General features: G+C 36.9%; 47 protein-coding genes and 3 tRNA genes (1 of these 50 only partly in view). 26 read left to right on the top strand and 24 right to left on the bottom strand.

The annotated features are described in order from the left end of the window. The 5 genes from O4O04_RS07135 to O4O04_RS07115 form a co-directional block, all read left to right on the top strand. Window positions 1-201: the end of an Lsa36 family surface (lipo)protein gene (locus O4O04_RS07135; RefSeq protein ID WP_272535100.1), read on the top strand. Its footprint begins 969 nt before the window's first position; 201 of the gene's 1,170 nt are visible here — the last part of the coding sequence; its start codon lies off the left edge, out of view; it ends in the stop codon at window positions 199-201. Between the two features lie 75 nt (window positions 202-276). Continuing rightward, entirely contained in the window at window positions 277-906 is a 630-nt protein-coding gene (locus tag O4O04_RS07130) for a hypothetical protein (protein WP_272535099.1), read from the top strand. Between the two features lie 149 nt (window positions 907-1,055). Then, window positions 1,056-1,673: a DUF4254 domain-containing protein gene (locus O4O04_RS07125; protein WP_272535097.1), complete on the top strand. Its 618-nt coding sequence runs from the start codon at window positions 1,056-1,058 to the stop codon at window positions 1,671-1,673. Then, complete coding sequence (locus O4O04_RS07120; RefSeq protein WP_272535095.1) at window positions 1,670-2,725, top strand: glycosyltransferase family 9 protein; 1,056 nt, start codon at window positions 1,670-1,672, stop codon at window positions 2,723-2,725. Before O4O04_RS07125 ends, O4O04_RS07120 begins: the two co-directional genes overlap by 4 nt. Before the next feature lie 41 nt (window positions 2,726-2,766). Further along, window positions 2,767-4,380, top strand: a complete 1,614-nt coding sequence (locus O4O04_RS07115) for a fumarate hydratase (protein ID WP_272535094.1) — start codon at window positions 2,767-2,769, stop codon at window positions 4,378-4,380. Window positions 4,381-4,429: 49 nt separating this feature from the next. Here the strand turns inward: O4O04_RS07115 and O4O04_RS07110 are convergent, their stop codons facing one another. Continuing rightward, window positions 4,430-5,026 (bottom strand): TetR/AcrR family transcriptional regulator, encoded by a 597-nt coding sequence (locus O4O04_RS07110; protein ID WP_272535093.1) that lies wholly within the window; start codon window positions 5,024-5,026, stop codon window positions 4,430-4,432. 79 nt (window positions 5,027-5,105) lie between these two features. Between O4O04_RS07110 and O4O04_RS07105 the strand changes: the two genes are divergently transcribed. Further along, entirely contained in the window at window positions 5,106-5,987 is an 882-nt protein-coding gene (locus tag O4O04_RS07105; protein ID WP_272535091.1) for an alpha/beta fold hydrolase, read from the top strand. Between the two features lie 65 nt (window positions 5,988-6,052). Here O4O04_RS07105 and O4O04_RS07100 read toward each other — a convergent pair whose 3' ends face one another. Beyond that, on the bottom strand, window positions 6,053-7,402 hold the full coding sequence (locus O4O04_RS07100) for a glycosyltransferase (protein WP_272535090.1): 1,350 nt from the start codon (window positions 7,400-7,402) through the stop codon (window positions 6,053-6,055). Between the two features lie 59 nt (window positions 7,403-7,461). Here O4O04_RS07100 and O4O04_RS07095 point away from each other — a divergent pair, with 59 nt between their 5' ends. The 3 genes from O4O04_RS07095 to O4O04_RS07085 are packed head-to-tail and all read left to right on the top strand — an operon-like array spanning window position 7,462 to window position 11,285. Then, a complete protein-coding gene (locus O4O04_RS07095; protein WP_272535089.1) occupies window positions 7,462-8,769 on the top strand; it encodes an O-antigen ligase family protein in 1,308 nt (435 codons plus the stop codon). Continuing rightward, complete coding sequence (locus tag O4O04_RS07090; protein WP_272535088.1) at window positions 8,753-9,226, top strand: hypothetical protein; 474 nt, start codon at window positions 8,753-8,755, stop codon at window positions 9,224-9,226. The genes O4O04_RS07095 and O4O04_RS07090 overlap by 17 nt, the downstream gene beginning before the upstream one ends. 52 nt (window positions 9,227-9,278) lie before the next feature. Beyond that, window positions 9,279-11,285 carry a glycoside hydrolase family 5 protein gene (locus tag O4O04_RS07085; protein WP_272535087.1) on the top strand — a complete coding sequence of 669 codons (2,007 nt, stop codon included), beginning with the start codon at window positions 9,279-9,281 and terminating at the stop codon, window positions 11,283-11,285. Here the strand turns inward: O4O04_RS07085 and O4O04_RS07080 are convergent. The 7 genes from O4O04_RS07080 to O4O04_RS07050 all read right to left on the bottom strand — a co-directional run bounded on the left by O4O04_RS07080 (window position 11,263) and on the right by O4O04_RS07050 (window position 22,391). Further along, the gene (locus O4O04_RS07080) at window positions 11,263-11,898 is read right to left on the bottom strand and encodes a TetR/AcrR family transcriptional regulator (protein ID WP_272535085.1); all 636 of its coding nucleotides are present in this window, start codon (window positions 11,896-11,898) and stop codon (window positions 11,263-11,265) included. The two genes, O4O04_RS07085 and O4O04_RS07080, sit on opposite strands and share 23 nt — an antisense overlap. A 34-nt stretch (window positions 11,899-11,932) precedes the next feature. Continuing rightward, the gene (locus O4O04_RS07075) at window positions 11,933-12,718 is read right to left on the bottom strand and encodes an acyl-CoA desaturase (RefSeq protein ID WP_272535084.1); all 786 of its coding nucleotides are present in this window, start codon (window positions 12,716-12,718) and stop codon (window positions 11,933-11,935) included. 288 nt (window positions 12,719-13,006) lie between these two features. Next, entirely contained in the window at window positions 13,007-13,429 is a 423-nt protein-coding gene (gene msrB / locus O4O04_RS07070; protein WP_272535083.1) for a peptide-methionine (R)-S-oxide reductase MsrB, read from the bottom strand. Beyond that, window positions 13,426-15,237 (bottom strand): type I DNA topoisomerase, encoded by a 1,812-nt coding sequence (gene topA, locus O4O04_RS07065; RefSeq protein ID WP_272535082.1) that lies wholly within the window; start codon window positions 15,235-15,237, stop codon window positions 13,426-13,428. Before topA ends, msrB begins: the two co-directional genes overlap by 4 nt. A gap of 13 nt (window positions 15,238-15,250) precedes the next feature. After that, entirely contained in the window at window positions 15,251-16,171 is a 921-nt protein-coding gene (gene cysK / locus O4O04_RS07060; protein ID WP_272535081.1) for a cysteine synthase A, read from the bottom strand. A 59-nt stretch (window positions 16,172-16,230) separates the two neighbouring features. After that, window positions 16,231-22,050 carry a protein kinase domain-containing protein gene (locus O4O04_RS07055; protein ID WP_272535080.1) on the bottom strand — a complete coding sequence of 1,940 codons (5,820 nt, stop codon included), beginning with the start codon at window positions 22,048-22,050 and terminating at the stop codon, window positions 16,231-16,233. 269 nt (window positions 22,051-22,319) lie between these two features. After that, a tRNA-Arg gene (locus O4O04_RS07050) sits at window positions 22,320-22,391 on the bottom strand. A 122-nt stretch (window positions 22,392-22,513) separates the two neighbouring features. Between O4O04_RS07050 and O4O04_RS07045 the strand changes: the two genes are divergently transcribed. The 6 genes from O4O04_RS07045 to O4O04_RS07020 all read left to right on the top strand — a co-directional run bounded on the left by O4O04_RS07045 (window position 22,514) and on the right by O4O04_RS07020 (window position 32,081). Beyond that, window positions 22,514-24,031, top strand: coding sequence for an aldehyde dehydrogenase family protein (locus tag O4O04_RS07045; RefSeq protein WP_272535079.1), 1,518 nt, complete (start codon window positions 22,514-22,516; stop codon window positions 24,029-24,031). A 7-nt stretch (window positions 24,032-24,038) separates the two neighbouring features. After that, entirely contained in the window at window positions 24,039-24,257 is a 219-nt protein-coding gene (locus tag O4O04_RS07040; protein WP_272535078.1) for a hypothetical protein, read from the top strand. Window positions 24,258-24,342: 85 nt separating this feature from the next. After that, entirely contained in the window at window positions 24,343-25,794 is a 1,452-nt protein-coding gene (gatB, locus tag O4O04_RS07035) for an Asp-tRNA(Asn)/Glu-tRNA(Gln) amidotransferase subunit GatB (protein WP_272535077.1), read from the top strand. A 114-nt stretch (window positions 25,795-25,908) separates the two neighbouring features. Next, the gene (locus O4O04_RS07030; RefSeq protein ID WP_272535075.1) at window positions 25,909-28,053 is read left to right on the top strand and encodes an Lcl domain-containing protein; all 2,145 of its coding nucleotides are present in this window, start codon (window positions 25,909-25,911) and stop codon (window positions 28,051-28,053) included. 87 nt (window positions 28,054-28,140) lie between these two features. Next, window positions 28,141-31,635 carry a DNA polymerase III subunit alpha gene (dnaE, locus tag O4O04_RS07025; RefSeq protein WP_272535074.1) on the top strand — a complete coding sequence of 1,165 codons (3,495 nt, stop codon included), beginning with the start codon at window positions 28,141-28,143 and terminating at the stop codon, window positions 31,633-31,635. Window positions 31,636-31,688: 53 nt separating this feature from the next. Next, entirely contained in the window at window positions 31,689-32,081 is a 393-nt protein-coding gene (locus tag O4O04_RS07020; protein ID WP_272535072.1) for a nuclear transport factor 2 family protein, read from the top strand. A gap of 5 nt (window positions 32,082-32,086) precedes the next feature. On the opposite strand, the gene O4O04_RS07015 is transcribed toward O4O04_RS07020, so the two are convergent. Both O4O04_RS07015 and O4O04_RS07010 read right to left on the bottom strand, forming a co-directional pair. Next, complete coding sequence (locus tag O4O04_RS07015) at window positions 32,087-33,007, bottom strand: HEAT repeat domain-containing protein (protein WP_272535070.1); 921 nt, start codon at window positions 33,005-33,007, stop codon at window positions 32,087-32,089. Between the two features lie 45 nt (window positions 33,008-33,052). Further along, entirely contained in the window at window positions 33,053-33,613 is a 561-nt protein-coding gene (locus tag O4O04_RS07010; protein ID WP_272535068.1) for a polyhydroxyalkanoate synthesis regulator DNA-binding domain-containing protein, read from the bottom strand. Window positions 33,614-33,669: 56 nt separating this feature from the next. Between O4O04_RS07010 and O4O04_RS07005 the strand changes: the two genes are divergently transcribed. Next, the gene (locus O4O04_RS07005) at window positions 33,670-34,572 is read left to right on the top strand and encodes a hypothetical protein (RefSeq protein WP_272535066.1); all 903 of its coding nucleotides are present in this window, start codon (window positions 33,670-33,672) and stop codon (window positions 34,570-34,572) included. Here O4O04_RS07005 and O4O04_RS07000 read toward each other — a convergent pair. The 8 genes from O4O04_RS07000 to O4O04_RS06965 all read right to left on the bottom strand — a co-directional run bounded on the left by O4O04_RS07000 (window position 34,561) and on the right by O4O04_RS06965 (window position 43,573). Continuing rightward, complete coding sequence (locus O4O04_RS07000) at window positions 34,561-35,331, bottom strand: hypothetical protein (protein WP_272535065.1); 771 nt, start codon at window positions 35,329-35,331, stop codon at window positions 34,561-34,563. The genes O4O04_RS07005 and O4O04_RS07000 overlap by 12 nt on opposite strands. An 18-nt stretch (window positions 35,332-35,349) precedes the next feature. Further along, window positions 35,350-36,630, bottom strand: a complete 1,281-nt coding sequence (locus O4O04_RS06995; RefSeq protein WP_272535064.1) for an aKG-HExxH-type peptide beta-hydroxylase — start codon at window positions 36,628-36,630, stop codon at window positions 35,350-35,352. Between the two features lie 288 nt (window positions 36,631-36,918). Beyond that, window positions 36,919-37,974, bottom strand: coding sequence for a hypothetical protein (locus O4O04_RS06990; protein WP_272535063.1), 1,056 nt, complete (start codon window positions 37,972-37,974; stop codon window positions 36,919-36,921). Window positions 37,975-38,161: 187 nt separating this feature from the next. Then, window positions 38,162-39,475, bottom strand: a complete 1,314-nt coding sequence (locus tag O4O04_RS06985) for a hypothetical protein (RefSeq protein WP_272535061.1) — start codon at window positions 39,473-39,475, stop codon at window positions 38,162-38,164. A 46-nt stretch (window positions 39,476-39,521) separates the two neighbouring features. Further along, complete coding sequence (locus O4O04_RS06980) at window positions 39,522-40,034, bottom strand: TlpA family protein disulfide reductase (protein WP_272535060.1); 513 nt, start codon at window positions 40,032-40,034, stop codon at window positions 39,522-39,524. Between the two features lie 9 nt (window positions 40,035-40,043). Next, window positions 40,044-40,952 carry a decaprenyl-phosphate phosphoribosyltransferase gene (locus O4O04_RS06975; RefSeq protein WP_442915951.1) on the bottom strand — a complete coding sequence of 303 codons (909 nt, stop codon included), beginning with the start codon at window positions 40,950-40,952 and terminating at the stop codon, window positions 40,044-40,046. A gap of 4 nt (window positions 40,953-40,956) precedes the next feature. Then, window positions 40,957-41,982: a hypothetical protein gene (locus O4O04_RS06970; RefSeq protein ID WP_272535059.1), complete on the bottom strand. Its 1,026-nt coding sequence runs from the start codon at window positions 41,980-41,982 to the stop codon at window positions 40,957-40,959. Between the two features lie 52 nt (window positions 41,983-42,034). Next, entirely contained in the window at window positions 42,035-43,573 is a 1,539-nt protein-coding gene (locus O4O04_RS06965) for a potassium transporter TrkG (protein WP_272535058.1), read from the bottom strand. Window positions 43,574-43,673: 100 nt separating this feature from the next. Here O4O04_RS06965 and fusA point away from each other — a divergent pair, with 100 nt between their 5' ends. The 9 genes from fusA to O4O04_RS06920 all read left to right on the top strand — a co-directional run bounded on the left by fusA (window position 43,674) and on the right by O4O04_RS06920 (window position 53,217). Continuing rightward, complete coding sequence (gene fusA / locus O4O04_RS06960; RefSeq protein ID WP_272535057.1) at window positions 43,674-45,785, top strand: elongation factor G; 2,112 nt, start codon at window positions 43,674-43,676, stop codon at window positions 45,783-45,785. A 121-nt stretch (window positions 45,786-45,906) separates the two neighbouring features. Further along, a complete protein-coding gene (locus tag O4O04_RS06955; RefSeq protein WP_272535056.1) occupies window positions 45,907-46,575 on the top strand; it encodes an LIC_10271 family cell wall hydrolase in 669 nt (222 codons plus the stop codon). 10 nt (window positions 46,576-46,585) lie between these two features. Further along, window positions 46,586-47,821 carry an amidohydrolase family protein gene (locus O4O04_RS06950; RefSeq protein WP_272535055.1) on the top strand — a complete coding sequence of 412 codons (1,236 nt, stop codon included), beginning with the start codon at window positions 46,586-46,588 and terminating at the stop codon, window positions 47,819-47,821. Window positions 47,822-47,841: 20 nt separating this feature from the next. After that, on the top strand, window positions 47,842-48,900 hold the full coding sequence (locus O4O04_RS06945; RefSeq protein WP_272535054.1) for a tetratricopeptide repeat protein: 1,059 nt from the start codon (window positions 47,842-47,844) through the stop codon (window positions 48,898-48,900). Then, a complete protein-coding gene (locus O4O04_RS06940) occupies window positions 48,897-49,541 on the top strand; it encodes a Crp/Fnr family transcriptional regulator (RefSeq protein ID WP_272535053.1) in 645 nt (214 codons plus the stop codon). The genes O4O04_RS06945 and O4O04_RS06940 overlap by 4 nt, the downstream gene beginning before the upstream one ends. A 1-nt stretch (window position 49,542) precedes the next feature. Continuing rightward, window positions 49,543-49,615: transfer RNA gene (locus O4O04_RS06935), tRNA-Arg, on the top strand. 40 nt (window positions 49,616-49,655) lie between these two features. Then, the gene (prmC, locus tag O4O04_RS06930; RefSeq protein ID WP_272535052.1) at window positions 49,656-50,522 is read left to right on the top strand and encodes a peptide chain release factor N(5)-glutamine methyltransferase; all 867 of its coding nucleotides are present in this window, start codon (window positions 49,656-49,658) and stop codon (window positions 50,520-50,522) included. Between the two features lie 281 nt (window positions 50,523-50,803). Next, the gene (locus tag O4O04_RS06925) at window positions 50,804-52,693 is read left to right on the top strand and encodes a putative Ig domain-containing protein (protein WP_272535051.1); all 1,890 of its coding nucleotides are present in this window, start codon (window positions 50,804-50,806) and stop codon (window positions 52,691-52,693) included. A 47-nt stretch (window positions 52,694-52,740) separates the two neighbouring features. After that, complete coding sequence (locus O4O04_RS06920; RefSeq protein WP_272535050.1) at window positions 52,741-53,217, top strand: AgmX/PglI C-terminal domain-containing protein; 477 nt, start codon at window positions 52,741-52,743, stop codon at window positions 53,215-53,217. Window positions 53,218-53,224: 7 nt separating this feature from the next. Here the strand turns inward: O4O04_RS06920 and O4O04_RS06915 are convergent, their stop codons facing one another. From O4O04_RS06915 to O4O04_RS06895, 5 genes are all read right to left on the bottom strand, one after another. Next, window positions 53,225-54,517, bottom strand: a complete 1,293-nt coding sequence (locus O4O04_RS06915; protein ID WP_272535049.1) for an MFS transporter — start codon at window positions 54,515-54,517, stop codon at window positions 53,225-53,227. Window positions 54,518-54,561: 44 nt separating this feature from the next. After that, window positions 54,562-54,921, bottom strand: coding sequence for a phasin-related domain-containing protein (locus O4O04_RS06910; protein WP_272535048.1), 360 nt, complete (start codon window positions 54,919-54,921; stop codon window positions 54,562-54,564). A 67-nt stretch (window positions 54,922-54,988) separates the two neighbouring features. Next, window positions 54,989-55,564, bottom strand: a complete 576-nt coding sequence (locus O4O04_RS06905) for a bifunctional nuclease domain-containing protein (protein ID WP_272535047.1) — start codon at window positions 55,562-55,564, stop codon at window positions 54,989-54,991. 41 nt (window positions 55,565-55,605) lie between these two features. Continuing rightward, a tRNA-Ile gene (locus O4O04_RS06900) sits at window positions 55,606-55,679 on the bottom strand. A gap of 27 nt (window positions 55,680-55,706) precedes the next feature. After that, a complete protein-coding gene (locus O4O04_RS06895; protein ID WP_272535046.1) occupies window positions 55,707-56,189 on the bottom strand; it encodes a hypothetical protein in 483 nt (160 codons plus the stop codon). On the opposite strand from O4O04_RS06895, the gene hemW reads away from it, so the two are divergent. Then, window positions 56,179-57,369 (top strand): radical SAM family heme chaperone HemW, encoded by a 1,191-nt coding sequence (gene hemW, locus O4O04_RS06890; protein ID WP_272535044.1) that lies wholly within the window; start codon window positions 56,179-56,181, stop codon window positions 57,367-57,369. The two genes, O4O04_RS06895 and hemW, sit on opposite strands and share 11 nt — an antisense overlap. Window positions 57,370-57,671: the final 302 nt, after the last annotated feature.

Here is a 57,671-nt window from a genome sequence, read left to right as displayed (position 1 = left end):
GCACTTCTTCCTGGGGGAACTACGGGACAAGAATCGGGAGTGCTTGCAGTAAATCTTCGAGGCAAAGCCAATGCGCCAAACACGCTGAGCTATGTTGTGGGTGGAGTTGAGCTGAATATTCTTATGGTGAAAATCCTCGTCGAAGCCATGGCTTCCAAAAATGTTCAATCCGTGAATTTCGGTCTAAAACTCGCTTTTTAATCTTCAAAAATTTAATATTGGCCCTTTTCATTTCTCTAGGTACATATATTGCAACTTCTAGTTAGGAATAAAATTATGGTTGCAACTGCTCAAAAAGTAAACAGATTGAAGAATAATATACTACATCTTTCCTGTGTGCCTAGAAAAGACACAACTCTTCTCAAGATTACCGTTTCCAATAACGAAATGGGCATCATTTACAGAGTTACATCCGTTTTATACGCCCATGGATGGGATATTTTAGAAGCGATTGCGGAGACTTCTGAAGATGGCTATGTTCAGGACGTTTTCGTAGTGAGATCCCAGACAGGAATTGACATGTCAGAAGCAATCCTCAAATTAATTCGTAGAGATCTCAATGCCCTATTCTTCGAAGGTGTGAGCGTAATCGACTATATCCATGAGAAAGGACTCTCCAGAACCCAAGTCCATAGAATTGCGGATCCAACCGCGGTTGTGAAATTGTACAATCCGGTATCAAGTGATTTTACCGTAATGGATATAAGAATGAAAGACAAGCCTGGCGTTTTATTCCAAATCACTCAGATTTTGTACCTTTTTGGAATTGATATTTTGACCTTCACGGCACTGACAGAAGAAGGAGATATCCGAGATAGTTTTCTCTTAAGAATGGAGACAGGTGAGAAATTGGATGAGAAATTGATTTTTCCAAGACTTAAAGTTGGAATTGAAAGTATCCTTTAGATTTTTTGAGAATCTAGTAAGTCAAAATTTACTAATCCGTTCGATCCATTCGTAGTTTCGAATCTACCAACTGGTATGGTTCAAAAGCCCCAATCTGGGTTAGATTGTTTTTGATTGCCAAAGCGAGTGATTGGAAAAATCTGATACCTATGGATTTTCATGAAAAAATCAATTCGAAAATAGTCGTAACCATTTTTCAAAACTCTGTTGCAGATTGGCATAAGCAAGAAAAGCCATCCACCAATCCTTACCCATCAGGAACCTTAGAGAATACATTATATCAGAAGAACCAAGTCGATACCATTCAATGGCATATCGAAGACGAAATCCGAAGACCCGATATCCCAGTAGACGAAATCGTAAAACTCAAGCGAAGTATCGATAGCCTCAATCAAGACAGAACAGATACCGTAGAAAGACTTGATGATTTTGTTGGGGATCTCTTCAAGAATGTTCAACCAAAGGCAGGAGCTAGGCTGAACTCAGAGTCACCAGCTTGGCTTATGGACAGAATGAGTATTCTCGAATTGAAAATCTATCATATGTTAGAGCAAACGCAAAGACAAGATGCAAGCCCGACACATATTCAAAATTGTAAAAATAAATTGGATATTCTTCTAGAACAAAGGCAAGATTTGTCTGTTTGTTTAGATGAGTTACTAACCGATCTAGCAACGGGCGAGAGGCGATTCAAAGTTTATAGACAGATGAAAATGTATAACGATAAGTCTCTCAATCCTTCGTTATATAAAAATACAACTAAATGAATCTCTTGGTTCTTAGGTTTTCTGCTATGGGCGATGTCGCATTGATGACACCAGCACTTGTAGCAATTGCCGCTGCATATCCGAATGTTCAGTTAACCGTGGTTACTCGCGGCAACTTTTCCCCATTCTTCTACAATATTCCCAATGTGAATGTAATCGGAATCAATCTAAAGAAATATCGCGGAATCATGGGAGTTTATTATTTATTTCATGAGCTAAATGTTCTTGGTCCTTATCATTCTGTTATTGACTTGCATGCAAGCTTGAGATCGAGATTGATCAGTTTATTTTTCTGGTTTAAAGGTGTTAATATTTTTAAAATCATTAAGGGAAGACGCGAGAAACAACAACATATTCGTAGATTCAAGAAAAAGCTAAAACCAATTCCTCATACAGTGGAACGATATCTAAGTGTATTTCGAAAGTCTGGATTGGATGCACCAATTCGAAAAGGTCCTTGGATCAATGTTGATGGCGACGCAAAGATGTATGCCAAGGACTTTTTTAAGTCTTTGGGTATTGACAAAAAGTCTGGACTTTGGATTGGATTTGCACCCTTTGCCGGACACAAACTCAAAGAATGGCCTTTACATAAATCTGAGAAATTGATCCCCATGATCATTGAAGAATTCCCCGAGGCAAAAATATTTTTATTTGGTTCTAAAGATGAAGCGCCAATATTGCAGACTCTTCGAAGAAATTTTGAACAAGTTTTTCTAGTAACGGGTGGTAAATTGGGAATCCGTGGTGAACTTGGAATCATGGAAAAGATGGACATTATGATCGGCATGGATTCATCTAACGTTCATATTGCGGCATTAATGAAAAAACCCGTGATCGGACTCTATGGAACAACGCATCCCTTTTCTGGTTTTGGCCCCTTCGCTCAAGAAGATACTGGTGTATTGCAAGTTGATCTACCTTGCAGACCTTGTTCGATCTACGGTAACACGACATGCTTTCGAAAAGATTTTGCCTGTATGGAAATGATCAATCCTCAAGACGTAATTCGAAGAATAAAATTATTGCTAAATGTAAATACAACCTGGTAAGATAAAATATATTATCAGAATATTATAAAGGAAAATCAAATATGGCTGACTTCTTCTACAAAGATCCTTTCACTCAATCCCCAGACGAAAAAACTGAATATCGATTATTAACTAAAGAATTTGTTTCTACGAGCAATTTTGAAGGTAAGGAAATCCTGAAAGTGCATCCGGATGGATTGAAGTATCTAGCAACGGAAGCGATTTTTGATCTTTCTTATTATCTGCGACCCGCACATCTTAAGAAAGTCGCCAAAATATTGGAAGATGCTGAAGCAACAGATAACGATCGTTTCGTAGCAAAAGCTTTACTTCGCAATTCAGTAATTGCTGCAGAAGGAAAATTACCAACTTGCCAAGATACGGGAACCGCAATCATTTTTGCAAAAAAAGGCGAGAACGTTATGACAGGCTGCAACGATGCTGAAGAACTTTCTCGTGGTATCTACAAAACCTATACTGAGAAAACTCTGCGCTATTCGCAAGTTATTCCGAAAACTATGTATGAAGAATCCAACTCAGGATCCAATCTACCAGCACAGATCGAAATATATTCAACACCTGGTGATAAGTATGAATTTCTTTTTCTCGCAAAAGGCGGTGGTTCAGCCAATAAAACATTTCTATTCCAAGAAACCAAAGCACTACTCAATCCAACTTCTCTAGAAAAATTTATTGATGAGAAAATGAGAACTCTGGGAACATCAGGTTGCCCACCATATCATATAGCTATTGTTATAGGTGGAACTTCGGCAGAATTCACTCTAAAAACAGTAAAACTTGCCTCAGCCGGGTATCTTGATAATCTTCCAACTTCAGGAAATGATGAAGGTATAGCGTTTCGTGATGTTGAATTGGAAGAAAAGATGCTTAAAGTGGCACAAAAGAATGGGATAGGAGCTCAATTCGGTGGAAAGTATTTTGCACATGATCTTCGCATCATTCGACTTCCAAGACACGGTGCATCTTGTCCAGTTGGGATTGGTGTCAGTTGTAGTGCAGATCGTAACATTAAGGCAAAAATTACTAAAGAAGGAATCTTTCTCGAGCAGTTAGAAATGAATCCAGCTCAGTATCTACCTGCGGAGGATCTTAGCAAAATTGATCGAACCTCAATAGCAATTGATCTCAATCAACCTATAGAAGAAATATTGAATATTCTAACTAAGCACCCAGTCAAAACACGAGTTATGTTAACTGGGAAGCTGATAGTTGCAAGAGATATAGCTCATGCCAAAATAAAAGAGATGATGGATTCAGGCAAACCGATACCTGACTATTTTCGCAATCATCCGATCTACTATGCGGGTCCAGCAAAGACTCCCGAAGGAATGCCTTCAGGATCATTTGGTCCGACTACGGCAGGAAGAATGGATAGCTATATTCCAATCTTCCAAGAAAAAGGATACTCACTTATCACTCTTGCTAAAGGCAATCGATCGAAAGTGGTAACCGAAAGTTGCAAGAAGAATGGTGGTTTCTATTTGGGATCGATTGGAGGTCCAGCTGCCCTACTTGCCAATGATAATATCAAAAAAGTCGAAGTTCTAGATTTTCCCGAACTTGGAATGGAAGCAGTCTGGTCAATTGATGTGGTAGATTTCCCCGCTTTTATAGTTGTTGATGACAAAGGTAACGACTTTTTCGAGCAATTATAAACAGTAAGTCTTTCCATTTATAATAAAGCACAAATCTAAAAAACTATTTTTATTTGGCTTTATTATCTTTGGGAAACGTAGAAATTAAATTCTCTGCAATCTTAAGTACCGACCGTAGAGCAATATTGGATTTTTGCAATTTGGCTAGAAGCAATCCGCCCTCCCATAGAGCAAAAAGACTAACAGATAAGTCATGACCTTGATTTTTGGTGTAGCCCTGACTTATAAAGTAATTCTCGAAGCCTATTATCCATTCATTATAGATGGATTTGCATACAGATTGTACTTTTGATTCAGTCTGCATCGATTCTAGTGCGGATATAACAATTGGACAGCCTTTCTTGAAGTCGCTGTCTACAATTCTTTTCTCAAGTGCTTGGAAAATTCTCCGTGTCGCATCCATTGGTGAAGATGATGTAACTAGGATTTTTTGAAAGAGAGCAGAGAATTCTCTTCCAGAATGTTTTAAGGCCAGACTTGCTAGTTCTTCTTTGCCACCGGGAAAATGGAAATAGAGAGATCCCTTCGGTATATCAGCCATTTGTACGATCTCATTAATACCCGTAGCCAAATATCCATTTTCTTCCAAGGATATAGCTGTCGCCTCAATCATTTTCTGTTTAGTGGAAATTCCTTTAGATCCCATAACCTAGTTTCCAATAATATATAGAACGGTCTATTATTTTTCTTGACAAAAATTTACATTTTTCATTCAGTTAAAATCTATGAATCAAGAAGTTTTGGATTGGAAGAATTCGGGTGCATTTTTTAGATACAAAGAATTTGAGACATTTTACTTTCAAGTAGGTAATGGAGAAGATCTATTCATTCTTCATGGATATCCTTACAGTAGTTTCGAATGGAAGAATACAATAGAAAAATTATCTAAGAAATATAGGATTACTGGTATCGATTTATTGGGTATGGGATTTTCTGATAAACCAGAAAATCATAATTACAATTTTCCCAATCAATGTGAAATCATCGATGCACTTCTAAAGAAGTTAAATATTACAAAAACACATTTCTTTTCGCATGATCTGGGAGTGAGTGTCGTACAAGAGCTGATAGCAAGAGAACAAGAATCCAAAAATAGTTTCAAGATCCTATCTTCTGCATTTATGAACGGTGGGTTATTTATGGATGTGTATCGACCTCGCCTAATTCAGCGATTGCTCTCACAAACTCCGAAATTTATTGGTAAAATATTTACAAAATTATTAAATAAAAAATCCGTAGAGAGCTCGGTATTAAAAGTTTTTGGAGAAAAAACAAAACCGAGCTCAGAATTTTTGGACATACAATGGGATATACTCAATTACAATCAAGGACTTAGAGTTGCCCATCTAATCGGACGAATGGTATTCGATAAAAATTTATTTCAAAAGCGCTGGATTGAAGCCATGCAAACGACCAAAATTCCTCTATGCTACATCTGCGGTCCAGCAGATCCCAATTCAGGTATCCATATGGCTAATAGATACAAAGAATTGATACCGAATCCCCAGATTTTCATCTTACAAGAAGATATAGGACATTGGCCCCAATTAGAAGACGAAAAAGGAGTATTGGAAGCCTACGAACAGTTTAGAAATAAAATATCCTAAATAAAAAAACCTATCAATTCATGAGTCAAATAAATAAATAAATAAATAATTCGATAGGTTCTTGTTTACTTATCTCGATTCTGCCAGTCGGCTAACTTAGACAATTCGGTTAAGCTCAAGAAATCTGGAAAGTCTGGCATTACACTTAGCATAAGATTCATAAATGTTGTCTTTTTTGTTTTGCCTGTTAGGCTTGCAACTGATTTATAAACTTCTTCCATAAGATCCACACATTTCTCCATCTCATGATGAGATGCGATTTCTATAGAAGCTTTGGAAAATTCTTTATAGCGATCTGGCTCGGATAATAATTGTATCGTTTTCTCAGCCATTGTCTCATAATCAAATGAACTCGCAATGTAGCCGTTTTTGCCATCATGAATGAGTTCAGGAATTGCATATGCATTGACACCAATTGCTGGAAGGCCACAAGCAATCGCCTCCAAAATGACCAATCCTTGCGTCTCCATTGTAGATGCCGTGATGAAAGCATCGTAGTTCGGATAATGATTGTGCAGTTCGGTATTCGGAAGAAAACCTTTGAATTCTATCTTATCCAAAATTTTTAACGATTCTGCCTGCTTACGAAGGGATGGTATAGCTGGTCCGTCACCGATTATTGTGAGAGTAGCCTTGGGAATTTTCTCTAAAACTTTGGAGAATGCTTTGATTACAACATCACAATTTTTTTCGTAAGATATTCTTCCCACATGCAATAGTTTTGGAGAATCGGTATTCAAGGTTTTGACTTCACCTTTAAATCTCTGGAGATCCATTCCATTGGACACAACAGTAATAGGTTTCTTAATTCCAAATTCGAGCAATTGTTTCTTAAGTAAGTGTGAAGGAGAAATAACTAAGTCACATCGATCATATAAATTATTGCATATTTTCAAGATTATTTTTTTGCGAAAATTGAAGTTATCCATTTTTTCCACTTTTAATAAATCTTTTGGTGTCAATTTCTTCTCAAATTTATTCACGCGAGAAAACAATTTATCAAGCTTTAACAATCGATAGAAGGAGACATACATATCCTGCTCTGACATAAGAGTATGATAAGTTCCAATTGTTGGGATTCCATATTTTTCGGTGGCATTTACACCATACTGACCGAGTAAACCTGGTGTATGAATATGAACCACATCTGGTTTGAATTCTTTGATGATTCTTTTAATCTTCTGAGGAGAGGGAAAGACAACCTTGATATCGGGATAACTAGGAAGATAACCTGAGCGAAATCTCTCTACCTTGATCCCTTCTCCCATCCGGTCAAAATCTCCTTCCCCGTATTTTGGCGCACAGATCATAAACTCATGTCCGCGCAAAACTAGTTGTTCTGAGAAATTTCGAATGGAGATTGCAACTCCATCAATCTTGGGAAGAAATGTGTCTGTAAAATAAAGAACTTTCAAAGCAGAGAACCTCTTGCTTTTCTAAACTATGCTCGAAGACTGGAAGTTGCAAGATAAAAATGATAAGTCGTAAGTTTTTCCTATTCTTCCTATGCTCATCCATTGTAACGAGCGCAATTTCTGTCTCTCTCGGGCAAGGCTTTCTTATGCTCGCAGTTATTTCATTTTTATTACAAAGGCAACTTCCCGATAGACCAAGAAATATTTTTTTGATAGCTAGCTTATTTTGGTCTGCGCAAATTTTGATTCTATTATTCAATTATGCAAATTCGGGTTTTGAGTTTATGGAATTGAAACGAGGCTGGAATTCAGAAACAAAAGATGTATTTCTTTTTTTTGGATTTCTCTGCTTCACTATACTGAAGAAAGAAGAGCTTCCATTGATTAAGAAGTCTTTTCTAATCTTTACAATAGTTCTTGTTTCGACGGGGTTTATATCAATTTTTTCTGATTATAGATTGGGTTGGCTTATCAGTTCACTCTATCGTGATATGAAAAGTTGGGGTTTCCAACATAACTATTCCCGAATTGGATCACTATCAATCAACCTTCCCATCGGTTTAATGAATACACATTTAACTTATGGTGGATTGTTGCTACTGGTTTATCCTTGGATATTTTTTAGATTTTTATATAGTATTGTGTCCAAAGAAGTTACGAAGATTCGTTTATTATGGTTTGGTTTTATACTGATTGCGACCATTGTATTTTTACTCAACAATGCAAGATCATCTATGATTGGCGCGGGCTTCGGATTGTTTGTGGGCACAATCATCTGGATTCAACGTAAATTGCCTAGACCCAATCGTCTATGGATTCCAGTTTTATGTTTAATCATTGTGATTGCAGGATCTTTTGTTTCTTGGAAAGTCTCAGAACCATTTAGAAGAGTCGTTGCTCCTCTCCTTGGCTCAGAGAAGCATACCGATTCTGGTAGAAATTTTATATGGGATTCTACATTTCAATTGATTCAAGCAAACCCTTGGTTTGGCGTAGGTCCCGGTCATTATGGAAGCGAAATCGAAATCGCAAGAAAAGAACGTAGCGAAACGTTTCCTGAGTTAGTCTATTTCTACGAAGTTACACAAAGGGGGCATGCTCATAATGATTATTTCCATATAGCAGCAATTTATGGAATTCCTGTTTTAATTTTATATTTTCTACTTGTCTATTTTATAGCGAATTCGGTTTTTATTTCTAAATTGGAATTCCCAGATATTGGCTGGACATTTGGAATTGTTGGATTCTTTCTTGCAGGGCTTTTGCAATGCTACTTCCAAGATGATGAAGTTGTTATATTTTTTTGGTTTATTGTAGGTTATTTATACCAGTCTAACCGATTAGAGACAAATGAATCTTCGCAATAACATGTCCACATCTAAACTTTTTTATGACAATTTTCCATTATCCATTCGGTTCAAAATTTCCAGCTCGATCAAATACCTAGTTTTTCTAATTTTACTTTTCTTTGTTTTTGGATGTAGTGGATCCGATAGTGATCTTATCAATTCGGAAGACACTGTTCCCGAAAAAACAATTAAAGATGAATTGCTCTCAATCGCATTTGTAAAATGCACGCAAGAAGGCGGTGATTCCATGAAATTACTAGAAGCCTATATATTTGTGGACAAATTGTTCTCCAAGTCTTCGGGAGACTCATCGATCCGGGATAGAATTACGTATCGAAAATCTGATGCGAAAACTTGTAGAGAGAATTTGCTCATCTATCCCGCGACAAATTGCGATTTTAAACCATTTGATTTCAATAATTATATTTCGGACAAAGCGTTCTGCAATTTAGAACCTACGAGTTATTTCAATTAGGAACTTTGAATAAAACCAATGACAAAAATAAAATATTTTTTATTTTTAGTCTATGGGACAAGGTTTAAAAAAGTTATCCACTGACAAACAATGGTTTATCGAATCAGAAACCAAGCGTAAGGTTTTACTAAAAGGAATCAACTTGGGTGGAGATACCAAAGTTCCTTTTCCGAATGGTGGAACACAATATCCGACTGATTTTCTTGATCACAGGGAAGTGAGTTTTGTCGGAAGACCTTTTCCTTTAGAAGACGCCCATGATCATTTCAACCGCCTCAAAAACTGGGGTTTCAATTGCCTTAGACTACTGACTACCTGGGAAGCAGTTGAACACAAAGGTCCCGGAATCTACGATGAAGAATATTTAGATTATTTTCAAAAAATTTGTGAAATTGCTCACGATTATGGCTTTTATTTATTCATTGATTTCCATCAAGATGTGTGGTCTAGAATGACCGGTGGTGACGGTGCTCCAGGATGGACTTTGGAAAAAGTAGGAATGGATATTTCCAAAATCGCATCCTCTGATTCAAGCATTGTAATGCAAAATTCCTACGATTACTCAAGACCTGGAATTCGTCAGGAAGAGAATTATCCCACAATGTGCTGGTCACAAAACTACCGTTATCCTGCAAATGCTATAATGTGGACATTATTTTTTGGCGGAAGGGATTTTGCCAAGTCCTTCATGATTGACGGACAGAATGTACAGGATTATCTGCAAAATCATTATCTAGGAAGCATGTTACAAATTGCGAACCGAGTCAAAGATATGGATTGGGTTTTAGGATTCGATAGTCTAAACGAGCCTTCTCGTGGTTGGATCGGTCACAAAATGAATGATCGAGGACTTGATCCAAATCGCGATAAAACCAAAGAACCGAGTAAGCCTGGACTCGCTTGGTCACCTATAGACGGTTTGTTTTCCAGTTTTGGATATTCGATAGAACTTCCCTATTTAGAATTGTCTTTGATTCGTGCCGGATTCCATCCAAAGAAAAATGTCGTGGTCAATCCGAATCGAAACACTCTCTGGTCAGAAGATAGCTTAGGAGATCCCTTTCGACTAGAAGGAGCTTGGGAACTCAAAGATGATATGCCTTTTGTGCTAAACAATGATTTTTTCTGCAAGGTTGGAGAGCGAGTCGTAGATTTTGATCGGGATTATATGATTCCTTTTATACATCGAGTAGCAGAGTCAATACGATCGGTAAGAAATGATTGGATTGTATTTGCTGAGAGAGAAGCTTTAGAATCTGCCATTTCACCAGATTATGTGATAGATCTCCCCAAAAATTCGGTAAATGCTAATCATTGGTATGACCTACCGACTTTAATTTTCAAAAAGTTCAATTATCCAATCACTATTGATACAAACAAAATGGGTTTGGCATTCGGAAGAAATGGCATTCAAGAAATGTATAGAAATCAGCTAGCAAGGATTAAACAGGCATCCGATAAACAGAATGTTCCTACCTTACTTGGTGAATTTGGAATACCTTTTGACTTAGAATCTGGTGCAGCCTACAAGAAATGGAAGAAAGGCAATCGCAGTAGTGAGATATGGAAAATGCATATTCTTGCGCTTGATCTAATGTACAATGCAATTGATTCACTGGGAATTCATTCATGTTTATGGAATTATACAGCGACCAATCGAAATGATCTAATGATCGGAGATCAATGGAATCAAGAGGATTTGAGTATTTACTCGATAGACCAAATAGATGAATCATTCTTAAGTTCAGTAACCAATGGACAAGGCTATGGTAGCGGAGGACGCGCTATTGAAGGATTCTCTAGGCCTTATCCGAAATTTATTTCAGGCAACGAGATAAGCTTCCGATTCGATCGCAGAAAAAATTCTTTTGATATCCAGTATACCGTTGAAGAGTGGAATCTACCCTATCCAACAGAAATCTTTATTCCAGAAGTGCATTTTCCTCAAGGATTTGTTGTGCTTAGCAAATCGGGTGATATTGAATGGAGTTATGACAATCAACTGTTAACTGTAGATTCTAAGACAACAGGAATAATTAGTTATCAAGTTTCAAATTGAGTTCGCCACCGCGCTTGAGTAGGATAGTAAACAATTGAATTCCTTCTTGGATAGGATCAGAGTCTTTTCTTTTTCTAAGTAGTTCATTCATCTCAAGTACAATGAGTCCGTACATCCAAGACCACATAGTTCGCGCGATTGCTGGATAATCTTTTCTGGAATAAAGAATCTCCCCAGATGAGATACCCTGTCTTATGGTTTCTAAGAACACTCTGTAACTTGTAGGTAATGATGGGAATGTTTGCCGATACAATTTTCCACCTACAGCATTGAACATCAACTTGTGCAATTCGCGATTATCTGAGGCAAAATTCCAATAAGCATGGGCTATGGCATCAAGACTCTGGTAGACATCACCGCGATTCTTCTGAGCCTCTCGTAAATCATGCGTTAGCTGCTTCTCACCTATTAGAATTAAATGGCGAATGATCTCTTCTTGGTTTTGAAAATGGGTATAAGGACTAGCGACACTACAGCCAATTTTTTTTGCAATGCGACGCATGGAAAGTGCTTCAACACCTTCCTCTAATATAATATCCATAGAAGCCGAGAGAATCTCAGTTCGAGAAAGCGAACCGCGAGACCGGCGTATTGGTTTTGTTGAACCTTGCATACACCAGTCAGGGTTACAAATATGGGACGTCAGTTCAAGCGGAAAGTTGCAATTCTAGTTCTTTGTTCTCTTCAACCGGAAGTGTATTCATTATTCTAATGATACCAACAAATTGCAAGGCTCGCATGACTTGATAACATGGATCCAATTCAAACCATCTATATGCGAAATTTGGATTTGTTCCTCGCCCATGATGGTTATTTTGAAACAATTCACCTAGAACGATAAAATCAAATGGAATCGTATTCTTAGATTGATCTTTTGTTTTAGAAAAATTTACGTAGCCGTATTTGTGGCCACCCCAATTCACAATTGCACCATGAATGGGCCCCATAAACCAATGGAGCGGAAGCAAAAGATACCAACCCCATTCACCTTGTGGAACAAAAGCCCAATAGTACAAAACGTACCCTGCACCAGCTAGAACTCTAAATATCCAAGATTTACCGATATTATCTACTATAGGCCAACTTGGAGTGTCACCTGAAAAATGTTTTTTGGGTTCAACTCTACCATAAGAATAATCATCGTAGATATGCTTTGTTTTGAGCATCATCTTAAAAAAATTTGTTGAGTGGTGAGGGCTATGTGGATCTAATTCCGTGTCGCTATAAGCATGGTGCATACGATGCAATATTGCGTAACCTCGTGGATTCAGAAAAGACGGACCTTGAGCCAGTATTGTAAACAAATGGAAAAATTTCTCCCAAAATGCGTTCATTGTGAACATACGATGAGATGCATATCTATGCAGAAAAAAAGTCTGAGCAAATGCAGAAAGTACCCAATGCCCGATAAAAAATCCAATTATTGCGGCCATAATAAGCCTCCTTTTTTCAATTTATAACTTCTGGACTAGGATAGAAAAGAAATTCTATACCTAACACCATTAGCTAATAATGACAATATAGTTAATGCCGTTAGGTATGTCAAGAAAAAAAAGGGGGGATTGTGAACTCTCGCCCAGGGCTTAAGCCCCGGGCTTTTTTCCATCAGGAGAAACTCGAATCTCCATTCCTAAAAAAAATGGGATCGCGTCAACTTAAGGGACAGATCGGAAATGACTCAATCTAGGTAAAAGATCTCAAATTAACTAAAGTTGGAAAATTTAATTTTCTTTAAAATCGAGAGATGCAGAGTTTATACAATAACGAAGACCAGTCGGTTGTGGACCATCAGGAAACACATGACCAAGATGAGCTCCACAATTTGCACATAGGGCTTCGACTCTGCGCATTCCGTGTGAGACATCTTCTTCTATAGCAACAGCCTCATCACTCACTGGCTCCCAATAACTCGGCCAGCCAGATCCCGATTCGTATTTTTTAGCTGAATGAAACAATTCAGATTTACAACAAATGCAATTATAAGTCCCAGTTTTTTTGTTCTCATAGAGTTCGCCCGTGAATGCACGTTCTGTTCCCTTTTGTCTAGCAACAGAGAATTGCATTGGTGTGAGAATTTTTTTCCATTCTTCTTCTGACTTCTTAATCGGAAAATCTGATTTATTCTTAGGATGTTTTAGATTCATAAATATTCTCCATATTCACATTCTGGATAGCGAGAGCAATAAGCGATTAACTTTCCTTTTCTATCCTTCTTCCTTTGGACAAATCCTTGTTCACATATAGGGCATAAATTTTTGGATACCGGTGAAAGATTTTGGTTTTTTATACGAGTCTGCAAGTTTTGATAAAAAGGTTCTAACACCTGAGACTTAGAATTCTCACCATTCTCAATATCATCCAAATCAGATTCTAGATTTTTAGTAAAATCATCCTCTAGAAATTCTGCAAAATTCTGAACTAAAAATAAATTTACCTGGCTTCCCAATCCAGTTGGCTTGCAAAACTTTTTCTCCCACTCAATATATTTTCGTTCTGATAAAATCTCGATGGACTGCGAATAGGTAGACGGGCGACCTACTCCTGTGGATTCCATTTTTTTTATAAGACTTGCATAGTTAAATCTTGGTGGTGGCTCAGTGAATTTTACTTCAATTGATATCTCATGGATTTTTACAGAATCTCCTATCTTCCAAGTTGGCAAGACTTGATCGTTGCTCTTACGATCATACCATCTGAGGTATCCATCAAATAACTCAAGAAAAACTTCCAGCTTCCAATTTTCTCCAAGACCTTCAAGCTTTGTCGTAGATTTCTTACCCGTACGATTCGCACTCAATGAAGCAAAAAATCTTTTCCAAATCAAATCATACAATTTGAATTCATCATTGCTTAGAGAATTCTTGATATCATCAGGAGCCAAATTGAGCATAGTCGGTCTAATTGCCTCATGCGCATCCTGGATTTTATTTGATGATTTAGCTATAGACTCGCGACCCATATAGCGTTTACCTAATTTGGCTTCAATGATCGAGAGTGCTGACTTAACAATTTTGGAAGATATCCGAGTCGAGTCAGTCCTAGGATAGGTTATGAGTCCTGTCCTTTTCCCTCCAACCAGATCAATACCTTCATATAAAGATTGAGCCAATCGCATTGTTTTCTTGGGGGGGAATCCCAATACCTTTGCTGCTGTCTCTTGAAGTGTTGATGTCTTAAAGGCTGATTGAGGACTCTCAGAAGTTTCTTTGATTTGTATATCGATGATCTTAAAATTATCATTTATGGGAAAACTATTCTTTTCATCAATTTTACTTGGATCAATTCTTAACTTTTTCCAAAATTCTACTTTAGGTTTCGATACTATATCTCCACCTAACCAAGAAAATTTAATTAATTTATTATTTTTATCTAAATGCAATGCATCAATATCAAAATACTCTTCTGGTTTAAAATCGAGAATTTTCTTTTCTCTTTCACATATCCATTTTAATAGTACTGATTGTACGCGACCCGCAGAAAGTCCTTGTGCAATTTTTTTCCAAAGTAATGGGCTGACCAAGTATCCAAATAAGCGATCCAAGATTCTTCTAGTTTCTTGGGATTGCCTGATTCGATCATTGAATGAGTCAGGATTAAGAATTTTATCTTGTACAGTTTGTTCGGTAATTTCACGAAATCCAACTCGAATCCATTCTTTTTTCGCAGATAAGCTTGGATCTAGATTCTTAATATCAAATGCTATCGCTTCCCCTTCACGATCTGGGTCAGTTGCTACGTAAATAGTATCTGCTTTTTGAATTTTTTGAATAATTGCTTCTACGGATTTCTTTTTCTTAGGAATGATTTCTTTATCGATAGCAAAATCTTTTGTTACATGAACTGCGAGTTTGTAGGTAGGAAGGTCAACAATATGACCTCCCGTAGCATAAACTTGGAAATTATTTCCTAGATAAGATTGAATGGTTTTGGCTTTGGCAGGTGACTCTACCAAAACCAGCGATTTTTTATTCAGTCGGGAATAGACCATCCACGGATAGATATCTCTCACCCGTATCATAGCAGAAAGTTAAAATTTTGGCACCGCTTCCGATTTCTTTAATCTTCTTAGCTACAGCTGCAAGGCTTGCACCACTAGATGTTCCTAGAAAAATTCCCTCTTCTCGAGATGCACGTTGAGCATAAGTGAATGCTTCATCTTTGCTAACAGTGATTATACCATCCAACACGGAAGTATCACAATTTTTTGGAATAAAGCCAGCACCAATTCCTTGCAACGGATGAGGTCCAGGTTTGCCACCACTCAACACTGGAGATAGTTCTGGCTCAACTGCAAAGACTTTTAGTTTAGGCATTTTGGATTTTAAAACACGTGCACATCCAGTTATATGTCCGCCCGTTCCCACTCCAGTGATTATAAAATCTAAACCTTCAGGAAAATCTTTTAAAATCTCCAACGCAGTAGTTTCTTCATGCGCTTTAATATTCGCTGGGTTCTCGAATTGTTGCGGCATCCATGATTCAGGAATTTCTTCTAGCATCTGCTTCGCTCGTTCAATAGCACCAGACATTCCTTTCTCTCTCGGAGTCAGTTCAAATTTTGCACCGTATGCAGCCATATTTCTTCTTCGCTCGATTGACATGGATTCTGGCATAACAAGAATTAAAGAATAGCCTTTCACTGCAGCAACCATGGCAAGTCCAATTCCAGTATTGCCAGAAGTAGGTTCAATAATCGTTGAGCCTTTCTTAAGTTGTCCAGATTTTTCGGCATCTTCAATCATCGCAAGTGCGATTCGATCTTTGATGCTACCACCTGGATTGGCTCTTTCTAACTTTATCCATACTTCATGACTATTGCCAAAAAGATGATTTAAGCGGACATGCGGAGTATTGCCAATGGTTTCAAGGATATTATTAACTTTCATAGGTATAATTAAGGAAAATTCAATAATTATTATGGGTCAAGTGAAAAAGTTGAGAAATTTCAAACTGAAGGTTGATCTGGTGACTCTGACTGCGAAAGAATTTTTTCTGCTCGCTTAAGATTTCCAGTTCTTCTATAGAGACTTGAAAGCAATTTTAAATTTTTTACATTTCCTGGATAGCGAAGTCGAATTCGTTCAGCATACTCAATTGCTAATTCCAATTTACCTAATAATTTATAACATCTAGCAATCACCGAAAGAGAACCAATATCAAATCCTAAATTTTCATTATAATGAATTGCATAGTTCAAAAGCATTTCTATATTTCTTATTTTGATTGATGTTTCCATAAGTAATCGAAGGACTTTTTTAGATGAAAAAATATTCGGATTCTCTTCTAAGAAATTATCAAATAATTGTATAACTCTGCGATAGTCTCTACTTTCATATAATTCTTGCAATTTTATATATTGGCTTTCGTAGTTTCGATTTTCTAATAATTTTTTCTCGGATTCTGGGAGCTGGAAGATCACTTTACCGAGAGACAAATCATCCATGAGCTCACCTTTTATTTTTATTAATTTTACGATTTCTTTTAGATCCGCGACTGAATTCTCTACGATTTCCAAGAATAACGTCTCATCTTCATTAATAACTTTATCGCCTTTACCATCAGAGACGAGAAAGTCATCTTTTCCATCTGATCCAAATATCAAGATATCATTATCTAATAATTTAAAAGTATTGATCTGAATTTTCTTTCTTGTATGCAACATCCCAAGCTTAGTATAGCTGTATAACATTGGTAGAAAGCTTGCTTTCTTGTCCCGATACAAAACAGGAATCGGATGCTCGGCAGTAATATAATACAATAATCCAGTCTTCTCGTCTATAAGACCGATGAAAATCGAAACCAACATTGATCCACTAAATGTAGTAAAGACTGTATGCAATTCTTTGAATGCGTTTTTTAACCAAAGTTCGGGATATACATCATTGGATATTCGATCTAAATCAAGTCGTTTCAATATTGATTCGAATACACTTCCGAGAACTAATGCGCCCGCTGCCCCCTGCATGGACTTGCCCATCGCATCTCCATTCATGATAACTGAGTATTTGCGATTTTTTAATTCAATGGATTCAGCTACAGACAAATCTCCACCAATTTCTAAACTGGAATCCCGGTATTGAAATTTTTTGATTTGTTCAGTTAAGAATTCGATTTTGATGTTTGGAGCTTTCGATTGATTGCGGCGAAGTGGCTCAATCAAAAGTGAAGTTAAAAAATAATCTCCGTCTTGCTTTACTTTTAATCCCTGAACTTCAAGCAATGCCTCATTAAGATCTTCTGTCCTTTTCTTTACTTTCTCTTCTAACATTGAATAAAGGATCGAATTCTCTAGCGATACTGCAATTTGAGCTCCAAGAATTTTAAGAAGCTCTAAACGGTCCCGTGTAAATGCTTCAGTTGTTAAATTGTTTTCAAGATATGCTAGAGCAACTAAATTACCATGATTGAATATTGGATAACAAAGCAGTGATTTAATTTTGTTCTTTTTGATATAAACATCATTTGAGAAAACTCCATGAAGTGTGGCATCATGCAAAATCACAATCTCTTCTGTATGTATCACGTAATTCACAATGGTCTGAGCAAATTTCTGTTCATCAGAATCAGGAGAATCTGAATTCGACATATAGACAGGCTGAGATTGGAGAACAGAAATATTCAAAGAATTCGAATAACCCTCAGCTTGGACCATCCAAGTGTCATTCTGTTTTAGAAAGAATAATCCTTTTTCCGCTCCCGCATTTTCCAGAAGTATGATCATCATATTTTCTAGAAATTTTGCTAGATTCATATCTCCTGATAGCAAACGAGATGCTTTGATCACGGAATTTAAATCCAGGAAACTATTTTCTGCAGTTGAGCTTGATTTGGAAATTGACTGAGAACTCAAATCGCTAGCTTGAGAACGAATATATCTCTTCGAGTAAGTTTTAAAATATGGATGGATAATTTCGAGAAGCTTTACTTTTGAATCGGCACCCCACAAACTATAAATATAATGTGCTTCGAGCAAATGCACATTAGCATAACGAGATTGCCCCTGCTCTTCCAGTATGGATGCCCATAATTCATTCGTAATTGCTTCTTCCAGATAGAATTCATTTGATTTGGCTAGATCAATTGCATTTTGAAAATGAAGGAATGCATCATCAGTCTTCTTCTTAGTTGCATATTCCAGACCTAAAAGAATTTCATATTTATGCCCGTAATTGGCTTGAGAATACTTAGCCCAGACTTTGAGTCTTTTTAAATTCCTTTTAAGCACATTAGAATATACTTTTTTGGATTTACCATCACAACGATTCCATAGTTGGTAAGAGACAAGTCCTTGCAGAAATACAAACTCGGGTATGAACATCATAGCAAAAACTGCTGATTCATATTGTTCACATTTTTTTGAAAATTCGTATGCCATGTCCATATCCCCAAAAAGGTATTCCAACCTTAACTTGGTCATATAATACTGGAAAAGACCGTTCTCATTGTTTGTATCAATCCATTCTTTTAAGACAATATCTTCTTGAAAGTATTCGCCATTTAGCTTCGTGATTTGGAGATTTTGTCCTAATAAATTGGAAATGGATTGTCTCTCAAGATTGAACACTTGGTACGCATTCCATTGATTTAATGATTGAATCGATAGATTGTATTTTTCAAAATTTTCTTCGACAGCTTTGAGATTTTCTCTAATCAGCGAAGATTGAAATAAATAATTATTTAAGGAATAGGCCGCATATTGTATATCGCCTGTTTCAATTCCATCTTGCAATGCTTTCAAAATCAAAGGTTTGGATTCTTTAGCATGATTCTTCCAATGATTGATCATACAGGCAAATAGGAATAAAGATCTACAACGAAAGACTTTTGCATCTGGACGTTTCAGTAACTCAATTCCTAGTTCCCCAAACTTTTGCCCCAAATCAAAATCACCTAAACCAAATCCTTGGATCATTCCAAATGATACCAAAGCAAATGGACTTATTTGGGATAGGCCTTTAGTTAAAGTTAGGTTAATCATTCTTAGCACGATGACAGGAAAGAGATTTGTTTGCGCAAGAAATGATGGCGCAATTAGCGAGTTCAATAACTTCATCTTTGCAAGATCAACTGGATCAGTCATTTCATGTAAGTTTTTCAAATCATTGACAGACCGATTTCTCATTTTGATTTTGAATTGAATCAAATCTAAAACGGGAGATAACTTCGTTGGATTTTCTGGTAATTTCTCACCCAATTCCTTCAATGCAATCTTGAGCAAATCAATCACTTCAAGCATTCGATTCTGGCTTGCAAACATCATAGATCGCATTTCGTGAATAACAATTGTATCAAGAATTGATTTAGATTTTTCTATTATGAGATTGAAAGTTTTTTCTGCTCGATCAAAGTCTTTCGATAGAAATTCAGATTTAGCAAGACCAATAAATGCATTTAGGTAACGATCGTAATCGCTTTCCCAAGTTGCGTTCTGCAGAAGAGAAATTGCTTTTTCGTAAAACTTTAAGGCTTGTATATGTGCATTCGAATTTAGAGCCTTCTCTCCAGCCAAAATATTTAGGTCGATCAATTGATCTAACTCAAGATCCGATGAGATTTGATTGCTACCTAAATTGAGTTGATTCACAATTACGAAAATAAATTCCTCTAACTTGAATCTTTCAGACATTCTAAGATAGGTGGATCCGATAAGATAATGATTTCGTGCCTTTTCTTGATCATTCAAAAAAGTATAGGCAGATTCATTTATCTTATCATGAACAAAACTTACAAATTTCTCTCCCAATATGAAATATTCTTGATTGGATAAGAAAATCAAATCTTCCATAAAATCATCTCGATTCTTTCCAACGACTTCAGCGAAAAGATCCAAGCTAAACCTGGATCCAATGCACGATGCCATCTTTAGAATCTCCAAACGATCAGGAGCGAGATCCTTCATATTCTCTATGATCAAGTCAATTACATTCTCAGAAATCTTCACATCTTTGATTCGATCAATATCCCAAGTCCAAGTCCTATCTTCGAGATAGATGAATCCTCGATCATAGAGACTACGGAGAAGTTCATTTACAAAAAAAGGATTCCCCAATGTTTTAGAATAAACTACATCCGAAAGTTCATCTACCTTTGCCGCTGGCAATCCTAGAGTTTCAGCAATTAACGCCTGTATATCTGACTTTGTGATTGGATTGAGATGGATAAAATATTTATTAACAGGATTTTCCTGAATTTTTTGTAATAAATTTGCGAAGGCGTCAGTTGGAAGAACTTCTTTATCTCTATAAGAAAGTATTAGAAAAAAGTTCTTGATTTCGGAATCCGATAGTATTGAGTCAATCAACTCGATACTGGAATTGTCAGCCCATTGAAGATCATCTAGAAATAGAATAAACGGAGAATCTGTTCGGCAGAAAACCTTTATGAATCGGAGAAATATTTTTCTAAATCGATACTCTGCTTCCTGTGGCTCCATCGGAATCGTATCTGATTGTGCACCAATTAAATTAATCAAATCTGGTATCAAATCTGTAATCAGCTTACCATTTTCGCCCACTGCAGCTTGAATAAGATTTTGCCAATTCTCAATAGAATCTTGGTTTTCAGTAAGAATTTTGCGAATGAGTTTTTTTAGTCCTTGCGTAATTGCTCGATAGGGAATCGACTTTTTGTATAGATCATATTTTCCAGAAGAAAAGTAGCCTTGGCTACTTGCAATCATTCGATTTACTTCATTGATTAGAACAGATTTACCAATCCCAGAACTTCCAGAAACGAGTAGTAGCTCAAGATTTCCTTTAGATGTAGATTGAAAAATTTGAAATATCTTTTCTAACTCTTCCGTTCGTCCATAAATTCTTTTAGAAATAATAAATTTACGAGAAAAATCTTGTTCATCAATACTTAGATCTTCGTATTTCAGAAAATCCAAACCTCTTGCGATAAGCAATTGTTTGGCCTTTTCTATATCTGCGAGAATTCCTTCAATTGTTTGATAGCGATCTTCTGGATTTTTAGATAATAACTTCATAACAATCTTGGACAATATAATCGGTGTTCGATTTCTTTCGAATGGCGAAATTGGAGTTTTAGCAATATGTGCATGAACCAGAGAAATTGGATACGCATAGTCGAAAGGCAATTCACCAGTAAGCAATTTATAGAACGTTACACCTAATGAATAGTAGTCGGTTCTGTAATCAACTGACCTATTGATTCGTCCCGTTTGCTCGGGAGAAATATGAGCAAGTGTCCCTTCAATTGAGCTCATCATATGATCCAAAAGAAATTGTTTATTGAGAAAGCTTGCTGAACCAAAGTCTATAATCTTGAGCTGTTTCGTATTAGGATTATAGATTATATTTTGTGCTTTTATATCGTTGTGAACTGCATCAGTTTTATGAATCTCTCCCAATGCAGTGGTAACGAGAATCATAATATCCAAAATTTCCAAAACTGTATAATTTACATTCCGATTGAATATTTGGTGAATTGTTTCTCCACCGATATCTTCAAAAACAATCGCATATGAGTTCTTATATTTGAGCAGTTCGAAAGCTTTAATTATGCCATTGCCATGAATTTTGTTTAAGACATTGAACTCATTTCGAAATCGATTGATCGCATAAGTTTCAGGATATTCTTTATTTAATAATTTAATGATATATGTTTCGTTTTCTTTGGATGCGCGAAAAACTAAACTGTTTTTGCCGGAATGCAATTCCTGTAGATTATTGTATCCTGCAATTTCAATCATAAATAAAATGGGAACCTTGGAAAAAGGCAATTCCATCTTTAGTTTTTTCATTTCCATTCACTAAAGCAAGAAATTTATTAACCGTGAATGCAATTTTGTACTTTTTTCAATAACCTAACGTCATTATTGTGCAAGCGTGTAATATTGTTGTCATTAAATTATCGATTTGCTCTAAAAGCAGTCAATTTTTTACATAAATATGAAATTGGGAATTTTTAAAACTGAACATCCGAAAGAAATACCCATCATTCTCCAAATGAACTTGTATAAAAGTTCGAACAGAATGAACTATAATTCCGAAATATTGAGCTTGGAAGAATTGCCCTGGGAGGGAATCGAACCCCCACTGTCGGTTCCGAAGACCGATGTTCTATCCGTTGAACTACCAGGGCGTAGTAAAGCCATTGTTCGTAAGTTGGGTATAATTGGGTAGAATTTTTCGAAAAAAGGCTTGCTTGATTCTAAGTTCGGAAGCATTAATAGCTAAGTTACTCATCTAAAGGTTAGGTAAATCATGGCAACTAAAACTGCTACCAAGTCCGTTCCAAAAACAAAGTTATCACCACTTAAGAAAAACTCCAATGGTGTATTGCCTCACAAAATTGTAAGCATTGATTCAAAAAAATTAAAGGATATGGAAAATGTTTTTTCTCTTCAAAAGAAAAAAGCTTTGGAACTAAGACATTCGACTACCAAACAAAGAATAAAAAAATTAAAAAGCTTAAAAGATTTAATCTTCAAATACCAACCAGAAATCCGAGAAGCGCTGCGTGCTGATTTCAATAAATCCGAAACTGAGACTGATCTGTCTGAGATTCTTCCTAGTATTGCTGAATGTAGAGATGCTATCCGCCATCTTAAATATTGGATGAAGCCTGTTCGAGCAAACACTCCAATCACATTATTTGGTGCGGTATCCGAAATTCATTATGAACCTCGGGGAACTGTTTTAATCATAGCACCTTGGAATTACCCATTTCATCTGGCATTTGCTCCAATTGTTGGTGCGATTGCTGCAGGCAATACAGTCATTCTGAAGCCCTCAGAATATACACCTCATACTTCCGCTCTCACAAAAAAGATGTTAGCCGAACTTTTTCCAGAAGAGGAAGTTGCTGTCTTTGAAGGAGATCATACTGTATCGACAGCATTGACGGATTTGCCTTTTGATCATATTTTCTTTACTGGAAGTACAAATGTTGGAAAGATTATCATGGAGCGCGCATCCAAGCATTTAACCTCCGTTACATTGGAGCTCGGTGGCAAATCTCCAGCGATCATCACAGATGGAGCAGATATAAAAAAAGCAGCCCATTCAATTCTTTGGGGTAAATTTCTCAATGCGGGGCAGACTTGCGTTGCACCAGATTACCTATTGATTCCAGAATCCAAAGTTGATGATTTCGTTGAGCAAGCGAAGAAAACAGTTAAGAAATTTTTTGGCTCCGAAACCGAAGACAAATCTTCATCAAAAGATTTCTGTAGAATTGTAAACGCTAGAAATTTCGAAAGAGTTAGTGGATATATTAAGGAAGCAGTTATCAAAGGAGCAAAAATTGAATTGGGTGGCGAGGTTGACGCAAGTCAAAATTTTATTGCGCCAACGATTCTATCCAAAATTCCCAAAGATTCAAAGATCATGGAAGATGAGATTTTTGGTCCAGTTCTTCCGATCATCACCTACAAGAACTTGGACGAGGCAATAGATTTTGTTAATTCTAAACCCAAGCCTCTAGCTTTGTATATTTTTACAAAAGATGAAAAGAAAATAAACAAAATCCTAAAATCTACAAGTTCGGGCGGAGCTGTAATCAATGACTTAATCATTCATCTTGCCAATTCTCATCTGCCTTTTGGTGGAGTGAACCATTCAGGTCATGGAAGTTATCACGGATTTTTTGGCTTCAAGCAATTTTCTCATGAACGATCCGTTCTCAAACAATCACCAGTTTCTGCAATCAAGATGATGTATCCTCCCTACAACAATCTTGCCAAAAAGTTGGTGGACATAACAACGAAGTATCTAGCATAGTCGGCACATGATAGCTAAATATATTCTTCCCCATCTTATAGGATTGGTATGCATTGTTTCTGGTTGGTACGTTGCAATTATCAATGTTGGTTTATTTAAATTCAATCAGGAGAGATCTCTTCATACCAAAGAGACTCTTGCTGGTCTTGTTCTCATCATTATTGGCGCCTATATTCCTCATATTTGGATTGGTATCGGTAATATGTTTTCCAAGAAGAAAGACTAAATCGACAAAATTTGATAACTTTTTTACTTTTCCCAGATTAGCCCTCAACCAGACTGGAATGGATTCTTAGAATTGAGGGGTTAATGTGGATTACGAAGTTATCATAGGTCTTGAAGTTCATTGTCAGTTGGATACAAAATCCAAAATTTTTTCTCCGGCTACAGCAGAATTCGGTGGATCACCAAACACTCATATAGCGACAGTTTGTGCAGCTCTTCCAGGATCCTTACCCGTACTCAATGAAGAAGTCTTAGAAAAGGCAATTATTGCAGGTCTTGCATTGGGTTGCCAAATTGCGAATTTCACAAAATTTGATCGTAAAAATTATTTCTATCCAGATCTTCCAAAAGGATACCAGATTTCCCAATTTGATAAACCTTACGCAACAGGCGGCGGAGTTCAGATTAAATTAAAAGACGGAACTGAGAAATTTATTAACCTAACAAGGATTCATATGGAAGAGGATGCAGGAAAATTGATCCACTCTCATGACTCTAGTATCAATCGATCTTATGTTGATTTAAACCGTGCAGGCACACCCCTAATCGAAATAGTTTCCGAACCAGATATGCGTTCATCAGAAGAGGCTTATGTCTATCTAAATAATTTAAAATCCATTCTCCGCTATGTCCGTGTATCAGATTGCAATATGGAAGAAGGATCTCTTAGATGTGATGCAAACGTTTCTATTCGTCCGCGAAGCGAGAAAGAATTTAGAACAAGGGTAGAAATAAAGAATCTTAACTCATTTAAAGCTGTAAAGCAAGCAATTGAATATGAGATCGAATGGCAAAAGGACGTTTATTCTCGAGGAGAAACCTTTCAACAGATGACAAAGTTGTGGGATGCGACATTACTCAAAACAATTCCGATGAGAACAAAAGAAAATAGTCATGACTATAGATATTTTCCTGAACCCGACCTTCCAGCTTTTGAAATTCCACAATCAAAAATCAACGAGATACAAAAATCTCTGCCAGAACTTCCTCACGAAAAAAAACTTCGATTCATCAGCGAACACAAGTTACCCGAATATGATGCGGAAGTTTTGACTTCCGAGAGAGAAATTTCAGAATACTTTGAGAAAGCTCTCAGCATTTCTTGTGATGCCAAAAAAACATCCAACTGGGTTAAAGATGAAGTCCTCGGCATTGTGAACAAAGAGAACACTTCGATCGATAAATTTTCAGTGGGTGCAGAAAGAATTGGTGGATTGATCGCTCTTATCAACAAAGGCGAAATCTCCGGTAAGATTGCAAAAACTGTTTTCGAAGATATGCTTACCTCACCTGATAGTCCAGAAAGAATCGTCGAGGTAAAAGGTCTCAAAGTAGTTCGAGATGACAAAGAAATTGAGCGAATCGTTGACTCTGTTCTTGAGAAAAACCAAGAATCCGTTCTCTCCTATCAAAGTGGAAAAGATCGTGCTCTCGGTGCACTCGTTGGAGCAGTCATGAAAGAATCGAAAGGTAAAGCAGATCCTAAAACTGTAAATGATTTACTTCTAAGCAAGCTTGGACCTCTTCCTCAGAAATAAGATATAAACTTGGAATTTTACTGATTATGGGCAGTGGGGTATAATACCCTATTGCCTTTAGTTTATTTGATAGTCTAATATAGTATTATTCTAATATAATTTAGAGTGATTATTATGTTGAAAACTTTTCCTAAATTCTTATTAATTCTCTCGATCATTTTGTCATCTTTATCATTTCAGAATTGCGGATTGCCATCGGTAAGTAAAGAATTCCAAGAATTGAGTGTTTTGTATAGGTTGATTTCTTCTGAGGGAGTCGATTCGAATACATCCAATCCTGTTGATTCGGAAGATGCAGTCGAAGAGCCGATCATTCAGCCAAGCTTCAACATCACTTACGACGGAAACGGCAATGACGGAGGATCCCATCCAGAGGATAGTAATGACTATAACGATGGACAATTCATTACAATATTAGGAAATACTGGTTCAATGACTTTGGCGGGAAATGCTTTCGTCGGATGGAATACGGAATCAGATGGTTCGGGTGATAGCTATGTTGCGGGCAACACCATTCAAGTGAATGGAGCAGATATAGTGTTGTATGCTCAGTGGTCAACTCTACCGACCTATACGATAACCTACGATGGCAATGGGAATAGTTCCGGCACTGTGCCAGTAGATGTGAGCAATTATCTTGCTAGCGCAACTGTTACCGTATCTGGAAATACTGGATCCCTTGCATTAATAGCACATAGCTTTACTGGATGGAATACGGCTTCTGATGGAAGTGGAACCAGCTATAATCCTACCGATAGTTTTGCTATGCCTGGAAGCAACGTTACACTCTACGCTCAATGGTCAGCCCTTCCAACTTTTACGGTATCTTATGATGGAAACGCAAATGATTCCGGTACCGTTCCTATAGATTCCGATAGTTATCTTACAGGAGAAACTGTAACGGTTCTTGCTAATACGGGAAATCTAGATCGGACAGGTTTTTCTTTTGCCGGATGGAACACAGCATCCAATGGATCGGGCACAAGTTATAATGGAAGTGATACATTTACAATGCTCACGGCAAATATCACCTTGTATGCTCAATGGAATTCTAGCTTTACGGTGACCTATGTTGCAAACGGATCCACTGCAGGTTTTGTTCCCAACGATCCGAATACCTATCTGAATGGTGATACAGTAACTGTTCTCGGCAATCCAAATAGCTTAGTCAAATCAGGAAAAGCTTGGATCGGATGGAATACTGCAGCAGACGGATCGGGAACAACTTATACGCAAGGGCAATCCTTTCTTATGGGATCATCTAATATCAGTTTGTATGCACTTTATCTAGAAGGGATTTATGCTTTTGCCCATTTTACTACGGGTGCTTCTAATTGCTTCGATGCGACGACTGGACCTTCGGTCTGTCCAGTCGCAGGATTTCCCAATCAAGCACCCGAAACAACTCATGGCTCTACCATTATTAAGTCACTCACAGACAACGGTGACGAAACAATCACTGACAACATAACAGGTCTTACATGGAGAAAGTGTCCTTTAGGACTTACTGGAAATAACTGTGATACCAATACCGCAAATACTTTTAATTTTGCAGATGCTCAGACGACTTGCCAATCGTTTTATGGTGTTAGCTGGAGACTTCCTTCAATCAGAGAGATGGCGACTTTGCTTGATAATTCAGCAGGACTTTCTCCAATCATAGATATAAATTTTTTCCCAGAGGGCGGAAGTTCATTCTATACATCAACATCAGATGGTAGTTCGTATCATTTCTTAACTTATTTCGCTGGAACAATTTCAGCAAACACAGCTTTTGGAACTCTCAGAAGAGTTCAATGTGTTCAAGGACCACAAGTTGATGAAGTGATCAATCTCAGTGACGAAGGGAATGGAACCATTCGTGACAATATTTCAGGATTGATCTGGCAGAAATGTCACTCTGGAAGAAACAACGACCCTACATGTTCCGATGATATTGGAGAAGTAGATACGATAAGTTGGCAAGCAGCACTTCAATATTGTGATAATCTTAATTTGGCGACTTATACAGATTGGAGACTTCCGAACAGAAACGAACTACTATCTTTGGTTGATTTCTCCATTACGGGTGCAAATAAATTTGATACAAGTCTGTTCCCGGCACCAGGATTTGAAAATGCTCAGATGTGGTCTTCGAATGTAACTGCGGTTGTCAGTGGCAATGCGAATGTATCCTGGGTGAATGCGAGTTTTGGCACCTTGAATACAGAAATTGCATCCAATACCAATCGAGCAGCTCGCTGTGTTCGCGGTCCATAAAGAGAACTAAAACTCGAGATTTTCAAGGGTAGCCTGCTTGACTGAAAATGGCTTGAGAGTGACTATGTCTCCATAGCTCCAAAACCCATGGAAGATTTCGCCCATTTACATCTACATACTACCTACTCCATGTTGGATGGGGCGATTCGTATCCCAGATCTAATGAAAAAGGTCAAAGAATCGGGTATGTCCAGTGTTGCCATGACAGATCACGGCAATATGTATGGGGCAATTGAATTCTACAACCAGGCCAAAAAGGAAGGAATCAAGCCCATTCTTGGCTGCGAGTTCTATGTTACACCTTCAAGAAACAAAGAAGAAGAATTAGAACAGATCGCCGATGGAGGAGCCTATCATCTTATCCTTCTCGTCAAAGATGAGATTGGTTATCAGAATATTATAAAACTTGCATCTAGATCATTTACGGAAGGATTCTACCGGAAGGCTAGAATAGATTATGATCTATTATCAAGACATAGTGAAGGACTAGTTTGCCTGACCGCTTGCCTTGCGGGTGAAGTTAACAAAAAAATTCTTGAAGGCAAAGAAGATCAGAGCTTCCAACTTGCAGGTAAGCTCAACGAAATTTTTCGCAAAGAAGATTTCTATCTAGAAATTCAGAATCATGGAATCCCCGAACAAGCAATAGTTGCAAGAAAGATTTTGGAATTTAGCAAACGATTGGGTATCCCAACAATCCTAACTAACGATTCCCATTTTCTTGGTCACGACGATCAAGAAGCTCAGAACATTTTGTTACGAATTGGGATGCAGAAAAAAATTGACGATGAGATGAGACTTGGCTTCAACTCGGAATTTTATGTAAAAAATTCAGAAGAAATGAAGCGCTTATTTCCAGATAATCCTGAAGCATTTTATAAAACCTTGGAAGTCCGAGACAAATGCAATCTCAATCTGAGTTTTGGAACTCCACTCTTGCCAGAATTTCCAGTTCCACCTGGATACAATGCTCAGACTTTTCTTGAGAAAATAGTCGAAGATGGTCTTGTTAGACGATACGGTTCAATCACTCCAGAAATTCGAACTCGTTGTGATTTTGAAATGGAAACCATTCGAAATATGAATTTCGCAGGTTACTTTCTAATCGTCTCAGATTATATCAATTTTGCAAAGCAAGCTAAAATTCCTGTTGGACCAGGACGTGGTTCAGCAGCTGGATCTATTGTTGCCTATGCAGTTGGAATTACAGACGTTGAACCGCTTCGATACAATCTACTTTTTGAGAGATTTCTCAATCCGGATAGAAAGGAAATGCCTGATATCGATACCGACTTCTGCATGGATCGTCGTGAAGAAGTAATCAACTACATTCGTCGTAAATACGGCGAAGATAAAGTAGGACAGATTATCACATTTGGATCTCTTGCGGCCAAGGCTGCTCTTAAAGATGTCGCTCGAGTTTTCAATGTATCTTTTAGTGAATCCAATGAGATGACGAAAGCTTTTCCTAAGAAATTAAATATTTCCTTGGATGAAGCAGTCGCAAGTTCTTCCGAGCTTAAAACTATTCTAGAAAAAAATGATCTAAACCGAAAAGTTTTCCAGATTGCTCATAAATTAGAAGGAAACTTTCGTCAACCCGGAAGACATGCGGCAGGAGTAGTTATATCCCCATTCCCGCTAGAACAAGTTGTACCATTAGCTACTGTATCAGAAAAGGATAAACAAACAAGATCCATTGTAACTCAGTATGACAAGAACATGTTGGAACTTGTTGGATTGATCAAGATGGATATCTTGGGTCTTAAGAACTTAACTACAATTGCCTATTGCCTTGAATTAATACATAAACATAAGAATATTGAGATTGAAATTGATAAAATACCTTTAGATGATGCGGCAACCTATTCGCTACTACGACGTGCAGATACTAAGGGAATATTTCAGTTAGAATCTTCTGGAATCACAGACCTTGTTGCCAAAGCTCAAGTCAATGGATTTGAAGAAATTGTTGCCTTAATTGCACTGTATCGTCCAGGTCCGATGAATGCGGGGATGTTGGATGAATACTTAGATCGTAAAAGTGGTAAACTCAAAATTGTATACCAACACCCTGACCTTGAACCAGCTCTAAAAGAAACCTATGGAGTCATCGTCTATCAAGAGCAGGTGATGAGTATCTCACGTATCATGGGAGGATTTACTGCTGGTGAATCAGATGGTCTTCGTAAAGTAATGGCGAAGAAGAAGATCAAGGAAATTCCCTACTACAAAGAGAAATTCATCAAAGGTGCTGAAGAAAGAAAAATTTCCGGTAAAATCGCAAGCGAACTCTTTGAACAGATGGAAACATTTGCGGAATACGGATTCAATAAATCGCATTCTGTTGCTTATGCTATCATTACCTATCAAACCGCCTATCTAAAAGCCAATTACCCAACTGAGTATATGGCAGCTCTACTTGCCACAGCAAATGGGAAAGCAAGTGATCTAGTAAAATACATCAACAATGCTCGTGATATCGGAATCGCGATCCTCAGTCCGGACGTAAATGAATCGGAAGTAGATTTTAGCATCTCTGGGGAGAAGCGAATCCTTTTTGGTTTATCGTCTGTTAAGGGCGTCGGTGATCTTGCTGGGAAAGATATTATTGCCAAAAGAAAAGAAAATGGACGTTTCAATAATTTAGAAGAATTTATAAAAAATTTAGATATTCGTTTAGTCAATAAGAAAGTTCTAGAAAGCCTTATTGCGAGTGGAGCATTGGATTCTTTTGGTTACACAAGAAAATGTCTTACTGAGAGTTTGGAATCAATTCTTAGCTTTGCATCCAAAGAACAAGAGATGCGCAATGAAGGACAAGTTTCACTATTCGGTGGAATGATGTCGAATCATATGAGTTTGAATCTTCCGAAAGAAGCAGAAGAATGGGATTTTGATTTCAAACTAAAGCAAGAAAAACTAATGACGGGTCTTTATTTCTCAGGCCATCCACTAGATAAATTCAAAGAGAAATTACGTCAGCTTCGTTTCACAAAAATTGAAAATCTTGAAGATATAAAATCCAAAACAAAAGTAGAAATTGTTGGAATTGTCTCAAAAAAAGAAAATAAATTAACTAAGAAAAATGCAGAATTTGCAAACCTTGTCATCGAAGATCCAACTGGAGAGATCGATTGTGTTTGTTTTCCGAAAACATATAACGAATTCAAAGACATCCTAGTTGAAGGCCGCGCCCTTTTCCTTAAGGGAACTTTAGAGAAAGTGGAAGTAGGAGAATCCGAAACCAAGGGACAAATCATCGTCAACCATGTTGAAGAACTAACAGAAGCTAAACTCGAAGAAAAAATGGAGAAGTCCATTCATATAAAAATTGATCTATCAAAACACCCGGCTCTAGATACCATAAAAAAATTGAATGATTTGTTTGGTCAGAGTCGCGGCACATCCAATGTTTTCTTCCATCTATCGGGAGACGGTTCTCCCAAACGAGTGATCAAGGCTCATGAACATTTTAGCGTGGAACCCACACCAGAACTTCTAGCAACCATTCTGCAAATTCTTGGCACCAAATCTGTATTCTACACGGTCGGCGAAGAACTACGCGAATTTGTTGGATAATTAATAGACAGATCTGTCCATTAATTACTTGATAGGCATAGGAGCAAATTTTTATGCAAACAGAACTCAAAGACAAAACCCGATCCTTCTTCCAGTGGATAAACAACAAAGAATACAATCCCGCATTTGATCTTTTCCATGAGGATCTCCAATGGATAATCATGGGTACTGCCAATGTGTCGGGAAAATATGATAAGAGAAAGATTAGCTTAGGTTTGAAGGGACTTGCTCGTAGTTTTGAAAACTTTGTATTCACAATTCATGAAATGACTGCTGAAGAAGATCGAGTGAGTGTTATCGCAGAATCCCACGGGCTCAGAAAAGCAAATGGCAAAAAATACAACAATCATTATCATTTTTTATTTAGATTTGTGGATGGGAAAATCATCGAAGTCAAAGAGTTCTTTGATACCATCCACGCAAATTGGGTAGAAGAAAACCCTTAAGAGAACTACTCTTCGACAGATGCTGGCATCTTGAATGCCATTATTCTCTTTAAGTCTTTTTTCATTTGACTGTAAACAATCTGATTGTCTTCGATTTCCAATGCTTTGGTTAGAGGAACTTCTGCAAGACGAAGATTAATCTCTCCCAGATAGTGAGAAGCTTTCATTCTAGCACCAGGATAATCACTCGATAACATCTCTGTTAGTTGCTTGAAGGATTCGGTTGCACCACGCTCTAGCGTACAAATTGCACCCAAAATGGATGCCTTAGCATAGTCTTCTGTTTCGGAGCCAATCACCTCTTTGAGTGGCCCTAAGTTCTCAACTCGTTCCATTAAGCGAATTCCATCAGCTGCAGATGCTCGAACGTAGGCGTTTTTGTGTTTGAGGGCGTCTTTTAGAGTATTCTCAGCTTCAACAGTATACTCTAACCGTCCTAAGGCGCGAAGCATTTCACCTGCAGCAAGAGTTACGGTATAATCATTTTTATAAAAGAAATATGGACTGTTTACAGAGTCACCCATTGCAACAAAACCAAATTTGCGTTTTTCGTTAAATTTGATTTCTTCAATTTTGTCTTGGACTTTTGTAAATTCCTCTATCAGAGGTTTTGCCGCATAGGGACTTCCTAGATAGCCTAAAGCTCTCGCAGAGTGGAATTTGACTAAGTTCGTATTGCTTGGACTATCGGGAAAATTATCTGGTCCTTTGAGAGCATTTACAAGAGTTCGGACAGATCTTCTTGAATTGAAGAACATCAATTCTTCAGCAGCATTGGCAGCTTGCTCTGGTTCTCCATAGAGAAGCTGTCTTGTTAATTTTTCATAGATTTCAAGATTGGGCTCCGGAACATAAAATCCTTCTTCTATCGAATGAATGGAAATAGTTAGGATCAAAAATGCAGCAATCGATATGTATAGTTTCATCTGGAATTCCCTCTTTTGTATTATCGGTTTTATTAAATTCGCCCTTTAGCTTCCCTTTGATTCTTTTAGCCTTTCTGCAACTTCTCGAATTCGGTCGGAAATCTCATTGATGCTTGTTGTCTCGGAAGATTCATTGAGGGATTCACTCAATTTCTCCAGATCTCGCAGAACTTGGTCTTTCTTCTCACTTGCGCGAACAGCAAGGTTGCGGAACAAATCGTCACGATACGATCCGATATCATTTTCTTTTAGATTCCCTAGTTCAACCATACTTTGGATAATTTTGTCTATCCTTTCCCGGTTGAGATAACCAGCTCCAATACCACCCATTACCAATCGTTCAAAAAGAGCAGAAATATCTTTACCCGTTTCACGAATGAGAGCTGTCAGCATAAAATTACTGAAATCCTCATTCCTCTGCCCTAGCGAAACTTTCAGAAATGTCTGCCCAAGGATTTTCGGTGTGATATCATTGCCGGAAAGATTATCCACTACTCGGATTTCTTTTCCATCAAGAATCATTGCCGCAACATCCTCTAAGGTGATTGTCTTACTGGTCTCTGGATCGTAGAGCCGTCTATTTGCATATCGTTTGAGGACTTTCATTCCTACTTATTAGTATTCTTCTTAACTTGGGAGGGGTCAAGAAAAATAATGCTATTGTGGAGAAGAAGCATAAACAATTGGATGCAGTTATCTCTTGGAATCTCAATCCAACAGAACTAAAGTTTCTCAAAGCATATATGGAATGGAAAGGTTTCAAAATCGATTCCGTTCTTTCTAATTCAGAAATTCCAAGTTTATCCGAGAATGATCCTGATAAATTTTTCCTTTTTATAAATCCCAATATTCTTCGAATTCAAGAAATTTTTGACTGGAGTCTTGAATTCATAGTCGCTGGAAAGGCAAGTCAAGATGAGAAAAATTTATTTGTTAAAAATGGAATTGCTCGGTATTGGGATATATCCCTTGGATTAAACCTGCTCCCATTGGAAATTCTGAATACTTACAATCGATCCTTGCTTTTTTGGGTGTTTACTGGTGACTCCAATTTGGATAGATTGATCAAGTCAATACTAGTTACATACGGACTTCGCGTATTAGTTCCGTTAGCTGCCGAACATCTAGCACAGAATATTTTACAAGAAAAACCAGACTGTATTATCTTGGATTGGGACTATTTTCTAGAAAATGATAAAAATTTCTATACGAATCTAGAAAAAGTACGATCAAGAATCGGAATACTTCCGCCCATACTCGGCATCAAAGACTTTCAAAAACCCGGGATTGCCAATGAACTAAAATACGGCATTTCCAAATTTTCCTTCCATAGTCTATCTAGACCGCATCTAATTCAAAATCTAATCTATAGCTTTATCTCTAAACCGAAAAAAGATTGGAAAACAAATCAAATATCTTATTTTTATTGGGATAGACCGATTCGCGGATATTTAGAAAAAATCGAAATACAAAATTCAGAAATTTCAACATCGCCTAATGAAAATGAATTATCCCAACTTCAAAATTCCTTGCAATGGTTAAGTGATCCAAATTTATTCCATTAGGAAATCATCCGGTTGAAGCTCTTCTGCTCCACGATGAGGGAATGCCTGTTCATAGAATAGTGCGGCAAGCAACTCAAAATCCTCGTCTTCCATTATTTTCGAATTTTCCCAATACTCATTTCTTCTTTTTATAAGAACTGATATCGTTGTATCTTCCAAAGAAAAGTTGATATGATTTTTATTGAGCTCACGAATAAGCCAATTTAAATTATAGATAAGAAAGTCAGGAAATAATTTTACAGAAGCAAGCGTCGGCTCAAATTTCATCAAAGCCTCTGTTACATAACAAGCATTTTTGAGTTCAAGTGGATCTTGATTGTTTCTATAAACCTCCACTGAATTATGAATAGTCTCGAACATAGTCATTCTATCATGATAAGATTGCATAACCAAACTTTCATTTTTTGGATATTCTTTGATAAAATCATAGATGTCAAAAAATTCACCGCGTTCTTTATACAATTTTAGGTAACGATCGAAACCATCTTCTCTCTCAGGTGGATCAACTAAGTAAACGTATAAAAACTTCGTCTCATATGCAAATCGCGATTCCTTCGGAATATAATACTCAATCCAGATCGGCTCTTTATAATAGTTGATCTCTTCATCGGCGCTGAGTTCTGGTGTTACTTTTAGGCTTTTTAATTTTCTGACATCATCCGTTACTACTTTTTTGCCTTCAACCTTAGTCCTAGATTTCTTAATCTGACGTAACTCAGATTTATTCAGAAGTGGTTTCGGTTTAAAAGACGGATCCATCTCTTTTAATATCGGAAATTATTCTCTAAAATTTCGACGGAATTCTAATCTTTTAGAAAACAAATCATCCTCAAATTTCTGCATATTTGCCTTTAGTTTCGTTGGGAAAGATTTAATGATTTCATTCTTAATTCGATTTTGTCTTAGATTGATTTCATTTAAAGTTGAAATAAGAAGATTGCCTTTTGGTGTAAAACCTTCATTATCCATATATTCCTTAAGATCAAGAAGTGAGAAACGATTGTTTATCACTTCTTCAACGAATCGCAATTTTGCTCGATTGATATCTTCCGGTTTCAAATTTACTTCCGCATGATTCGGTAATTTCACTACCTGTTCGAATAGCATAGCCCCCCAGGTAAAAGTAAAACAGGCATGTAGAATCGCGCGAATGGATCGAAGTGATTTTCTCCACGGAGAATAGTAAATTTCATCTTCATTCATTTTGCGAAATATCTTCATTTTCTTGAGAATTAGATTTAGATGATGATGAGCATTCTCGTGGAATAGATCATCAATTGTATCTAAGTAATTTCTCTCCCATAGATTGATATAACTAATTCCTTGTTCATTAAAATGACTATAACTAACCAATCCTTTAGAGCGAACGATTTGTATCTGTTCAGTTAGAATATTAAATATTTCGAATCCTTCATTCCAAATCCGCGAAAGATTTCTCCGAGCTAAGCTCAATTGATTGTACAACTTGACCGGTGTCTTATGAATCACAAAAACATTTGACTTGCCTTCAAGGGAGCCCGTCACTTGCGGAGACTTGATTCTATGCTTGTACAATTTCCAAGAAGTAATCTCTTCCATCCTTGAATCTTTTGAGGTCAGATTTCTTTTAAAATTCTTAGCTTGATCCAGATTGTATTTAGCGATTCCCTGAAAATATCCTATCCATTCTCTCGATCCTGGTTTCATCCTCTCCCATTCAAGAAATCGGAAATCTTCCTCTCCGAAATCTGCCTTCAATGTCTCGATTAACTCAACATGAATGTCAGTTATTGGTGTGTTCTTCTTGTCTTTAGGAATAGATTGAATTGATGTTTGGATATAGGTATTGAGATCACTAAAATAGAAATATTCATTCAGTAAAATGGCAAACTGTTCTAGAGAAGCAGTCTTTTCCAGGGCTAACAAAGCACGAAAGTTTCCTTGTATTGGTTTTTGTAATGAAAGAGGAAATCGTCCAATTAGATCACTTATTTCATTTTCGAGTGAATTTCTTAATTCATTTCGCCACTTAGTTAGGTTTTTCTTGGAAAAAAAGAAATCAAATCCAGTTTGTGCCATTAGAAAAATCCTAAGGATAAAACGAACCGATCTTTTAGAATTGGCTTGGTCTTATTATAACCCATAGTTTTTGTATAGGTGAAGTAAAAATTACTAAAAATTGCATAGACTACAATAGGAATTAAGTTGGCCAATTTATTAATTCTCCTTGATAGAAGCCAAGTGGTCTAGATTTTTTTATTGTATACTGAGCATCGTCATCTCGAGCTAAGTAATCATTGATCATGTATTTACAAAACATCGTTATCAAGAAAAGAAAAAAACAAGAACAGAGTGGATTTCAGAATCTCAATCCTCGAATTTTTTTCTTTCGTCTATGAATCGATACCGAACCACAACTTCTGTCACACCATCAATCGAAGGACTCGTAACAGAAAAATATGGATCGAATCCCATGGTTATCATCTCAAGCGATTCACCAGGTTTAATCTTTCCAGGCTTGACCTCATTTAAGCCAGAAAGTTTATCGTAGTCAGCTGGAAGAAAATTATCCTGGATTTCAAAATTTCTTTCCCAAAGAACTTTTCCTCTTTGATCCAAGTATTTTAAATAATCCAATTGTACTTTCACATTAGGTTCGTTGGAAATATCCAAACGAACCCCCGTCAGTGCATCTTGAGTTTCGTGCAGTTTAAAACTCAAATCAACCCATTTCCCTTTTTCTGAGATATCTAACTTGTTATAAACAGATTTATCCTCTTGATAATCAGGAAACTTTTGTGTAACAAAAAAAAGCTGAATTTCTTGATTTCCGATCTCATACAAATAATTTCTTTGGATAAAAGACATTGTATAAATTCCCACAATTAGAAAAAAAATTAAGAAAACCCAGCCCAATTCTTTTTTAATTTTTGAAATTCTATTAAAATGATCCATTTCCGTAAAGAGATCATTTTGAATTGAATTTTTAAAGGCAGCGGATAAACTACTGAATAAAGTATAGGATTCGAACTCCAATTTTTCGATATTTTCATCACTTAAACTTTCCTTTAAACTTAACTCGATGAGTAATTTGTGTTTACCAAATTCTGCCATCAAACCCTGAGATTCTGGTGTAACATTCTTGGAAAGTTCTTCCAATGAATTGAAAATCTCCTCTTTTTTGATTTCTAGTTGGCTCTCAAAAATCTTAACTGCATTGAGTAAATCTCCCAAGAAAGCTCTTACCAATACCTGAGCATCTTCACCTTTGAAATGGGAAGTTAAAATACCTATCGATTCCAATCGACTCTCAGCTCTCTCCATAGCTAAATTCACGGCCAACTTCTTCTCTTCTTTAACTAGATCCAATTGACCAAGCTCAGGTTTTTTCCAATTCATCTGCAAAATTTTTTTCAATTTCATCCCATACACCCTTTATAATGAATACTCCAAATCCATTCTCTTTGACAAGGAAAATTAATTGGAAGAGAGCTTGGTATTATTATCTACTAATTCACCTTGTACCGCCGAATATCCAATGAGCACAAAGACTAAAAAATTTACTCTACCTAGAAACATGACCACTAACTAGGAAAAAACAGAGAGTATCCTACATACTTTTTGGTAGAAAGAGTTTTATATATGCATGCCATGTTTGACTATTTTTATAAATATTTCCATACATATATTGATGCATATGGAATAAATTCAAAGAAGAGAACATGAAAACTAAAATAATTATAAGTGATTTTAACCTATTTCCAAATTTCCATAATTTATTATAAGTTAAACCCAAAGGTAAGGAAAAAAAGACTAAAAACTCAGTAAATGCTCTATGGCCAAAAGAATCGCCAAAAGACCAGGCCCACCAGCTAGAAACCAAATAAGTTTGCACAATTAGAATTAGGAAAATCATATAAACAGAATAAAATTTCATTTTCAAAGCTATATAAAAGCCAATGAAAGATAAAATTAAAATTGGACTCCAAAAAAATAGTCCTTTTCTTACACTAAACAAAACTTGAATGATTTCAGGCTTCAAAAAGTTAAATGATTCACCCACATAGCTAAAAAAAATAGGTTTACCAGTAATTAAATACCAATATATTAATTGCGGAATAAACAAAAGTATCGCAGCAAAGACCATAAGAAGTAGTCCTTTCCAATTCAACTGAATATACCTTCGGAGAAAATTTAATTTATATAGATGGATCAAAGGAAGAAAAAATAACAAAGCTACAATAATATTGGTTTGTCTAACTGCAACAATTAATCCAAAAATAGCACCCGTTATAAAATAATCTCGATAGGAATAATGAATCCTAAAATTTACAATCTTATAAAGCAAGTATGCAAACAAAAAAAAGGAATAAACGTGACTAAAGGCTGGCTCATGAACAGCATAGTAAATTAAATTTGATCCAAGTGAAATAGATAAGATTGTCCAATTTACAATAGAAATTGAAAAATACTTTCGGAGAATTTGATAAAGCAATAACAATCCTAAGACAAGATAAACAACCGTACCCATAGATACTGAAACTGAATAAATTCCTATGAAATAATCAGTTTGACCAATAAATATATTCAAAAAATCTGCAAAAAAAAAGAAGGGGGACATCAGTATTGCGGTGCCTATGGGATATTTATTTAGGAAATTACCATTTCCCATTTCAATTAAACGTCCCTTAGCTGCAAGCGCTTGCCACTCATTAAAATGTTGAAACATCTCCATACCAAATACATCTTTATAAATAAAAATTTGTGGAAGATATAGATAATATCCAAAACCATCTGATTCTATCCCTTTCCATTCATTACCAAATAATATGGGAATCATTATAAACAAGGAAACAACAATAAATATTACAATCCCCATTGCCCAATAAATTCTAATTAGATTTCTCAACATTTGGAGATTCATAGCGGACCACCCATTACAGTAAATTCTCTAAATCCACTCTGCCCCATTACAATATTCGAAGAATACGAAGGCGAATCCAGAAACTAATTGGATTGAGTATTCCCGTATCAACAAAACGAATAACTCCGTTCTTATCAGCGAAAACAGTCGTTGGATAGCTATGAATTTGGAATTCTCTTAGTATATGAGCATTGATCATTGCCAGTGGATAATTTATTTCCTTCTCATTTACAAGTTTTTCTAAATCTTCATAATTGCCATGACCTTCTTCTAAGGAAATTATATTAAATCCTCTCTCATGGTGATTGATCGCAGAAGCTTTAAGAAATGGCTCATTCGCCTTACAGACCGTACACCATGTCGCCCAGAAGTAATAGATTGTTGGCTTACCAGCAATCAGTATCTCCTCCAATTCCCCGCCCACAACTGTTTTGGCACCCAATAGAGATGGAGCATTTCCGTGATCTGTTGCACGAAAAAAAGCAATAAAAATAGAAAAAATTAAGAATACAATAATGATTCCGAAATATTTGAAAATTGTTTTATGAGTTTGAGTCATTTTACCCTTCTAGAATTCAGTAGGTAGGTTCAAATCGATTCGAATGTACATAATCAGGAAAACGACGACTAGCCATAAGAATCCAGAAGCAAGAACAGACCTATCAGTTAGAATTGCTTTGGTTGGGTTATGGCCCATATTTTTTATATAGATGATGTAAAGACTGCGAAAAATTGCATAAACGACAATCGGAACAGTATAAACCAATTTATCCGTACCTAGATTCTGAATAGTCGAAGGGCTAATCGTATACATCATGTAACTCATCAATGTCATAGTAGCAACAATTCCCATCATCAAATCCAAAAAACTTACCGAATATTCGTTGAGAATTTTTCTATGCTTCGATGCATCAGCTTCGAGTAAATTCAATTCCCCTCGCCTTTTACTAAATCCCCAGAATAGAGAGAGCATAAATGTGCACAAAATCAACCAAGAAGAAAATGCAACTCCAACAACGATCGCGCCAGCAATTGCCCTCAGAACAAAACCCATACTTATACTCATGACATCTAATATTACAATATGCTTAAGGAATTTGCTATAGACGATATTAAAAGCCAAATAGAATGCAACTATAACAGCGAATGCTGGTTTTAACATATAAGATCCGATCAATGCTAAAGGAAGAATGATCGCTGTAAGAAACAGTGCAAAGGAAGAATCCAATTCCCCGGAGGCAAGTGGTCTATGTTTCTTCTCAGGATGTTGAGAGTCTTCTTCTCGATCCAGATAATCGTTAATTACGTACTGGCAGGATGCAGTAATTGAAAATAAAAAGAATGCAATCACAGAGGAAATAACAGCGGTTTCATCTGTTATTTTCTTACCAAAAATCAATGCCGCAAATAAGATCACATTCTTGATCCACTGCGGGATTCTCATCAATTTAAGAAATAAAATTAAAGATCGTTTCAGTGTATTATTCCTCAAACTTCTTAAAATCTTCAAGAACTCTAATTTTGAAAATGACTTTTGCTACCGCAATTTTTGATGGAAGATCAAAGGTAATATAAGGATCGGTTCCCGTAGTCACCATTTCCATAAAACCACCTACTTTGTTTTTGCCAGGTTTAAAGTCATGAAAATCGCCAAGCTGACTCGTGTTGGCCGGAAATAGATTTTCCGTCAAACTAAAGTCTCTTTGAAAAATGATTTTTCCATTTGCTGACAAATATTTAACTTCAGCTAAAGTGAATTTAGCTTTAACCTGTGTTAATGGATCAAACCGAATCAATTGAAACGGTTTTGTTCCTTCTGGTATATCGAAAGCTATTTCCTTCCACTGTCCTTTATCTATCATTTCAAGGGGGGTTCGAACAGATTGTTCTTCTGTAAAATTAGTGTTTGGCTCTGTTGTGTAATAAAACTGTGCAACGTCTTTGTGAATTGTAGGCTTGCTAATTGCATCTATCACCAAGCTACCAAATATAAAAACGGCTATAAAAACAGCAATACTCGACTGAGTTTTCCAACGTCTATTGAACTCATCCATTGGCGTAAAAAGATCTGTTCGATTGATATGCTTAAAAAACTTCTCTGTACCGTGAAGTAACCCTGAAACTGATGTCTCCATCGCTTCACAATATTCATCTGTTGGATCTATATTTGGTTTGTAATTAGTAATAAATTCACATTTTTCAAATAGATCTTTCACCTTAGAGTCTGAAAAAGATCCAATCGAAGCTTTTACCTCTTCAATAGTAAATAGATTTTTCATTTTATAATAATTAGCAAATAGATTAAAAATATCAACCGCTAAGTGAGTGCCAAGAATGAAGCTGTCGTTATTCTTATTATTAGCGACCAGTATTTCTATAGATTCCAATCGAGAAGAAGCTTGCTCCAATTGAGTGTAATATTTTTTTTTCTGATTTTCCTTTACCATTTCTTCTTGGCTAAGGATTGGTTTTTTTATCTTTATTTTAAAATATTCAATCAGCTTCATATGATTTCCTCATTTAATTATTTCTAAAACATTGCTCTCTTGGCAAGTAAAATTAACCGACTTGGATTTTGACACTCTCGTCATCATCCCCCATTTTTGGAACTCCAGCATGTCCAGTCATTGCAATTAGAACAGTGAAGACTCCAATTCGACCTACAAACATTATCAAGCAATAGAATAACTTTTCTATATCACCTAGAGTTGGAGTAAGTCCGAGTGAAAACCCAACAGTTGAGAAGGCAGACATCATCTCAAAAAATACAACATGCAAGCTATGTTCATTGCGATTTAGTAATGTGAGAATGATAAATATAACTGCGATCGCAGAAGTTGCAAGAAAATAGACTCGTATACTAATCGCAACAGAATTCTTCGATACAGTCTCTCCAAAAATTTGCACTGTTTTGGATGGATTGATTACGTTTTTTAGATACACTACCAAGATGGCAAAAGTTGTAATTTTGACACCACCGGCTGTTCCTTGAGGTCCTCCACCAATAAACATTAGGATGCAAATCATAACGATCGTAGCATCATTAATCCCTGTTAGATCAAAAGTATTAAATCCTGATGTTCTTGAACATACACTAATGAAGAAAGAATTGGCAATTTTTACTGATGCATCCATTCCGTACAAAGTGTGCGGATTAGAAGACTCAAGAGCATACACAAAAACTGTCCCAAGTAATAACAAAATCAATGTACCATAAAATAGCAATTTTGTCTGAATACGATTCGATTCACCATGTAAATGCATATTGTATGTATCCAACCTCTCATCTACCATATGGGAAATTTTGAGAATAAAAGGATAGAGAGATGGATATTCTGTCTTTTCTGGATGATTCAATATATAACTATAATAATGTGTTTCAAGCAATGATTCCAGATAAAACAAACCTCTATGCAAGGCTTCGAGAAATATTTTTTCTATATAAATGATAACGGGGAATCCAATACCTCCCAAAATTGCTAAGGATGAAACGATATATATGGATCTTGGATCGTAAGTAATTATGGACAAATCGTCCAGAATCGAGAAACCAGCATTATTGAACGCTGAAATACTAGTAAAAAGACTAAGAAACAATCGATCCGTATCAGCTGGAATATCCTCAGGAAAAGTATAGTAAATAAGAATTGTTCCTATTGCCTCAATTGTAAAAGAAATATTAATAATCGATAGAAGAACTCGGTTCACTTCTTTCGAAGAATATACGGATTCAATTTTATTGTCTTCGGGAGAGTCGATTGCTTCTTTTACAAACATATTGAACTTGGTATTGCGGCTCATCCCTTTTAGAATCAATACACCAATCAACACGGTAAAACTGATGATACCAAGACCACCGAGTTGAATCAGGAATAATAAAATAGCCTGAGTGGACTTTTCCAATTCACTTAAGGGTATGGGTGAGAGGCCAGTAATACAAACTGCCGACGCCGATAGGTAAAAAGAATCCACATAGCTGAGTGCGCCGCGTTCGGATATGAATATTGCAAGACTTCCCAGAGAAATCGCTAACATAAATCCGATAACGACGACACGCGCAACGGAAAGCTGTGAAAACAACTCTTGGATAAATCTCATCCAGGTCAGACTAAAAATCAACCGAGGAAAACCAAATCAAAATTCCTTTACAAGCCAAGGTCTTTTACCAGATTGGTAATTACCAAATACCGAGGATTTTATGAGCACTGCCACTTTTACGCCAACTGAGAAACTTCTTAAAACAAGAAATATTGGGATTTCAGCCCATATCGACTCAGGCAAGACCACACTTACCGAAAGAATTTTATTTTATACGAACCGTATTCACGCAATCCATGAAGTTAGAGGAAAGGACGGAGTTGGAGCCAAAATGGACTCCATGGAATTAGAAAGAGAACGTGGAATTACAATCCAATCGGCAGCTACTTACTGCACTTGGAAAGATACAACCATCAACATCATTGATACACCAGGTCACGTGGACTTCACAATTGAAGTAGAGCGTTCATTGAGAGTTTTGGATTCAGCAATTATGGTTCTATGCGGTGTAGCTGGAGTTCAGTCTCAGTCCATCACTGTTGACCGTCAGATGAAAAGGTACAGTGTTCCAAGACTTGCATTTATCAATAAATTGGATAGAACAGGTGCAAATCCTTGGAAAGTCATTGGACAATTACGTGAAAAACTCCATCTAAACGCGTTCCCAGTTCAAGTTCCTATTGGTCTAGAAAATGATTTGGTTGGAATCGTTGACCTAGTTGATATGAAAGCATACTATTTCGAAGGAAAAGACGGTCTAGACATCGTTATAAAAGATATTCCTGATGAAATGAAAGCAATGTGCGAGGAAAAGAGAGAAGAGCTTCTGGACGAAGTGTCCAAATTCAGTGATGAATTGATGGAAGCAATGCTTGAAGGTGAGCCAACAGAGGCAATGATTAAGCAAGCGATTCGTAATGGAGTTTTAGCTCTTAAATTTGTTCCAGTATTCATGGGATCTGCTTTCAAGAACAAGGGTGTTCAGAAACTTCTTGATGGAGTAACTGACTATCTTGGATCTCCATTGGATGTAAGAAATACAGCGATGGAAATTGATAACGAAGATTCTGAGATCGTATTGGAATCGAATTTCGAAAAACCATTAGTATGCCTAGCATTCAAGTTGGAAGATGGCCGTTACGGTCAGCTAACATATATTCGTGTCTACCAAGGTAAAATCCAAAAAGGTATGGCGATCTACAACTCTTCCACCGGCAAGAAGCACAACGTCGGACGACTTGTTCGTATGCACTCGGAAGAAATGGAAGAGATCAACTCAGCAGAAGCTGGAGACATTGTTGCTCTATTTGGTATTGACTGTGCTTCTGGGGATACATTCACAGACGGTAAGTCCAAGCTAACTATGGAATCTATGTTTGTTCCGAATCCAGTTATCTCGCTCACAATCGAGTGTAAAGATGGCAAGCAACTAGCTAACTTAGCAAAAGCTCTAAACCGTTTCACAAAAGAAGACCCAACCTTCCAAACAGAAGTAGATCAAGAATCAGGCCAAACCATCATCAAGGGAATGGGTGAACTTCATTTAGAAGTATATATCGAAAGAATGAAACGTGAATACGGTGTGGATCTAGTAACGGGAGCACCTCAGGTTGCTTATCGTGAGACAATCACGCAGCGCGCAGATTTTGACTACACTCATAAGAAACAAACTGGTGGTCAGGGACAATTCTCTCGAGTCGCTGGATATTTGGAGCCGATCCCTGCCGAAGAAAACAAAGACTATGAATTCGTAGATAAGATTGTTGGTGGATCGATTCCACGTGAATACATTGGATCTTGTGATAAAGGATTCCGTTCTTGTCTATCTCGTGGTAATCTTATTGGATTCCCAATCATTGGCGTACGTTGTGTAATCAATGACGGATCTTACCATGATGTTGACTCATCAGATATGGCATTCCAGATCGGTGCACGTTACGGTTTTAGACAAGGATTTGGTAAAGCATCTCCAATTATCTTAGAGCCTATCATGAAAGTGGACGTTGAAGGACCTTCAGAATTCCAAGGTGCAATCCTTGCTTCTCTCAATCAGAGACGTGGTATAATCTTGAACACGACAGAAGAAGACCAATACTGCAAAGTGGAAGCAGAAGTGCCACTTTCGGAAATGTTTGGTTATTCAACTGTTCTCAGGTCTTCCACTCAAGGAAAAGCTGAATTTTCTATGGAATTTGCGAAGTATGCGCCAGTTCCAAGAAACGTAGCAGAAGAATTGACCAAGAAATACAAAGTTACTATTTCAGAAGAATAGTATTTTCATTGTAAAGTCTACTTACACGAGACCCTCGTTTTTTATGGAGAAACCCACAAAAAGCTGAGGGTCTTCCTATATTCCCGTAGCACTCGATCCGAAAATTACAAAGGGATCGCTTGTGAAAAAATTTATAATTCTATCGCTAATCTTGGTATGTCTGCCAAATTTTCTTTTCGCAGAAATCCTCAGTTTTAGAAATTACAAAGTACAGAAAAACGATACCTTATTTGGAATTGGAAAGAAATTTGCGGTAACAACCCAAGAAATCTATAGATGGAATGCCGCGAAGAAAAAAAATCCGAGACTCTTTGTTGGTGAAATATTGAGGATTCCCATTTTCGCGAGTATAAACAATTCTAAAGCAAGCACACAAACTGCTCATTCTCAATCAAATTCCGATCATGGTTCCAGTTCGGATACTGGATTGTTTCGTTATCCTCTCAACCAGTATAGACCCATTGTGCAAAATTTTTCTCCAGTCAGTTATATTCCTCATAAAGGAATTCTATTCCAGAATAAAAAAATTTCCGATTCAGTGATTGCATCTCGAGGAGGGAAAGTCGTTGCGATTGACTACATGGATGGATACGGCAATTATGTGATTTTGCAACACTACGGTGGATACTATTCTGTTTATGGGAACCTCGGTAAGGTGATGGTTGGTGAAGGACAAGCAATCTCTCAAGGAGAGCTAGTCGGTAGCACAGAAATCAAAAAAGGATTATATTTTCAAATCAATCTAAGGGAAAAGGCTATCGATCCTTTACCGTATATTCGAAAAGGCTAATAGGTTATATATGGAATGGGAAATTCAAAATGCGGAAATTGTGGGAGTTGACGGTGCAAGAAAAGTTGACATCCATATTTCCAACGCAATTATAAAATCATTGGATTCTCTTGATCCGAGTTCTGACTGCCCAGTCTTGGATGCAGAAGGATTGTATATCTATCCAGGACTTATCAATGCTCACGACCATTTAATCGGATCCTATTCTCCGAAAGTTGGTGGAGCCAAAAAATATTTAAGCTGGCTCTCTTGGGACAATGAATTGAAGACATCCCTTGTATTCTCGGAACGACAAACCTTAGAAATATCCGACTTATATATGCTAGGTGCTTATAAGAATATACTGGGCGGCACAACGACAGTAATGGATCATGCTCCACTATTTCTCAATAGACCTTTTATTGACAATCTTCCTATTAAACTTGTTAAGGATTATACTTTATCTCATAATGTAGGAGACTACAGTCTTGGTTGGGGAGATGGACCCGCACTAGAATACCAGACTGCCACGAAGAAAAATATTCCTTATGTTACCCATATCGGAGAAGGAACTGATGAAGACTCCGCTTCGTCTCTGAACTTCTTGGATAAAAATGGAGCTCTTGGGAAAAATTCTGTTCTAGTTCACGGCATTCCATTTCAATCTAAAGACTTGATTAAGATAAAACAAGCTCAAGCAAATGTTGTATGGTGCCCTACTTCGAATCTATTTCTCTATGGTAAAACCTCGCCGATAAGAGATATGATTCAATCTGGAATTCCAGTAAGTTTGGGGACGGATCTTGCACTTGCGGGAAGCAATAATATTCTGGAAGAAATGAAAGCTGCGAGCAATTACTATTCGGAGCAGTATTCTGAAGGACTCGCCCCGTTGGAAATTTTCAAAATGGTAACCGAGAATCCTGCCAAGGCTTTTGGTTTATCTGATCAAATTGGAAGCATTCAAAAGGGAAAAAAAGCCGACTTATTAATATTAAAAAAGAATCATCCCGATCCTTATGTAAACCTTTTGCATGCAAATTCTTCCGATATTGTACTATTGGTTTGTGATGGAAAACCTTTGTATGGTGATAGCCGTTTTGAGAACCTGATGAAGGATCTTCAAGTAAATGGTGAGATGATTAAAATAGGAAATGCAGAACAGGATCAGAAGTTTCTAGTCGGAACTCCAAAAAAACTGCTTAAAAGCATTCGAATGGCTCTTGGATACAAAAAGGATTTGGCATTTTTGCCGATCATTGAATAAACTGGTTACGAGGATAAGATTTGGCTGGCCCAATCATAAGAAACTACAAAAGCGGATCGATTGTTTACTTCGAGAAAGACAAAGCAGAAGATATCTATGTCCTCCAGAAAGGGAGAGTCATACTAACTTTTACGAGTGTCAATGGAAATGAACTCAAAGAGGACGTAAGACTCGGTGAATTTTTCGGTGTAAAATCTGCACTAGGAAGATATCCTAGAGAAGAAACTGCGCAGATACTGGGAGACGCGTCCTTACTTGTATTCAAAGTCCCTGAATTCGAGAAATTTGTTTCCAACAAAACCCATCTTATCATCAAAATGCTCAAAGTTTTTTCGAGCCAGTTGCGCCAAGTTCATAGGCAACTCCGAGAAATTTTGGGACAAGGCGAAGCCAAAAATCCAGCCTTCGAATTGATGAATGTTGCAGAAGTTTTTTATAAGAACGGCAACTATGATCATGCAGCCTACGCTTTCCAGCAGTATATGAAACACTATCCTGACGGCAATTATGCGGGACGTGCCAAAGAACTTTATGATTCAGCCTCACGCAATGCTCCCTACCCGATCAATATTCCACCATTGACTTACCAAGGTGATGCAGGATCAAAAGCGAGTAAGCTCCAAGATATGTTGCGTACTCCAGCCGAAGCTCCAAAAGAAACTTCTACTGCAAACATAGATCCCAATTCAATAGAAGGTCAATTTCAGAAAGGTCTGACTCTTTTCAAAGCAAACCAATTGGATCAAGCAGAAACAATTTTGAAGCCACTCTGTGATAGAGAAGATACAACTACACAAGATGAAGAAGTCGCAGTTGAGAAATCACTTTTCCATATTGGATTGATTCTTTATAAAAAGAATAAATTCGATGCTTGCTTTGGATCTTTTTCAAACTATGTCAAGAAATATCCAAAAGGTTCCATGCTAAAAGAAGCGATCTATCATCTCGCACTTGCATCAGAAGCTTTGAATGAAAAGGATAAAGCAAAAGCATTATTCAATAAAGTTACTCTCCTTCCTCCAGCTGATGATAGTATGACAAGCACAGCCAAGACTAAACTAAAGGCGTTATCAACATGAATGATCAGATGCTTGAAGCGATGTTCGAGAAGTTTGGAAAAGTCTTCCAACCAAACGAAATTCTTTTCTGCGAATACGAACCTGGCAATGATTTCTATTTAATCAAAGAAGGCAAGGTCAAGATAACAAAAACCGTTGGCTCTTCCATCAAAACATTGGATGTGCTTGAAGCTGGAGATATCCTAGGTGAGATGGCGATCTTAGAAGAGCAACCAAGATCAGCAACAGCGATTGCCGTCAATGAAGTGAAAGCACTCAATTTTAATCGTGCGAATTTCGAAATGCTTATGACCAAGAACCCAGCTCTTGCCATGAAATTACTCAATATTTTCTCTGTAAGAATCTATGATGCCAAAAGACGTCTTATGATTCTTCTAATGGATGATATTGTTGGCCGAGTTGCTGACGTATTTCTTATGTTACACGAAAAGAACAATAGCAATGATAGTTTCCATGAAGTGATCCTGAATACTTCAGTGGAAGACATTGCAAATTGGTGCGCGCAACCTGTGGGTGAAGTTCAGAAAGTTCTAAACCAATACGTTAAAAATGGTAAATTGGATCTTTATCCCGACAAAATAATTATTCACAATATCAACGACTTCCAGAGAATCGTAAATCAGAAGCGCAAGCCAAACTAGAGCTCCCGTAGCTCAGGTGGATAGAGCATTAGTTTCCTAAACTATGTGCACAGGTTCGAGTCCTGTCGGGGGCATGCGGCTTGCTCGGTATAAATTTAAATTACTCAACTCTCAGTGGAAGAAAACAACCTACTCTATTTTCTAAAAAAATCCACAACATTTCTTGAGAAGAAGAATATCGCAAACCCAAGATTGGAAGCTGAGATCCTTATCTCCCATGTCCTCGGACTATCTCGAATTCAACTCTATGCAAGGTTCGATCGTCCTCTCAATGAATCAGAGACCAATTTGTATCGAGAGCTCATTCTTAAAAGATCACAAAATATCCCGACTGCTTATATTGTAGGAAAGAAAAATTTCTATGGGCTTGATTTTGCTGTAAATCCATCCGTCCTCATACCGAGACCTGAGACCGAAGAGCTTGTTGAATATGTACTCAAGAAAATATTTCCAAACTCAGATTCATCTAATCTGAGCGTTTTGGATCTTTGCTGTGGGTCTGGATGCATTGGCATATGCATCCAAAAGAACAATCCTTCTTGCTATGTAGACTTTCTTGATATATCGAATGAAGCCTTAGAAGTAACCAGGCTCAATTATATGAATATCCTAGAAGGATTCCATCAAGAAGAAAAATCTCACTTCTACCTCAGTGATTTATTCACTGATCATCCAATAGATTGCAAATACAATTTAATAGTATCCAATCCTCCGTATGTTCTGCCATCAGAAGAAGAAAGCTTAAGCCTGGACGTCCAAAAAGAACCAAGACTTGCCTTAGTTGTTGATGATTTTGATGCATTTCATAAACGCTTATTAACCGGAGCAAAGGAAAGACTTGTCCCAAATGGAAAAATTATGATCGAGACGAATCCAATCATGATGAAAAGTCTTAAAGAATTGGCTGAGTCTATCGGAATGACAACTGAGGTCATAGTTGATCTATCCAATAAAGAAAGATTTCTTTTGGCGACTAAGTAATGTTAGTAGAAGCAAATCTCTTTTGCATCAGTATTCATTCTGCAGTACTCGTAGCGATGTTTTTTCAAATTAGAGGATTTTAGATTTTCCCCGGTTGAGCTTATTTTTTTAGAATTTGTTTTTTTTGATTATTAACCTTCTGAACTGAACAAATTAAATTCATTATTAAGGCTTATTTCGTTAAAATATTAATTGACAAATCAACCAAAGAATTAACTAAACTTAGTATACAAGTGCCAAAATTTCTACTTAACATTCAAGCTTTTAGAACGAGAAAATTTTTGCACTCTTCAATTGTACTTTGGGTTCCAGTATTTCTTATTTCAAATTCTTGTAATTTTCCGAGTTTAACTAGCCCACTTGAGTATGCAGTATTAAGCATTTTGCTTAAAAATTCAAATAGTGAAGGTTCTGCTCGTCTATCTAATTTGAGTTACTCTGGCAGCCCTTTTATCTTTACCAGAAATACAGCAATCATATCAATAACACCCAATATAACTGGAATAGCTGAGACCTTTTCAGTAAATCCAAACCTTCCTCCTGGGCTTTCAATCGAAACTACGAATGGCACTATCTCGGGCACTCCAACAGGAACATCAAATGCGATCACTTACACAATCACAGCCTCCAATAGTAAGGGTGAATTCATTTCTACAACAATTAGCATCTCAGTTCTTGAAGAAAATGTGAGCGCTGTTGCTCTTGGAATTTGGACACAAGAAGCATACATAAAAGCAACTAACTCTGGATCAAATGATGAATTTGGGAATGGCTTATCAATTTCTGGAGATACAATTGTGGTATCAGCTCAATTCGAAGGGAGCAATCAGACAACAATCACAAATGGCTCTACAGCAAGCTCTGATAACTCAGCTACGAACTCAGGAGCGTTATATGTTTTTCGGAGATCTGGAAATGCATGGGCACAAGAAGCATATATAAAATCATCCAATTCTAATATCAGTGATGAGTTCGGATACAGTGTTGCTATCTCTGGAGATACAATTGTGGCAGGAGCTGTAAATGAAGACAGTAATCAATCAACCATAACGAACGGAGCAACTTCGAGCGGAGACAATACCTTGAGTAACTCAGGAGCAGCTTATGTGTTCCGGAGGTCGGGAACAACTTGGGCACAAGAAGCCTATCTTAAAGCATCAAATGCTAATGCTGCTGATCAATTTGGCAACAGCGTTGCTATTGATATGGATACAATTGTAATTGGAAGCTGTGCCGAGGATAGTAACCAGACAACCATTACAAATGGAGCAACCTCGAGCGTTGACAACAGCTCAGTCAATTCCGGTGCTGCCTATGTTTACAAAAGGATAGGTAGTAATTGGAACCAAGAAGCATTTATAAAAGCATCTAATGCAGATCCAGGAGATAGTTTTTGTAGTGTATCAATTTCATCCGACACGATTGCTGTCGGATCTAATTTAGAAAACAGCAACCAAACAACAATTACGAATGGAGCAGCTGCGAGCTTAAACAATGGAATGAGTGCATCTGGTGCAGTTTATATTTTTCGTAGATCTGGAACAACATGGACAGAGGAAGCCTACATAAAAGCATCAAATGCAGGTTCCAATGATCAATTTGGATTACACTTGGATATATCACAGGATAGCCTTGTAGTGGGTTCAAGCTTTGAAGACAGCAATCAAAATTTTATTACCAATGGAAGCCTTGCAAGCTCTGACAATAGCTCTTCAGATTCTGGTGCAGCCTATGCTTTTAAGAGAACAGGAAGCAATTGGGCACAAGAAGCATATATAAAAGCCTCCAATAATGAAAGTGGAGATAGGTTTGGAATCCGCGTAGCGATAAAATCGGATCTTGCTGCTGTTGGTTCATTTAGAGAAGACAGCAACCAAAATACGATCACCAATGGAATAGGTTCAAGCATCGACAATTCCGTTGTAAATTCAGGAGCGGTATATATTTACAAAAGGAATGGATCTAGTTGGGTACAAGAAGCATATATCAAAGCGTCCAATCCGGATATGGATGATGAATTTGGTAAACGCCTAGCAATCTCAGATGATACTTTGGTAGTGGGTGCAACATTTGAAGATAGTAGCCAGGCGACTATCACTAATGGAACCACGGCAAGCATTGACAATTCTGCTCTCAACTCGGGTGCTGTGTATATTTATAGAAGACATTAGCAATTCTAATTCTAAGATTTAAATGATGATGACAAGTAAGTAAATTAATGAAAAATCAAAATAAATCAATTTATATTCTTTTAGTGTCGATAATAAGCTTGCTAATCGTTTTATTTTTTATTTTAAAAAAACAACAGGATCTACAGGTTCAGTTGATTCGTAGCCTAGATTACAAATCTTCTTACTTGCTTGGAGATCAGAACAACAGATCTAGAGATCCTTATAAAGAAATCGCTGTAAATAATGCTCTTCGAAAAAAAGCTAACAGCATCCAAGAATGTTATAATGAATATCTTAAGCAAAAACCAGATCTTACAGAAGGATTTGTTGAAATTGACTGGAATATACAAGAAAATGGATCGGTAAAAAAAGCAGAAATTGTAAGCAGCAATTTATCTTCAGATAATTTTCATAGGTGCATACTTAACACAATAACAAAAATTGAATTTCCACTTCCTCCAACGGGCATGCAAACATATGCAACTTATAAATACAATTTTAAAATGGATGCAGAGACCAAGTAATCAATTCTCATTCATTTCTAGACCAGACCAACAAAGATACCCCGAGAAAAATCGAAAAACCTAAGGCCAATATAAATACAAAATAAGGACCGTATCCAAAATACACCAAAGCAAATGAAATCGGTGAAAAAGCACGCGCCAAAGAACCAAAGCTACGAAAAATTCCCAAATTTTTGCCCTGCTCTTGCGAACTCGAACGAAGAGAAGCAAGTGAAGATAGTCCAGGATGAATCAATGCAGATCCAAAACTCATAAATCCCAAGCTTGCAAACAGTCCAAAATTACCGTCAGAAAGAAATATCAAACCAATATATCCTAAACTGATAATTGTAACTCCGCTCAAGATGATCTTTATTTCGGAAACTTTGCCAGATACTCTGCGAACAATGCCACCTTGTACAAATATAATGATAAGTCCAATGTACAAGAACGTCATGCCAATCTCCCTTGGTGTAAAAGACTTGGCTTCGTTTAGAAAAAAATTCAAACAGAATTCAAATCCTGAAAAAGAAAATATAAACAAAAAATAAATATAAGAAACAAATAGTAAGACTCGAAACGATTGCTTGGAAGAAGAAAGTATGGGATGCGAAAAAGGCGATTCAATCTTTTCTTTCTTGTCGCTTGAACTAAGAGTTTCGTGAAATAAAAAAATGATCAATATAAGATTAATGATCGCTACAAGTAGAGAAACAAGTGCCGAAGAAGAGAAAACTGTAAACCCGAAACCACTCAAAGATGGAAATAAATTATGCAATTCTGTGCCACTGAAGAGTCCACCTAGCAATGGACCGAAAATAAAACCAAGTCCGATTCCCGCACCGATCATTCCCATTCCTTTTGCTCGGTCTTGGCTTGTAGTTATATCCGCCATTGAAGCACTAGCAACAGAGATATTTCCACCCATTGACCCAGTGATTACACGTGATAATAAGAATAGGCTGAACGAAGAGGAAAACAACCAAACAAGATAACCGATCAAATTACCAGCAGAAGTAAAAATTAGAATATTCTTTCTTCCTAATGAATCGGAAAGTCTTCCCCAGAATGGAGAAAAAATAAATTGCAATACCGAATACACGCTGCCAAGAATTCCTCCGAATAAAACTACGATGAATTCTGGTTTTTCTAATCCACCTAAAGATAGAGCCAATTGATAAAAATAATTAAAAACAGGATCTCCGCTAATTGCAAGGAAGTATTTAATTGTCTCAGGGAATATTGGAAAGATGACAGAGAACCCCATCATATCTGCGAAAACTGTGATAAATAATAAAATGGAATTTCTTTTTTTAAACATGAAAAATCCCCTCCAATTTTTCTATGAGGAGGGGGTTTAAGAGATTATTGTTCTTTTTTGACTAATTTATTCAGTTCGTCCAAACCTTTCTGAATAGTATCCTTAACTTGTGCTGGTACCATCGCTTCGATTTGCGTAGATAGGTTAGCATAATTTTCTTGAACTTTCTTGAGAACATCTTCATAACTTGCGTTAGCTTGATTAACTGCAGTTTTTGAATCAGTTACTGTTTTATTGAGTAGGTCTCTAAGCTTTTGAGCTTGCTCAGAGTTGTCTGAAGAGCCTTTTGTTTTCAGTTCTTCATAAAGTTTTTCAAGATCAGATACGGCTGTTTTTAGTTTACCTTCTCCAGATTTGAAAACCGCAATGCTCGCATTGACGAGATCCATTAATATTTTTTCCATGTCCTTCACATTCCTATAAAAATTAGTATTACAATGTTGTCAGAAGGAAAAAAAAACTGCAATAAATTTATCCGTTTTCGATCAGCTTTTTGATCTGGTCACGGATTTTTGCAGCGGTTTCGTAGTCTTCTGTACGAAGTGCATTTTCTAAAGTATCCTCTAGAATCTGCAATTGAGTCTTAGGAAGAGCTGGAACTTTCTTTTCTTGAGTTACAGATTGTCCTTGAATCTCTTCTTCGTTCATCATGATTCCTGCTTCATCAAAAACACTCTTCGAGACATAAATTGGTGAATTGGCTCGAAGTGCAAGAGCGATGGAATCCGAAGGCCTTGCGTCCAAAACGATAATCTCTTCATCTTTCTTCATGGAGATTTTGGCATAAAAAGTATTATCAATAATTTCTTCAATTGCAACTTTAATGATATTTGCACCGAGTGATGTAATCATATAAAGCATAAGATCGTGTGACATCGGACGTGGTGGTTTAGTTCCGTCGATGACAGATGTGATAGAATGCGTCTCAAGAGGTCCAATGAAAATAGGAACAACTCTCTCTTCGCTTAGATCCTTGGAACGTAAGAAGACTGCAAACCCAACATTCGTAAGGGATATGTCAGAGATATTTACTTCTAGGTATTCCATGCTCTTTAGACGTATCCCTTATTTTTAACATAAATGAAAAATGGGCCCAGAAGGGCTCGAACCTTCGACCCGCAGATTATGAGTCTGCTGCTCTAACCAACTGAGCTATAGGCCCTGAGACTCCAGTTTTTTTTCTATGAGCCTATCGACAAGAAGAAATCCATTCTTCTTGAAGAAACAGTTTACTGAGATCTTGGTTTTCTTTTCGAAAGTCAACCCAAACCATAAATTCACCCGACTCATGTAGGAAAATCAAGCGAATCAAATCATTGCGATCAACGATTACTTCTTCTTTCCAGGCAGTCCAAGGTCCCCAGAAAATAACAATTTTTTCAGATTTGATTTCTTGTTCGATGGAATCTTGTGATACGGGAATGGGATTTTTTCTAACGATGATCAAGAAGTCATCACGAAACCTGGGGTAGATTCGAAGCGACTTACTCAAGGTTCCAGAATTGATAACAGATGTATCATAAGGTAGACTAATTCTACATAGATCAAATTCAATGACCTCCCCTTTTTTAAAACCAATTTTTTTCTTACTATCGGCATGGATTGAATGAGCAAAAAACAATTGTTGTATAATGAGAATCGTTGGTAAAATTGAATATACAGTGCTTAACATACTTGGTAATCAAACTGCAATTAAGAAACGTGAAGGCTATTTAGGAATCTATGTTCATTTTCCTTTCTGCATTCAAAAATGTTCTTATTGTGATTTCTATTCTATTGGGAATGGAATATCCAAAAAATTGGAAGAGAAAAATATTTTTTCTTCCTATAAAACAGAAATTTTAAATAGAATTGAATCTTTTCCTGAGATCCAAAGCTTAAAAGTGGATAGTCTGTTTTTTGGTGGAGGAACTCCATCGCGAATGGACAACAATTTATTGAATGAATTGATTCATTTTCTACGCAGTCAATTTCAATTTGAAGATGATATTGAAATGAGCATCGAATCCAATCCTGAAGATATAACTGAATCCATACTGAACGATTGGAATCAGATTGGAATCAATCGGGTGAATATGGGTTACCAAACTCAAAACCCTCAATACTTGGAATTGGTTGGAAGATACTATGATAGCGAACAATACAAGATAGCTCCTTTACTTCTTGCAAATTCCAAAATTGAAAATTATGGATTCGATCTCATTTATGGATTTCCAAACCAAACCGAAGAAGAATTCTACTCGGATTTAGAATTCCTCCTGCAATACAAACCTAATCATCTAAGCCTGTATTCCTTGACATTAGAAAAAGGAACAGAATACTCAAGACAAGTCAAAGATAGAGTAAAGCTACCACCTAATGAAGATTTGCAGATCAAGCTTCTTGAAACTCTACCTGGAAAAATGCAAGATTTGGGATACAAATGGTATGAAGTTTCTAATTACTGCAAACTTGGTTTCGAGTCGCGACACAATTTAAAATACTGGACCATGGAAAAATATCTAGCAATAGGACCAGGTGCACATGGATTTATAAATAGCAAAAGATATTCTAATCCAAGGAACTTAGAAGCATATACAAAGCATCCTGGCAAAAGCAATTGGGAGGAGTCCGATCCGATTCCCGAGTTACTATTGTCACTATTTAGAATATTCAAACCCATTGATATGAATTCTTTTATCAATGAATTTCCGATTCAAGCTCAAAAAAAATTCCTCACTCAATTGAATAAATTCCAAGATCAAGATTACTGCAAAATACGCTCGGATGGAATTTTTCAATGGCAGAGATCAGCAATTTTAAATCTGGATAATCTAATATTTGAATTGAATCAAGCAATTCGTGATCATTAGAGATCTTTGGGCGTTCCCAGCATCCAGCACCATTTTTCATTCGTACACAAAAAAAGCTCCCCAGCACCATTTTTCATTCGTTCATAAAAAAAGCTCCCTCGCTTAACCATAAAAATGGTGCTGGGGAGCTTCCTACCTGTTTTGGATCCAATCCAACATTATATAACCAAATCATTTGTTCTTTTTCCAACACTTCCGATTCTCATCGAATGTGTCAGAGGCGCATCTTGATCTATCAAAGATTGCATTTGGTCAACGCCATAGGATCGCACCAAGCAGTAGCGGGGCTACTGCGACTGCGA

The organism is Leptospira sp. GIMC2001 (assembly GCF_028462125.1).
Lineage (GTDB): Bacteria > Spirochaetota > Leptospiria > Leptospirales > Leptospiraceae.
The sequence above is the reverse complement of the archived record's forward strand: the minus strand, read 5'-3'. Positions and strand labels throughout refer to the sequence as shown.

Excerpts from the sequence above, each read along its gene's own strand:
- O4O04_RS06905 (WP_272535047.1), bottom strand. The coding sequence starts at position 55,564 with ATGGAATACCTAGAAGTAAATATCTCTGACATATCCCTTACGAATGTT.
- O4O04_RS07055 (WP_272535080.1), bottom strand. The coding sequence starts at position 22,050 with ATGAAAAAACTAAAGATGGAATTGCCTTTTTCCAAGGTTCCCATTTTA.
- O4O04_RS06965 (WP_272535058.1), bottom strand. The coding sequence starts at position 43,573 with ATGAGATTTATCCAAGAGTTGTTTTCACAGCTTTCCGTTGCGCGTGTC.
- O4O04_RS07010 (WP_272535068.1), bottom strand. The coding sequence starts at position 33,613 with ATGAAAGTCCTCAAACGATATGCAAATAGACGGCTCTACGATCCAGAG.
- O4O04_RS06970 (WP_272535059.1), bottom strand. The coding sequence starts at position 41,982 with ATGAAGCTGATTGAATATTTTAAAATAAAGATAAAAAAACCAATCCTT.
- O4O04_RS06995 (WP_272535064.1), bottom strand. The coding sequence starts at position 36,630 with ATGGCACAAACTGGATTTGATTTCTTTTTTTCCAAGAAAAACCTAACT.
- O4O04_RS06980 (WP_272535060.1), bottom strand. The coding sequence starts at position 40,034 with ATGACTCAAACTCATAAAACAATTTTCAAATATTTCGGAATCATTATT.
- dnaE (WP_272535074.1), top strand. The coding sequence starts at position 28,141 with ATGGAAGATTTCGCCCATTTACATCTACATACTACCTACTCCATGTTG.
- O4O04_RS07085 (WP_272535087.1), top strand. The coding sequence starts at position 9,279 with ATGGGACAAGGTTTAAAAAAGTTATCCACTGACAAACAATGGTTTATC.
- O4O04_RS06950 (WP_272535055.1), top strand. The coding sequence starts at position 46,586 with ATGGAATGGGAAATTCAAAATGCGGAAATTGTGGGAGTTGACGGTGCA.
- O4O04_RS06940 (WP_272535053.1), top strand. The coding sequence starts at position 48,897 with ATGAATGATCAGATGCTTGAAGCGATGTTCGAGAAGTTTGGAAAAGTC.
- O4O04_RS07120 (WP_272535095.1), top strand. The coding sequence starts at position 1,670 with ATGAATCTCTTGGTTCTTAGGTTTTCTGCTATGGGCGATGTCGCATTG.
- O4O04_RS07030 (WP_272535075.1), top strand. The coding sequence starts at position 25,909 with ATGTTGAAAACTTTTCCTAAATTCTTATTAATTCTCTCGATCATTTTG.
- O4O04_RS06895 (WP_272535046.1), bottom strand. The coding sequence starts at position 56,189 with ATGTTAAGCACTGTATATTCAATTTTACCAACGATTCTCATTATACAA.
- O4O04_RS06910 (WP_272535048.1), bottom strand. The coding sequence starts at position 54,921 with ATGGAAAAAATATTAATGGATCTCGTCAATGCGAGCATTGCGGTTTTC.
- O4O04_RS07105 (WP_272535091.1), top strand. The coding sequence starts at position 5,106 with ATGAATCAAGAAGTTTTGGATTGGAAGAATTCGGGTGCATTTTTTAGA.
- cysK (WP_272535081.1), bottom strand. The coding sequence starts at position 16,171 with ATGAAAGTTAATAATATCCTTGAAACCATTGGCAATACTCCGCATGTC.
- O4O04_RS07110 (WP_272535093.1), bottom strand. The coding sequence starts at position 5,026 with ATGGGATCTAAAGGAATTTCCACTAAACAGAAAATGATTGAGGCGACA.
- O4O04_RS07115 (WP_272535094.1), top strand. The coding sequence starts at position 2,767 with ATGGCTGACTTCTTCTACAAAGATCCTTTCACTCAATCCCCAGACGAA.
- O4O04_RS06985 (WP_272535061.1), bottom strand. The coding sequence starts at position 39,475 with ATGAATCTCCAAATGTTGAGAAATCTAATTAGAATTTATTGGGCAATG.
- O4O04_RS06920 (WP_272535050.1), top strand. The coding sequence starts at position 52,741 with ATGAAAAATCAAAATAAATCAATTTATATTCTTTTAGTGTCGATAATA.
- O4O04_RS07075 (WP_272535084.1), bottom strand. The coding sequence starts at position 12,718 with ATGGCCGCAATAATTGGATTTTTTATCGGGCATTGGGTACTTTCTGCA.
- O4O04_RS07090 (WP_272535088.1), top strand. The coding sequence starts at position 8,753 with ATGAATCTTCGCAATAACATGTCCACATCTAAACTTTTTTATGACAAT.
- fusA (WP_272535057.1), top strand. The coding sequence starts at position 43,674 with ATGAGCACTGCCACTTTTACGCCAACTGAGAAACTTCTTAAAACAAGA.
- O4O04_RS07000 (WP_272535065.1), bottom strand. The coding sequence starts at position 35,331 with ATGGATCCGTCTTTTAAACCGAAACCACTTCTGAATAAATCTGAGTTA.
- O4O04_RS07015 (WP_272535070.1), bottom strand. The coding sequence starts at position 33,007 with ATGAAACTATACATATCGATTGCTGCATTTTTGATCCTAACTATTTCC.
- O4O04_RS07020 (WP_272535072.1), top strand. The coding sequence starts at position 31,689 with ATGCAAACAGAACTCAAAGACAAAACCCGATCCTTCTTCCAGTGGATA.
- O4O04_RS07095 (WP_272535089.1), top strand. The coding sequence starts at position 7,462 with ATGATAAGTCGTAAGTTTTTCCTATTCTTCCTATGCTCATCCATTGTA.
- msrB (WP_272535083.1), bottom strand. The coding sequence starts at position 13,429 with ATGAATCTAAAACATCCTAAGAATAAATCAGATTTTCCGATTAAGAAG.
- O4O04_RS07040 (WP_272535078.1), top strand. The coding sequence starts at position 24,039 with ATGATAGCTAAATATATTCTTCCCCATCTTATAGGATTGGTATGCATT.
- O4O04_RS06990 (WP_272535063.1), bottom strand. The coding sequence starts at position 37,974 with ATGAAATTGAAAAAAATTTTGCAGATGAATTGGAAAAAACCTGAGCTT.
- O4O04_RS07130 (WP_272535099.1), top strand. The coding sequence starts at position 277 with ATGGTTGCAACTGCTCAAAAAGTAAACAGATTGAAGAATAATATACTA.
- O4O04_RS06915 (WP_272535049.1), bottom strand. The coding sequence starts at position 54,517 with ATGTTTAAAAAAAGAAATTCCATTTTATTATTTATCACAGTTTTCGCA.
- O4O04_RS07080 (WP_272535085.1), bottom strand. The coding sequence starts at position 11,898 with ATGCAAGGTTCAACAAAACCAATACGCCGGTCTCGCGGTTCGCTTTCT.
- O4O04_RS07125 (WP_272535097.1), top strand. The coding sequence starts at position 1,056 with ATGGATTTTCATGAAAAAATCAATTCGAAAATAGTCGTAACCATTTTT.
- O4O04_RS07045 (WP_272535079.1), top strand. The coding sequence starts at position 22,514 with ATGGCAACTAAAACTGCTACCAAGTCCGTTCCAAAAACAAAGTTATCA.